This window comes from Chryseobacterium antibioticum, assembly GCF_012927325.1.
Classification (GTDB): domain Bacteria; phylum Bacteroidota; class Bacteroidia; order Flavobacteriales; family Weeksellaceae; genus Chryseobacterium; species Chryseobacterium antibioticum.
Genome location: NZ_JABBGI010000012.1, coordinates 1 through 57,671, shown reverse-complemented (window position 1 = coordinate 57,671; position 57,671 = coordinate 1). Strand labels below are relative to the sequence as shown.

The 57,671-nt window shown below is 36.9% G+C and carries 57 protein-coding genes and 1 tRNA gene (1 of these 58 running past the window's edge); 40 read left to right on the top strand and 18 right to left on the bottom strand.

Annotation, left to right across the window (positions count from 1 at the left end; genetic code table 11):
* A protein-coding gene (gene clpB / locus HHL23_RS10790; protein WP_169234813.1) for an ATP-dependent chaperone ClpB crosses the window boundary here: on the bottom strand, positions 1 to 799 show its start. It extends 1,796 nt beyond the left edge of the window; 799 of the gene's 2,595 nt are visible here — the first part of the coding sequence; it begins with the start codon at positions 797 to 799; its stop codon lies off the left edge, out of view.
* Between the two features lie 406 nt (positions 800 to 1,205).
* Between clpB and HHL23_RS10785 the strand changes: the two genes are divergently transcribed.
* From HHL23_RS10785 to HHL23_RS10685, 21 genes are all read left to right on the top strand, one after another.
* A complete protein-coding gene (locus HHL23_RS10785; RefSeq protein WP_317174685.1) occupies positions 1,206 to 1,835 on the top strand; it encodes a TetR/AcrR family transcriptional regulator in 630 nt (209 codons plus the stop codon).
* Positions 1,836 to 2,001: 166 nt separating this feature from the next.
* Positions 2,002 to 3,318: a phenylacetate--CoA ligase family protein gene (locus tag HHL23_RS10780; RefSeq protein WP_169234894.1), complete on the top strand. Its 1,317-nt coding sequence runs from the start codon at positions 2,002 to 2,004 to the stop codon at positions 3,316 to 3,318.
* A complete protein-coding gene (locus HHL23_RS10775) occupies positions 3,318 to 4,403 on the top strand; it encodes a 2Fe-2S iron-sulfur cluster-binding protein (RefSeq protein WP_169234812.1) in 1,086 nt (361 codons plus the stop codon). The genes HHL23_RS10780 and HHL23_RS10775 overlap by 1 nt, the downstream gene beginning before the upstream one ends.
* 96 nt (positions 4,404 to 4,499) lie before the next feature.
* Positions 4,500 to 5,438, top strand: a complete 939-nt coding sequence (paaA, locus tag HHL23_RS10770) for a 1,2-phenylacetyl-CoA epoxidase subunit PaaA (RefSeq protein WP_169234811.1) — start codon at positions 4,500 to 4,502, stop codon at positions 5,436 to 5,438.
* Between the two features lie 109 nt (positions 5,439 to 5,547).
* Complete coding sequence (gene paaB, locus HHL23_RS10765; protein ID WP_039364405.1) at positions 5,548 to 5,829, top strand: 1,2-phenylacetyl-CoA epoxidase subunit PaaB; 282 nt, start codon at positions 5,548 to 5,550, stop codon at positions 5,827 to 5,829.
* A gap of 85 nt (positions 5,830 to 5,914) precedes the next feature.
* The gene (gene paaC, locus HHL23_RS10760) at positions 5,915 to 6,664 is read left to right on the top strand and encodes a 1,2-phenylacetyl-CoA epoxidase subunit PaaC (protein WP_169234810.1); all 750 of its coding nucleotides are present in this window, start codon (positions 5,915 to 5,917) and stop codon (positions 6,662 to 6,664) included.
* Positions 6,665 to 6,747: 83 nt separating this feature from the next.
* Positions 6,748 to 7,212, top strand: coding sequence for a 1,2-phenylacetyl-CoA epoxidase subunit PaaD (gene paaD, locus HHL23_RS10755; protein WP_169234809.1), 465 nt, complete (start codon positions 6,748 to 6,750; stop codon positions 7,210 to 7,212).
* A gap of 147 nt (positions 7,213 to 7,359) precedes the next feature.
* Positions 7,360 to 9,117 carry a right-handed parallel beta-helix repeat-containing protein gene (locus tag HHL23_RS10750; protein WP_169234808.1) on the top strand — a complete coding sequence of 586 codons (1,758 nt, stop codon included), beginning with the start codon at positions 7,360 to 7,362 and terminating at the stop codon, positions 9,115 to 9,117.
* Between the two features lie 312 nt (positions 9,118 to 9,429).
* Positions 9,430 to 10,230 (top strand): enoyl-CoA hydratase/isomerase family protein, encoded by an 801-nt coding sequence (locus tag HHL23_RS10745; RefSeq protein ID WP_169234807.1) that lies wholly within the window; start codon positions 9,430 to 9,432, stop codon positions 10,228 to 10,230.
* A gap of 89 nt (positions 10,231 to 10,319) precedes the next feature.
* Positions 10,320 to 11,453, top strand: coding sequence for a 3-hydroxyacyl-CoA dehydrogenase NAD-binding domain-containing protein (locus HHL23_RS10740; protein ID WP_169234806.1), 1,134 nt, complete (start codon positions 10,320 to 10,322; stop codon positions 11,451 to 11,453).
* Positions 11,454 to 11,525: 72 nt separating this feature from the next.
* Positions 11,526 to 11,939: a PaaI family thioesterase gene (locus HHL23_RS10735; protein WP_169234805.1), complete on the top strand. Its 414-nt coding sequence runs from the start codon at positions 11,526 to 11,528 to the stop codon at positions 11,937 to 11,939.
* Between the two features lie 66 nt (positions 11,940 to 12,005).
* Positions 12,006 to 12,365, top strand: a complete 360-nt coding sequence (locus HHL23_RS10730) for a four helix bundle protein (RefSeq protein WP_169234804.1) — start codon at positions 12,006 to 12,008, stop codon at positions 12,363 to 12,365.
* A gap of 80 nt (positions 12,366 to 12,445) precedes the next feature.
* Complete coding sequence (gene pcaF / locus HHL23_RS10725) at positions 12,446 to 13,651, top strand: 3-oxoadipyl-CoA thiolase (protein WP_169234803.1); 1,206 nt, start codon at positions 12,446 to 12,448, stop codon at positions 13,649 to 13,651.
* A gap of 119 nt (positions 13,652 to 13,770) precedes the next feature.
* The gene (locus HHL23_RS10720) at positions 13,771 to 14,364 is read left to right on the top strand and encodes an acyltransferase (RefSeq protein ID WP_169234802.1); all 594 of its coding nucleotides are present in this window, start codon (positions 13,771 to 13,773) and stop codon (positions 14,362 to 14,364) included.
* A gap of 34 nt (positions 14,365 to 14,398) precedes the next feature.
* Entirely contained in the window at positions 14,399 to 15,250 is an 852-nt protein-coding gene (locus HHL23_RS10715) for an alpha/beta hydrolase (RefSeq protein WP_228464710.1), read from the top strand.
* An 18-nt stretch (positions 15,251 to 15,268) separates the two neighbouring features.
* Positions 15,269 to 16,591: a DUF6624 domain-containing protein gene (locus tag HHL23_RS22510; RefSeq protein ID WP_228464708.1), complete on the top strand. Its 1,323-nt coding sequence runs from the start codon at positions 15,269 to 15,271 to the stop codon at positions 16,589 to 16,591.
* Between the two features lie 85 nt (positions 16,592 to 16,676).
* Positions 16,677 to 16,856: a hypothetical protein gene (locus HHL23_RS10705; protein ID WP_169234801.1), complete on the top strand. Its 180-nt coding sequence runs from the start codon at positions 16,677 to 16,679 to the stop codon at positions 16,854 to 16,856.
* Between the two features lie 26 nt (positions 16,857 to 16,882).
* Positions 16,883 to 19,378 carry a phenylacetic acid degradation bifunctional protein PaaZ gene (gene paaZ, locus HHL23_RS10700; protein ID WP_169234800.1) on the top strand — a complete coding sequence of 832 codons (2,496 nt, stop codon included), beginning with the start codon at positions 16,883 to 16,885 and terminating at the stop codon, positions 19,376 to 19,378.
* A gap of 77 nt (positions 19,379 to 19,455) precedes the next feature.
* Positions 19,456 to 21,156 carry an SWIM zinc finger family protein gene (locus tag HHL23_RS10695; protein WP_169234799.1) on the top strand — a complete coding sequence of 567 codons (1,701 nt, stop codon included), beginning with the start codon at positions 19,456 to 19,458 and terminating at the stop codon, positions 21,154 to 21,156.
* Between the two features lie 9 nt (positions 21,157 to 21,165).
* A complete protein-coding gene (locus HHL23_RS10690) occupies positions 21,166 to 21,849 on the top strand; it encodes an SMUG2 DNA glycosylase family protein (protein ID WP_169234798.1) in 684 nt (227 codons plus the stop codon).
* A 36-nt stretch (positions 21,850 to 21,885) separates the two neighbouring features.
* Positions 21,886 to 24,570 (top strand): DEAD/DEAH box helicase family protein, encoded by a 2,685-nt coding sequence (locus tag HHL23_RS10685; protein ID WP_169234797.1) that lies wholly within the window; start codon positions 21,886 to 21,888, stop codon positions 24,568 to 24,570.
* Between the two features lie 84 nt (positions 24,571 to 24,654).
* On the opposite strand, the gene HHL23_RS10680 is transcribed toward HHL23_RS10685, so the two are convergent.
* From HHL23_RS10680 to HHL23_RS10670, 3 genes are all read right to left on the bottom strand, one after another.
* Positions 24,655 to 25,482, bottom strand: coding sequence for a T9SS type A sorting domain-containing protein (locus HHL23_RS10680; RefSeq protein ID WP_169234796.1), 828 nt, complete (start codon positions 25,480 to 25,482; stop codon positions 24,655 to 24,657).
* Between the two features lie 131 nt (positions 25,483 to 25,613).
* The gene (locus HHL23_RS10675) at positions 25,614 to 26,156 is read right to left on the bottom strand and encodes a phage tail protein (RefSeq protein WP_169234795.1); all 543 of its coding nucleotides are present in this window, start codon (positions 26,154 to 26,156) and stop codon (positions 25,614 to 25,616) included.
* 41 nt (positions 26,157 to 26,197) lie between these two features.
* Complete coding sequence (locus HHL23_RS10670) at positions 26,198 to 26,740, bottom strand: phage tail protein (RefSeq protein ID WP_169234794.1); 543 nt, start codon at positions 26,738 to 26,740, stop codon at positions 26,198 to 26,200.
* A 312-nt stretch (positions 26,741 to 27,052) separates the two neighbouring features.
* Here HHL23_RS10670 and HHL23_RS10665 point away from each other — a divergent pair, with 312 nt between their 5' ends.
* The 11 genes from HHL23_RS10665 (at position 27,053) to HHL23_RS10615 (ending at position 34,431) form a co-directional block, all read left to right on the top strand.
* Positions 27,053 to 27,817: an enoyl-CoA hydratase/isomerase family protein gene (locus HHL23_RS10665; protein ID WP_169234793.1), complete on the top strand. Its 765-nt coding sequence runs from the start codon at positions 27,053 to 27,055 to the stop codon at positions 27,815 to 27,817.
* A 278-nt stretch (positions 27,818 to 28,095) separates the two neighbouring features.
* Positions 28,096 to 28,713, top strand: coding sequence for a hypothetical protein (locus HHL23_RS10660; RefSeq protein WP_169234792.1), 618 nt, complete (start codon positions 28,096 to 28,098; stop codon positions 28,711 to 28,713).
* A gap of 202 nt (positions 28,714 to 28,915) precedes the next feature.
* A complete protein-coding gene (locus HHL23_RS10655) occupies positions 28,916 to 29,206 on the top strand; it encodes a winged helix-turn-helix domain-containing protein (RefSeq protein ID WP_169234791.1) in 291 nt (96 codons plus the stop codon).
* Between the two features lie 388 nt (positions 29,207 to 29,594).
* Entirely contained in the window at positions 29,595 to 30,434 is an 840-nt protein-coding gene (locus tag HHL23_RS10650; RefSeq protein ID WP_169234790.1) for a metallophosphoesterase, read from the top strand.
* 10 nt (positions 30,435 to 30,444) lie between these two features.
* Complete coding sequence (locus HHL23_RS10645; protein WP_169234789.1) at positions 30,445 to 30,744, top strand: hypothetical protein; 300 nt, start codon at positions 30,445 to 30,447, stop codon at positions 30,742 to 30,744.
* Complete coding sequence (locus tag HHL23_RS10640; protein ID WP_169234788.1) at positions 30,741 to 31,040, top strand: hypothetical protein; 300 nt, start codon at positions 30,741 to 30,743, stop codon at positions 31,038 to 31,040. Before HHL23_RS10645 ends, HHL23_RS10640 begins: the two co-directional genes overlap by 4 nt.
* A gap of 6 nt (positions 31,041 to 31,046) precedes the next feature.
* Complete coding sequence (locus HHL23_RS10635) at positions 31,047 to 31,532, top strand: Coq4 family protein (RefSeq protein WP_169234787.1); 486 nt, start codon at positions 31,047 to 31,049, stop codon at positions 31,530 to 31,532.
* Between the two features lie 9 nt (positions 31,533 to 31,541).
* The gene (locus HHL23_RS10630; protein WP_169234786.1) at positions 31,542 to 31,838 is read left to right on the top strand and encodes a hypothetical protein; all 297 of its coding nucleotides are present in this window, start codon (positions 31,542 to 31,544) and stop codon (positions 31,836 to 31,838) included.
* Positions 31,839 to 31,946: 108 nt separating this feature from the next.
* Positions 31,947 to 33,320, top strand: a complete 1,374-nt coding sequence (locus tag HHL23_RS10625) for a DUF4153 domain-containing protein (protein ID WP_169234785.1) — start codon at positions 31,947 to 31,949, stop codon at positions 33,318 to 33,320.
* A 5-nt stretch (positions 33,321 to 33,325) separates the two neighbouring features.
* Positions 33,326 to 33,865: a hypothetical protein gene (locus HHL23_RS10620; protein WP_169234784.1), complete on the top strand. Its 540-nt coding sequence runs from the start codon at positions 33,326 to 33,328 to the stop codon at positions 33,863 to 33,865.
* 53 nt (positions 33,866 to 33,918) lie between these two features.
* On the top strand, positions 33,919 to 34,431 hold the full coding sequence (locus tag HHL23_RS10615; RefSeq protein WP_169234783.1) for a hypothetical protein: 513 nt from the start codon (positions 33,919 to 33,921) through the stop codon (positions 34,429 to 34,431).
* 65 nt (positions 34,432 to 34,496) lie between these two features.
* On the opposite strand, the gene HHL23_RS10610 is transcribed toward HHL23_RS10615, so the two are convergent.
* The 5 genes from HHL23_RS10610 to HHL23_RS10590 all read right to left on the bottom strand — a co-directional run bounded on the left by HHL23_RS10610 (position 34,497) and on the right by HHL23_RS10590 (position 39,059).
* The gene (locus HHL23_RS10610) at positions 34,497 to 36,152 is read right to left on the bottom strand and encodes a S8 family peptidase (RefSeq protein ID WP_169234782.1); all 1,656 of its coding nucleotides are present in this window, start codon (positions 36,150 to 36,152) and stop codon (positions 34,497 to 34,499) included.
* A 250-nt stretch (positions 36,153 to 36,402) separates the two neighbouring features.
* The gene (locus HHL23_RS10605; protein ID WP_169234781.1) at positions 36,403 to 37,530 is read right to left on the bottom strand and encodes a serine hydrolase domain-containing protein; all 1,128 of its coding nucleotides are present in this window, start codon (positions 37,528 to 37,530) and stop codon (positions 36,403 to 36,405) included.
* A 29-nt stretch (positions 37,531 to 37,559) separates the two neighbouring features.
* The gene (locus tag HHL23_RS10600; RefSeq protein WP_169234780.1) at positions 37,560 to 38,138 is read right to left on the bottom strand and encodes a hypothetical protein; all 579 of its coding nucleotides are present in this window, start codon (positions 38,136 to 38,138) and stop codon (positions 37,560 to 37,562) included.
* Positions 38,139 to 38,152: 14 nt separating this feature from the next.
* Positions 38,153 to 38,602 (bottom strand): D-aminoacyl-tRNA deacylase, encoded by a 450-nt coding sequence (gene dtd / locus HHL23_RS10595; RefSeq protein WP_169234779.1) that lies wholly within the window; start codon positions 38,600 to 38,602, stop codon positions 38,153 to 38,155.
* Position 38,603: 1 nt separating this feature from the next.
* Positions 38,604 to 39,059, bottom strand: a complete 456-nt coding sequence (locus HHL23_RS10590; protein ID WP_169234778.1) for a hypothetical protein — start codon at positions 39,057 to 39,059, stop codon at positions 38,604 to 38,606.
* Between the two features lie 109 nt (positions 39,060 to 39,168).
* Between HHL23_RS10590 and greA the strand changes: the two genes are divergently transcribed.
* From greA to HHL23_RS10555, 7 genes are all read left to right on the top strand, one after another.
* Complete coding sequence (greA, locus tag HHL23_RS10585) at positions 39,169 to 39,639, top strand: transcription elongation factor GreA (RefSeq protein ID WP_169234777.1); 471 nt, start codon at positions 39,169 to 39,171, stop codon at positions 39,637 to 39,639.
* Between the two features lie 36 nt (positions 39,640 to 39,675).
* The gene (locus HHL23_RS10580; RefSeq protein WP_169234776.1) at positions 39,676 to 40,065 is read left to right on the top strand and encodes an HIT family protein; all 390 of its coding nucleotides are present in this window, start codon (positions 39,676 to 39,678) and stop codon (positions 40,063 to 40,065) included.
* Between the two features lie 60 nt (positions 40,066 to 40,125).
* A complete protein-coding gene (gene clpX / locus HHL23_RS10575) occupies positions 40,126 to 41,316 on the top strand; it encodes an ATP-dependent Clp protease ATP-binding subunit ClpX (RefSeq protein WP_169234775.1) in 1,191 nt (396 codons plus the stop codon).
* 75 nt (positions 41,317 to 41,391) lie between these two features.
* Positions 41,392 to 43,335 carry a T9SS type A sorting domain-containing protein gene (locus HHL23_RS10570; RefSeq protein WP_169234774.1) on the top strand — a complete coding sequence of 648 codons (1,944 nt, stop codon included), beginning with the start codon at positions 41,392 to 41,394 and terminating at the stop codon, positions 43,333 to 43,335.
* Between the two features lie 5 nt (positions 43,336 to 43,340).
* Positions 43,341 to 43,562 carry a signal peptidase gene (locus HHL23_RS10565; protein WP_169234764.1) on the top strand — a complete coding sequence of 74 codons (222 nt, stop codon included), beginning with the start codon at positions 43,341 to 43,343 and terminating at the stop codon, positions 43,560 to 43,562.
* Between the two features lie 61 nt (positions 43,563 to 43,623).
* Positions 43,624 to 44,916, top strand: a complete 1,293-nt coding sequence (locus HHL23_RS10560) for a peroxiredoxin family protein (RefSeq protein ID WP_169234773.1) — start codon at positions 43,624 to 43,626, stop codon at positions 44,914 to 44,916.
* 44 nt (positions 44,917 to 44,960) lie between these two features.
* Positions 44,961 to 45,034 (top strand) — tRNA-Met (locus HHL23_RS10555).
* Between the two features lie 636 nt (positions 45,035 to 45,670).
* Here HHL23_RS10555 and HHL23_RS10550 read toward each other — a convergent pair.
* The 9 genes from HHL23_RS10550 to HHL23_RS10510 form a co-directional block, all read right to left on the bottom strand.
* Positions 45,671 to 46,969: an HlyD family secretion protein gene (locus HHL23_RS10550; protein WP_169234772.1), complete on the bottom strand. Its 1,299-nt coding sequence runs from the start codon at positions 46,967 to 46,969 to the stop codon at positions 45,671 to 45,673.
* Positions 46,970 to 47,012: 43 nt separating this feature from the next.
* Positions 47,013 to 49,205, bottom strand: a complete 2,193-nt coding sequence (locus HHL23_RS10545; RefSeq protein WP_169234771.1) for a peptidase domain-containing ABC transporter — start codon at positions 49,203 to 49,205, stop codon at positions 47,013 to 47,015.
* A 160-nt stretch (positions 49,206 to 49,365) separates the two neighbouring features.
* Entirely contained in the window at positions 49,366 to 49,557 is a 192-nt protein-coding gene (locus HHL23_RS10540; protein WP_169234770.1) for a bacteriocin-like protein, read from the bottom strand.
* A 66-nt stretch (positions 49,558 to 49,623) separates the two neighbouring features.
* Positions 49,624 to 51,168, bottom strand: a complete 1,545-nt coding sequence (locus tag HHL23_RS10535) for a vitamin K epoxide reductase family protein (protein ID WP_169234769.1) — start codon at positions 51,166 to 51,168, stop codon at positions 49,624 to 49,626.
* A 171-nt stretch (positions 51,169 to 51,339) separates the two neighbouring features.
* Positions 51,340 to 52,230 carry a GLPGLI family protein gene (locus HHL23_RS10530; protein ID WP_169234891.1) on the bottom strand — a complete coding sequence of 297 codons (891 nt, stop codon included), beginning with the start codon at positions 52,228 to 52,230 and terminating at the stop codon, positions 51,340 to 51,342.
* Positions 52,231 to 52,714: 484 nt separating this feature from the next.
* A complete protein-coding gene (locus HHL23_RS10525) occupies positions 52,715 to 53,671 on the bottom strand; it encodes a DUF3810 domain-containing protein (RefSeq protein WP_228464706.1) in 957 nt (318 codons plus the stop codon).
* 91 nt (positions 53,672 to 53,762) lie between these two features.
* The gene (locus HHL23_RS10520; protein ID WP_169234767.1) at positions 53,763 to 55,532 is read right to left on the bottom strand and encodes an MFS transporter; all 1,770 of its coding nucleotides are present in this window, start codon (positions 55,530 to 55,532) and stop codon (positions 53,763 to 53,765) included.
* 39 nt (positions 55,533 to 55,571) lie between these two features.
* Positions 55,572 to 56,300, bottom strand: a complete 729-nt coding sequence (locus HHL23_RS10515; RefSeq protein WP_169234766.1) for a lysophospholipid acyltransferase family protein — start codon at positions 56,298 to 56,300, stop codon at positions 55,572 to 55,574.
* A gap of 3 nt (positions 56,301 to 56,303) precedes the next feature.
* The gene (locus HHL23_RS10510) at positions 56,304 to 56,762 is read right to left on the bottom strand and encodes a GtrA family protein (RefSeq protein WP_169234765.1); all 459 of its coding nucleotides are present in this window, start codon (positions 56,760 to 56,762) and stop codon (positions 56,304 to 56,306) included.
* Positions 56,763 to 57,266: 504 nt separating this feature from the next.
* Between HHL23_RS10510 and HHL23_RS10505 the strand changes: the two genes are divergently transcribed.
* Positions 57,267 to 57,530 (top strand): hypothetical protein, encoded by a 264-nt coding sequence (locus tag HHL23_RS10505; RefSeq protein ID WP_073335575.1) that lies wholly within the window; start codon positions 57,267 to 57,269, stop codon positions 57,528 to 57,530.
* The last annotated feature ends 141 nt before the right edge of the window (positions 57,531 to 57,671 follow it).

Sequence of the window (57,671 nt, the reverse complement as noted above, 5' to 3'; positions counted from 1 at the left end):
ATTTGATCACTTCATTCACAACAGATTTCAGGCGCTCCTCAAACTCACCTTTATATTTTGCCCCGGCAATTAAAGCACCCATATCCAATGAGTACAAAGTTTTGTCCATCAGGTTTTCAGGAATATCTCCCGAAATAATACGGTGGGCAATTCCCTCAGCGATGGCCGTTTTACCAACACCGGGCTCCCCGATAAGGATCGGATTGTTTTTAGTTCTTCTCGAAAGAATCTGAAGCACTCTTCTAATCTCTTCATCTCGCCCGATCACCGGGTCCAGTTTTCCTTCTGCTGCTAGTTCGTTGAAGTTTTTAGCGTATTTATTTAAGGATTGATAGGTCTCTTCCGAACTGGCAGAAGTAGCCTTGCTTCCTTTTCTTAATTCTTTAATGGCCCCTTCCAAAAGACTTTTGGTGACCCCCATATCTTTAAGCATTTTAGATGCCTCAGAATTAGTTTCCAGTAATGACAGCCATAAATGCTCGATCGTTACATATTCATCGCCCATTTTTTTTGCAATATTGGGCGCATCCAGCAAAACTTTGTTCGCTGACTGTGAAAGGTAAATATTGCCTCCCTCTACTTTTGGAAGTTTCTCAATATTTTCACGATTGCGCTCTCTTACCAAATTGGCATCTGCTTCAGATTTTTTTAATAAGAAAGGTGAAATATTTTCATCTACCTGAAAAATACCTTCAAGTATATGTTGTGGTTCGATACTCTGATTACCAAATTCCATAGCAGTCTGCTGAGCTGCCTGAATGGCTTCTTGTGATTTTACAGTATATTGGTTTAAGTTCATATTTTTTATGTTTTTTGTAATAATTTGTTTTTGGCTCAGTTTTTAAAAAGACATCAAGAAACTAAATTTTAAGGCCCAGTTTCTTAATGCCATCATTATTTAATCATTTAATCGATTACCTTACCGCAAAAATTGTTCAATTATTAAATTTACAAAAAAAGAAGACGAAATTTCCGAATATCTATTTTTAACGGTAAATTAACTTGACAAAATTTCCGATTCTTTGATATTTGCTTTGAAATAATGGAAAAACCGTCAGTGTAAGAAAAAATACAGAATCGAAAGAAGGGAAGATTGAGGTCTTTCATCGCTTCTTTACATAAACTTAACGGGAAAAGAAGGGTGGCAAATTGAAGATTTGATGGGATAGTTAAACAAAACTCTCGCTTCTGTGTTTAAAATCATAGTGTTAAATAGACGTATTAACCTCAGAATAATTACTTTTGCATTTTACCAGATGGAGCTTAAAGAAAAACAAAGAAAAATTTTAGACGTAGCAGTAGAGCTTTTCAAGGAGAAAGGCTATATGGGCAGCTCAGTAAGAGATCTGGCCACAAAGCTTAATATCAAAGCTGCATCGTTGTATGCTCACATCCGTTCAAAGGAAGAAATTTTGGAATGGATCTGCTTTGGAATTGCCCAGGAATTTTTTGATGAACTTCAGGAAGTAAAAAGTATAGATATTGCTCCAAAAGATAAATTGAACCTATTTCTGGATAAGCATTTATCTGTAGTTCTTCAAAACCGGGACGTTACCCACATCTATTCTAATGAATGGAGGCATCTTGAAGAAAGGCTTCCCGAATTCATAGAACTGAGGAAAAATTATCAGAATGAAGTAGAGCAGCTCATCTCTGAAATCTACAAAGCAGAAAACTGGGAACTACAGTCACCAACTTTTACCACAAGATTCATCCTTCATACCCTTAATAATTCCTATTTCTGGTTCAAAAGAAATACAGAATCGACTACCGAAATCACCGACGAAATAAGAGCAAAGCTTCTTTACGGTTTATTGGGAAATCAGAAACAATAATTTTTTTTACCACAAAATTTACAAAAGCTCTCGTAGCTCAGGTTTACCGGCTGAGGAAGCAATTTGTTATTTAGAATCATTCAAAATGTGACAAAAGTCATAAATATTTGGTCAGGATTGAAATTCTTTTTAAATTTACACCTAACAAATGTTAGTTAGTAAGGATATGGATTTTTCAGTTGAATATTTAAAGCTCGACCAGTTGAGGCTGCTTCAGTCCGACCGGTTGACAGATTTGGTCGGCTATCTTGAAGAGAGATCAGATTTTTATAGAGGGAAATTTAATGAATCAAGAATATCTCTACAAGATATAAGGTCGATTGAGGATATCACGAAACTTCCGATTACTTACAAACAGGATTTAAGGGATAATTATCCGTTCGGATTGTTTACCGTTCCGAAGGATGAACTGCAGAGAATCCATTGTTCAAGCGGAACAACGGGAAAACCTACCGTGGTGGGTTACACGAAAGAAGATGTTGATCTTTTCAGTGAAGTAGTGGCCAGATCATTATATGCAGCGGGAGCAAGACCGGGAATGCAGTTACACAATGCCTATGGATATGGGATTTTTACAGGCGGATTGGGACTTCATTATGGAGCAGAAAAATTAGGGATGAGCGTTCTTCCTATTTCAGGAGGAATGACAGCCAGACAAGTAGACCTGATTATTGATTTTAAGCCTGAAGTGATCTGCTGTTCTCCGTCTTATGCATTAACCATCGCTGATGAATTTGCAAAAAGAGGAGTTACTGCTGAAGAAATCAGTCTGAGATATGCTGTTTTAGGTTCAGAGCCATGGACAGAGATTATCAGAAGCCATATTGAAGAAAGACTGGGTCTCCATGCAACGAATATTTACGGATTAAGTGAAATTATCGGCCCAGGAGTTTCCATGGAGGATTTTGAAGAAAAGGGAGGATCTTATATCTGGGAAGATCATTTTTATCCCGAAATCTTGGATCCGATTACTAAACAGCCGGTTCCTTTCGGGGAAGAAGGTGTTTTGGTGATCACCACTTTAACGAAAAAAGCAATGCCACTTTTACGTTACTGGACCAATGATATCACCAGTCTCTATTATGATGACAACGCCAAACGAAGCATGGTGAAGATGAGACCGATCAAAGGAAGAGCAGATGATATGCTGATCGTAAGAGGAGTGAACGTGTATCCAAGCCAGATCGAAGAAGCATTTTCTCATGTAAAAGGAGTGGTTCCCAACTATTACCTGACTCCCATTGAAAAAGAGCAGATGTGTGTAGCACTGGATATTGATGTAGAAATTGATGATGAATTGGTGAAAGATCAAAAAATACATGCAGATACCGATGATTATTTTAATTTTGTCGGCAACTTTGGGAAAAACATAGAAAACGAAATAAAAAAGAGGGTAGGGATTACCACGAAAGTAAAAATTCATGCCCAGGACAGCCTGCCGAAGTGCGAAGGCGGAAAAATTAATAGAATACTTAAAAAATAATGAATTCATTTTATAAACTTAAAACGGTAAGAGTTCAGAAAGACACTCCTGATGCGGTGAACGTAGCAGTAGAAGTTCCTGAGGAACTGAAGGATAAATTCAGGTTCAAGCAGGGGCAGTATCTTAATTTCCGTATGATGATCAACGGGAATGAAGAAAGACGTTCTTATTCTATCTGCAACGCTCCAAGCGAAAAAAGCAATACACTGGAAGTACTGGTAAAGCTTTTGGAAGGTGGTAAAGTTTCCGGATACTTCAATGAGCATCTTCATATGGACGAGGTGCTGGAAGTAATGCCTCCAATGGGGGGATTCAATACTTCTTATCATCCTACCAATGTGAAAACCTACGTAGGTTTAGCGGCAGGAAGTGGAATTAGCCCTGTTTTATCAAACATTAAGGAAAGTCTTTATCAGGAGCCAAACAGCTGCGCTTATCTTTTCTACAGCAACAAAAGCATGAATCATGTGATGAAAAGAGCTGAGATTGATAAGTTGGTAGAGCACTTCAAAGGGAGATTGAAAGTGATTTATTTAGTGAGCCGTGAAAAGCATGAAGATCCTGTATTTGAAGGAAGAATTTCTGCTGAGAAACTGGAGCAGTTATTTGAAAGATATACAGACATTGATGTAAAAGAATCCACTTATTTCATCTGCGGACCTGCAGAAATGATTAAAGGTATTTCTGATTATTTAAAGAAAGATAAAAAAGTACCTGCCATTCAGGTTCTATTTGAATATTTCACAGCTCCTGACGAAGAGAATTCTGAAGAAATGAGTGATGAATTTAAGGCCATTGCCAATTTGGAGAGTATGGTAACGGTCATTATTGACGATGATGAATATTCGTTCCACCTTAATTCTAAAAAAGAGAGTATCTTAGATAAAGCATTGAAAGACAATCTTCCGGTACCTTTTGCTTGCAAAGGAGGAGTTTGTTGTACGTGTAAAGCGCAGGTTTTGGAAGGAGAAGTTTTCATGGAGAAAAATTTCGCGCTTACCGAGGACGAAGTAGCCAGAGGTTACGTTCTGACATGTCAATGTCACCCGACTACGAATGTGGTGATGCTTAATTATGACGTATAATTAATGTAACAATTTACCAGTTTATCAATGTACCAATTATTGCTAGACTGTTAGATTGATATATTGTTACATTTTAAAATTTGTAAAATTTTAATCATGGATTTAGAAAAATTTGTACAGTACGTACACGACGAAAATAAAGTAGAACCAAAGGATGTAATGCCCGATGATTACAGAAAACTGTTGGTTCGCCAGATTTCACAGCACGCGCATTCTGAGATTGTTGGAATGTTGCCGGAAGCCAATTGGATCTCAAGAGCACCCTCATTGAGAAGAAAAATGGCTCTTTTAGCTAAAGTTCAGGATGAAGCAGGTCACGGTTTATATCTGTATTCTGCAACCGAAACTTTAGGAAACGGAACCATCAGAGCGGACAGAGACGCGACCTATGATGATATGTTGGAAGGAAAAGCGAAATACTCAAGTATTTTCAACTATCCGACATTGAGTTGGGCAGATATCGGTGCCATCGGTTGGTTGGTTGATGGTGCAGCGATTATGAATCAGGTCATGTTGATGGGGAATTCTTACGGTCCTTATTCAAGAGCGATGGTGAAAATCTGTAAAGAAGAATCTTTCCACCAAAGACAGGGCTACGAAATTCTGATGGCGCTTTGCCGTGGAACAAAACAACAGAAAGAAATGGCTCAGGCTTCGTTAAATCGTTTCTGGTGGCCGGCTTTAATGATGTTTGGCCCGAATGACGACAGCTCACCCAACTCTAAAATCTCTATGAATTACAGAGTAAAAAGAGAGAGTAACGACAGCCTTCGCCAGAGATTTATTGACGTTACGGTTTCTCAGGCTGAATTTTTAGGATTAACCATGCCGGATAAAGATCTTAAATGGAATGAGGAAAGACAGCATTACGATTTCGGAGAACTTCCATGGGATGAATTCATGGAAATCTTAAAAGGAAACGGACCTTGTAATAAGAAAAGATTACAGACCAAAGTAAAAGCGCAGCAGGAAAACCTTTGGGTAAAAGAAGCAGCGATAGCTTTTGCAGAGAAACAGGAAAAAATTTCAATGTAACAATATACCAATATAAAAATGTAACAATCAATTTATCATTTTGAGCAAAACGAAGAATCTCATCATTGGTAAATGGTTAGATTGATACATTGTTAAATTAATTTTAATTATGGCAAATTTAGATATGTGGGAAGTGTTTATTCAGACTAAACCGGGATTATCTCACAAACACGTAGGAATAGTACAGGCGCCAACCGCAGAAATGGCTTTGCAGAATGCAAGAGACGTTTACACAAGAAGAAAAGAAGGAACTTCTGTTTGGGTAGTTCCAAGTAAATATATTGTGACTTCAGAAGGAGTAGACAAGGAAGCTTTCTTTGATCCGGCAGATGACAAATTATACCGTCACCCGACATTCTACGATATTCCTAATGATGTAAAAAACATGTAATTAAGACACAAGATTAATAGACCGTAGATATGAGACTTTAAAATCTCTTTATCTCTTGTCTCTTCGTCTTTAAATCTATTAAACAATGAACCCATTATATAATTATTTATTAAAGTTTGCTGATGACAGCTTCATCATGGGACAAAGACTGTCTGCATGGTGTGGTGAAGGTCCTTATTTAGAGGAAGATATTGCATTGACAAACATCGCACTGGATGAACTTGGTCAGGCCAATAACTTTTATGTGTATGCATCAAGAGTGGCGGATAACGGTAAAAGCGAAGATGATTTAGCCTTCTTAAGATACGAGCACGAATATGTAAACGCACATTGGGTTGAACTTCCGAATGAAGATTACGCGCAAACTATTCTTAAAGTATATGTATTCTCCGTATATCAGAAATTGATGTACGAAGCATTATCAAATTCAGCAGACGAAGAACTTTCTGCTTTGGCTCAGAAATCTTTAAAAGAAGTGAGGTATCACTATACACACACTTCTTCCTGGATGAAAATTTTCGCTCAGGGAACAGAAGAAAGCCGTGAACGTTTGGTGAAATCTCTTGACAATATTTGGGAATACACAAAAGGATTATTTGCCAAAGTGGAAGGAGAGGATGATCTGATAGCATTAAACATCGCTCCGAATGTGGACGAACTATACAAAGACTTTGTAGCCATCACAGAAAAAGATTTTGCAGAATATAGACTGGAATATCCGGCAAATCCTTTCATGCAGCCAAAATCAAGAACAGGATATCATACAGAATATTTCGGATTTATCCTCTGCGAGCTTCAGTATATGCAGAGAGCATATCCGGGATGTACGTGGTAATTCTAAATGTAACAATCTAGCAGTTTAACAATGTAACAATTAATTGCTAGACTGTTAGATTGATAAATTGTTACATTTTAAAAATGAAAAATCCCTTAGAAATATTAGAATTAGTTCCCGATCCCGAAATTCCGGTGATCAATGTTGTGGAATTAGGTATTGTAAGAGAGGCAAAAGTGACTGGCGAGAATACTTGTGAAGTAACGATTACGCCAACTTATTCTGCCTGTCCTGCCATGTTCACTATTGAGGAAGACATTGTAAAATTGATGAAGGAACACGGCTGGGATGCCAAAGTAGTAACCAAAATGTTTCCCATATGGACAACAGATTGGTTAACAGATGAAGCGAGAGAAAAACTTCGTGTTTACGGAATCACACCTCCTGAAAAAGGAGCAGACGAACATCACATTGGGAAACCGAAAAAATGTCCGCGTTGTGGCTCTATGAATTCAAAACAGATCAGTAGATTCGGATCTACCTTGTGTAAAGCCTCTTATCAATGCTTAGACTGTCTGGAGCCGTTTGATTATTTTAAATGTCATTAAATAGTAAGAAGTCATTTTCAAAATAAATGACTTCATGATGTAAATAACAAAATGATACGACAAGTTTTGTCGTTAGCAGCGCTTAGTTTTGCTTCAGTATCATTTTTTAATGATCTTATTTAAAATAATCAACACAACACATTTATTATGACAAATTGCAACAGCCAGAAATTTCCATCAACATGTCAGGAATCCAATATTATTAAAACATTTCACAATACCGGAGAAGTTATCCGTTATCAGGAAATAGATTTGGATCCAAGCTTGGTAGATGGAGTTGTTTTAATTACTGAAAATGGGAAATATTATAAAGCCATTTATACAGAGAATACCATTAATATAGAGTGGTATAGATGTAGTTATCCCACTGATTTAACAAATGGGACCGGAGATAAAGTCATGCTAACTAAAGCGATCAATACCGCGGGATATTTGGGAGCGATTTTAAGATTTGATGCAAAAGAGTACATTGTTAATGAACAATTAAATTTTGCAGGTATTTCATGTTTTAAACTTTTAGGAGATAGGCAGCATACATTAATAAAATCAGATAAAAAGGACCAAGATCGTCTTGAAGGATTTTATTTTAGCTTTACTAATTGTCATAATGTTATCATAGAAGGACTTAGATTCGATCAGAATAAGAGTAATTTAATTACTTATAGTGCCGCAGATGATGCTGCTCAAAAAGAATACAATGGAGGTATGTTTTTTACCACATCAAGTAATATAGAAATTATAAATTGTCACTTTTTTGATTTATATAATCGAGCTGTACGTATTTTCTCCTGTTATGGAAATATAAATGTTAATAATAACCTTTTCGAAAGTAATGTTCAAGAGCAAATTTATGTGATGGAACATTTAGTTGTTGCACAATGTCCTTTCGCAAAGGTAATTTTGGAAAATAATGCGTTCAAAAATGCAGAAAATCATAATCCGGATCATGGGGTAGTTGCTATTTTTGCTTTTGAGCTGGGAGAAAAAGGATCCGTACTCATAAACAATAACTTCTTTGAATATTGTGGAAGAAACCATACTGGAGTACACAGACTCTATGCAATAGATTTCTATGATAATGTGAATAATTTTATTGTTTCTAATAATATATTTAAAAACTTGACATGGGGAGCTATTAGATTTGATGGAACCAGAGAAAATGGAATTATATGTAATAACATTATCCATCAGTTGATTGCTGATCAGGACGGAATGATTATGGCTGCTTCAAGGGAAGAAGCAAAATATAATCAAACGAAATTTAAGAATATAAGTATTCATAACAATATTCTGGATGCAGCAACAGAATTAAGTCATGGTATTGCAGTGCTAGGGCTTTCTCCTTTTTGTGCAGCAGAAAACATTGAGATTTCAAATAATAAAATGTATAATTTAAGATATGGAATCAAAATTCATGGTGATGTAAGTGTGGTATCAATTAATAATAATCAGGGTTTTAACCTTATAGGAATTGGTATTAATGTAGAAGGATTTAAAACAGGATTTAATAATACTCCACTTGAACCTAAAAAAATAGAAAAAATTTATATCAATGATAATCATCTTAATGGAAGACCAGAACTCAATTTTAATGGGTTTGTAGGGGTTCAGATAAATGGTTTGGATGTAGATTCTAAATTTATGGGAAGAGTACTCATTAATAACAATTTTATATCAAGTAATAATAAAGGATACGGAATTATTATAAATACAGGTACTTCACTTGATAATGTTGTGAGCGTTACTGCTAATACTATTGAAAATGTTGAACGAGGACTTTATATAAGAACTAAAAAGGTCCTAGTTAAAGATAATTTGATTTATAATGCATCAATTGAGGCGATTCTTGATCAAGCTGTCGGTACAATTTTTCACGAAAATTTTTATAACAACGTACTTATTTAATGGGCTAAATGATATTTTCTTTTAGATAAACAAACATGCAAGAAAATATTTTAAACATACTATCGCTGGTTCCCGATCCCGAAATTCTGGTGATCAATGTTGCGAAACTGGGTATTTAATGTAACAATGAATCAGTTTACCAATGCCAAAATAATTGTTACATTGGTAAACTGATAAATTGTTAAATTATTTGCTGCATCGTTAATCTGTTAGATTGTTACGTAAGACAGATTGCCACATTATTTTATATTGTTAAATTAGAGCAGTGTAATTTTTTAATTCTTTAATCATTTAATTTTTTAATTTAAAACCATGTATACACAACTCGATATTGAAACGCATTTTGACGGAAAACTGAAAATTGCTTACCTCAATCAGCCGGAAACAATGAATGCGCTTACAAAGCCATCTTTATCAGATCTAAAGGATTTTATAAAAGAATGTAGTGAAGACCCTACAGTAAGATGTGTAGCAATTTCAGGAAGAGGAAGAGCTTTCTGCTCCGGTCAGAATCTGGATGATGCTTTCGTACAGGGCAATGAACACCATGATAACGATATCATCAGAAAAATCGTAGTAGATTACTACAATCCTTTGGTAACAGAAATCACACGTTGTAAAAAACCTGTTGTGGCATTGGTAAATGGTCCTGCAGTAGGTGCTGGGGCGATGTTGGCTTTGATCTGTGACTTTGTTTTAGCTGTGGACAAATCTTATTTTGCTCAGGCATTCTCTAATATCGGATTGATTCCTGATACGGGAGGAACGTATTTCCTTCCCAAATTATTAGGAAGACAGCTAGCTAATTATTTAGCATTTACAGGAAAAAGATTGTCTGCTGAAGAATCTAAATCTTATGGTTTAGTGGCTGAAGTTTTCACAGAAGAAGAATTCGCTCCTAAATCTATGGAGATCCTTGGAAAAATGTCCAATATGCCAACAGCTGCGATTAAATTAACTAAAAAAGCTTTTGCTCAATCTTATAACAACACATTAAAAGAGCAACTTGAACTGGAAGGCGATCTACAGCAGGAAGCTGCACAAACAGAAGATTTCATCGAAGGGGTAAACGCCTTTTTACAGAAAAGAAAACCTGACTACAAAGGAAAATAAAAGATTTTGTACAATGTAAAAAGTATAATGTACAAGGTACGTTGCCATAATCATACTTTTTACATTGTACATTTTACACAATACAGAACATGAACAATATAGGAATTATTGGGGCAGGAACCATGGGCGTAGGAATTGCTCAGGTAGCTGCAACAGCGGGATGCAAAGTCGTTTTATTCGACGCAAATGCTCCGCAGATTGATAAAGCACTATCAGGCTTAGAGAAAACACTTCAGAAATTAGTGGATAAAGCTAAAATTTCTCAGGAAAAAGCCACAGAAATCAGAAACAATATCGTTAAAGGTGAAGCTTTACAGGATCTGAAAGATTCCGATCTCGTGATCGAAGCCATCATCGAAAACAAAGACATAAAAACCAAAGTATTTACAGAACTGGAAACCTATGTTTCCGAAGACTGTATTATCGGTTCCAATACCTCATCCATTTCTATCACCTCTCTCGGTGCAGAATTAAAGAAACCGGAGCGTTTCATTGGAATTCATTTTTTCAATCCGGCACCATTGATGCCTTTAGTTGAGGTTATTCCATCCTTATTAACAGAAAAATCATTAGCGGAAAAAATCTACAGTCTTATGAAAGATTGGGGAAAAACACCTGTGATTGCCAAAGATATTCCTGGATTTATCGTTAACAGAATTGCCCGCCCTTTCTATGGGGAAGGATTAAGAATTGTTGAAGAAAACATCGCAACACCGGAACAGGTTGATGAAGCCATGAAAACAGTAGGAAACTTCAAAATGGGACCATTTGAATTAATGGATTTAATTGGGGTTGATGTTAATTTTGCCGTAACCACTACCGTTTACAAAGATTATTTCTACGACCCTAAATACAAACCGTCTCTTCTTCAGCAAAGAATGTCTGAAGCCAAACTTCACGGCAGAAAAACCGGAAAAGGTTTCTATGATTACAGTGAAGGGGCAGAAAAACCTCTTGCTCAAAAAGACGATGCACTGTATCAGCAGATCTTTTTAAGAATTATTTCAATGTTGATCAACGAAGCTGTAGAAGCCAAAAGATTAGGGGTTGCTAACGAAGAAGACATTGAGCTGGCTATGCAGAAGGGAGTAAATTATCCAAAAGGATTATTAAGCTGGGGAAAAGAAATCGGTTATTCAAAAATAGCCGAAACCCTTCAAACCCTTTATGAAGAATATCAGGAAGAAAGGTACAGACAAAGTCCCTTACTTCGTAAAATGTAACAATATAAAAATTTAACAGTGTAACAATAATTGGTACATTTTTATACTGTTATATTGGTAAATTAGAAAATTATGACGCCGAGACAAGTTGCAGATTATATGTTCGATCAGGATTATTTTTCCCAGTGGATGAATATCAAGATGATCGAAGTCAAAGAAAACTATTGCTTAATAGAAATGCCCATCAAGAAAGAGATGATTAATGGGTTGAAAACGGTTCACGGAGGTGTGACGTTCGCTTTTGCAGATTCTGCACTGGCATTTTCGTCCAACAACACCGGAGATGCGGCCGTAGCCCTCAACTGTATCATCAATTTTACCAAAGCCGGAAAAGAAGGTGATGTTTTCAGAGCAGAAAGCATTCTGGTCAATGATACCAGGAAAACAGCCGTTTACGACATCAAGATCACCAATCAAAATAATGACCTGATCGCAAAATTCGTCGGAACTGTCTATAAAATTGGAAAAAAAGTAACGGAGCTGTAGGCTCAATGTAACAATGTATCAGTATAACAATTTAACAATGATGAAATAAAATAATTTTAAACACAAATGATAAATTTCGAGAATAATCCATTGATTCAGAAAACGGTTCAGTTTTCCTTAGATATAATTGAATTTTGTGAGTTGTTAGAGGAAAAAAGGAAATTTGTTATTGCGAAACAATTATTAGGCTCCGGAACAAGCATCGGTGCAAATGCATTTGAAGCGCAAAACCCTCACAGTAAAAATGATTTTATCAATAAGTTGAAAATTTCAGCCAAAGAATTGGAAGAAACCAAATATTGGCTATATCTGTGTAAGCATTCCAAAAATTATCCATTTGATGAAAAATTAGAACATCAAATTATAGAATTAGGAAAGATTATATATAAAATATTAAGTACAAGTTTAAATAAAAACAAACCTTGATTAATCTAACAATGTGCCAGTTTACAATGTGCCAATAATTGTTACACTGCTACATTATTAGATTGTTAAATTAAAACATTATGAACAACGTATACATCATAGACTACGTGAGAACCCCAATCTCAAAACTACAGGGTGGATTATCAGAAGTAAGAGCTGATGATCTGGCAGCAGTGGTTATTAAAGAAGTTATGGCAAGAAATCCTGAAGTTCCTGCAGAGGAAATTGAGGACGTTATTTTCGGATGTGCTAACCAGGCCGGGGAAGATAACCGTAACGTAGCAAGAATGGCTCTTCTATTGGCTGGACTGCCTTACAAAATAGGAGGAGAAACGGTAAACAGGCTTTGTGCTTCGGGAATGTCGGCGGTAGCCAATGCTTTCCGTTCCATTGCTGCAGGAGAAGGTGAAATTTATATTGCAGGTGGAGTAGAGCACATGACTCGTTCGCCTTACGTAATGTCTAAACCCGGTGCTGCTTTCGGAAGAGACAGCCAGATGTTTGATACCACTTTCGGATGGCGTTTTGTCAATCCGAAGATGAAAGAAATGTACGGCGTTGACGGAATGGGTGATACCGCTGAAAACTTGGCAGATATGCATAATATCAGCAGAGAAGATCAGGATAAATTTGCTTTATGGTCTCAGCAGAAAGCGACAAAAGCTCAGCAAAGTGGAAGACTGGCGGAAGAAATTGTAAAAGTTGAAATTTCTCAGAAAAAAGGTGAACCTAAAATTTTTGATCAGGATGAATTTATCAAATCGACCTCTTCCATGGAAGGTTTAGGAAAACTTCGTCCCGCTTTCAGAAAAGAGGGAACCGTAACTGCCGGAAATGCTTCAGGAATGAATGACGGAGCAGCAGCTCTTATCCTGGCAAGCGAAGAAGCGGTAAAAAAATATGGTTTAAAACCAAAAGCTAAAATCTTAGGATCTGCCGTAGCTGGAGTAGAGCCCAGAATTATGGGAATCGGACCTGTAGAAGCTACTCAAAAATTATTAAAAAGATTAAACCTTTCCCTTGATGATATGGATATCATTGAACTGAACGAAGCATTTGCAGCACAGGCTTTAGCCGTGACCAGAAGCTTAGGTTTACAGGATGATGATTCAAGAGTGAATCCAAACGGAGGAGCTATTGCCATTGGCCATCCACTGGGAGTTTCAGGAGCAAGAATCATTGGTTCTGCAGCTATGGAACTTCAGAAGCAGGATAAAAAATATGCATTGTGTACCCTTTGTATCGGTGTCGGACAAGGCTATGCAATGGTCATTGAAAAAGTGTAACTTTTTCAATAATGTAACAATCTAATAAAGTATCAGTGTAACAATTAATCTGACCTCGGAATTTTCAGATTGGTACATTGTTACACTGATACATTGTTAAATTAAAATAATTAAATTTTATGAACATCTACTCATACCACGGTATCCGTCCCATCATCAAGCCTTCTGCTTATATTCATCCGCAGGCGGTGATTATTGGGAATGTGGAGATCGGTGAAGAAGTATATATCGGACCCAATGCCGTGATCCGCGGTGACTGGGGGAAAATTATCATTAAAGACGGAGCCAATGTCCAGGAAAACTGTACCCTTCATGTTTTCCCGAATATCGAAACCATACTTGAAGAATCTGCCCATATCGGACATGGTGCCATTATCCATTCAGGGCATATCGGTAAAAACTGTCTTGTGGGAATGAATTCCGTAGTGATGGATAAAGCGGTCATCGGAGATGAGTGCATCATTGGGGCTCTGGCATTTGTTCCTGCTAATTTTACGTGCGGACCCAGAAAACTGATCGTAGGAAGCCCTGCAAAGATTATCCGCGATGTTTCCGATGAAATGATCCATTGGAAAACGGAAGGAACCAAGCTTTACCAACAGTTGGCAAGAGAAGGAAAAGATGCTATTCTGCCATGTGAACCGTTCTCAGAATATGTAGAACAGACCGCTACCAAAACTGTTGATTACAGCATCTGGGCAGATTTAAAATAAATTTTTAAACCTTATTCAAAACGGATAAGATTGTATGATACAAACGAAAAAGAAGATGATTAAAAAGATGCTCATTGCCTGTAGTATGCTGTTTGCTTTTCAATTCATGGTTTTAGCCCAGAATGAGAAAGTAAAACCGTTGACTATTGGAGAGGTAAGAACACTCAAGTCTAAGATCTTAAATGAAGACAGAACTTTAAATATTTATCTGCCACAAGGTTTTGATAAAACAAAATCATACCCGGTGATCTATCTGCTGGATGGCTCAATAAATGAAGACTTCATCCACGTTTCAGGATTAGTACAGTTTTTTAATCAAATGTATGCGATGCCTGAAACCATTGTGGTGGGGATTGCCAATATTGACAGAAAAAGAGATTTCACTTTTCACACCGATTTAAAAGATTTACAGAAAGATTATCCTACAACAGGACATTCTGATAAGTTTATTAATTTCTTGGAAAAAGAATTAAAACCTTATATCGAAAATCAGTTTAAAACTACTGACACCTATGTGTTCGGTCAATCTCTTGGCGGACTTCTGGCAACAGAAATATTGTTGAAAAAACCTGAAATGTTTAATAATTATTTCATCATCAGTCCAAGTTTATGGTGGGACGATGAAAGTCTTTTGAAACAGGCGAATAAGTTATTGTCTACAATTCCGGATACCAAAAAATTCGTTTATGTTTCTGTAGGAAAAGGTGAACATCCGGTAATGGTCAAAGACGCAGAAGATCTATATGATACGCTTAAAAAATCAAATAAAAAAAACTGGACGGTAGAATATAAAATGATGGAAGGGGACAATCATGCAACGATTCTTCATAGAAGTTTGTATGAAGGTTTGGTGAAATTGTTTCCGTATAAAGAACCCAAAAAATAAAGACCTAAAACACAAATCATGAGATATTTATTTTTCGCCCTTTTCTTTTCAATTATGATCAATGCTCAGGAAAATCAGCAGAAGAAAATGAATTTGAAGCTTAAAAATGAATTAACACAGATTCATAGAGATGATCAAATATATCGTGAGCTGATACAACCGAATGTTTCACAGGAGCAAAGGGAAAAGGTCATGAAAGAAAAAAATCTTACAAAGGAAGATGTTACGGATAGAATATGGAGGCTAATGGACGAGCAGGATGATGAAAATCTCAAAAAAGTTGAAAAAATTATTGCAGAAAATGGCTACCCGGGGAAGTCTCTGGTAGGAGAGCCCGAGAATGAAACAGCTTGGTTGGTTATTCAGCATTCTCCGAAAATAGATCAGTATATGCCAATTATTAAAACGGCTGCTGATCATAAAGAAATTCCGTTTAGACTGTATGCCATGATGCTGGACAGACAGTTAATGCATGATGGAAAAGAGCAGATCTATGGAACTCAGGGATTTTCTTCTCACGACGGAGAGAAAGAAAGCGAGCCTATCATCTGGCCTATTAAAGATGTTAAAAATGTAAACAAACTCAGGAAAGAAGCCGGTTTTGATCAAACGGTGGAAGATAATGCTAAACGTCTCTACGGAAAGGATTTTGTTTTTAAAAACTATACTTTGGAAGAAGTGTTAAAGTTCGGAGGTGATAAGAAAACTGAAGAAAAACCGCTCAACCTTGAACTCAAAAAAGAGCTTGCACAGATTTATAAAGACGACCAGATCTACCGGGAATTGATGCAGTCTAGCATTACGCCCGAAAGAAAGGCAGAGATCATAAAAGAGAAAAACCTGTCCAAGGAAGATGTTGGTAGCGGACTCATCAAAAAGATGGACGATCAGGATCAGGAGAACCTTGTTAAAGTAGAGAAAATCATTGAAAAATACGGGTACCCAGGAAAATCTATGGTGGGCGAACCTGAGAATTATGCCGTATGGAATGTTATCCAGCATTCCCCTAAAATTGAAAAATATTTTCCTCTGATTAAAAAAGCAACAGACGAAAAAGAACTGCCATTCAGACTCTATGCCATGATGCTAGACAGAAAGCTGATGTACGACAACAAAGAACAGATCTATGGAACGCAGATCCATTCGATTTTTACAACAAAGGACGGAAAAGCGGAAACGCTGTCATTTGTGTGGCCTATAAAAGATCCGGACCATGTCAACGAGCTGAGAAAGAATTCAGGATTTAGCAAGACCATAGAAGATTACGCTAAGGATGTGGGAGGTATCGAATACAAAAAATATACATTGAAAGAAGCGCTGGAGCTTCAAAAAAAGAAATAATGGATCTTCTGAAAAATATTGGATTTTCCTGTTCATTGCTCTTATTGGAGCCAATTATGTTGGGTTCTATCTATTATGGGAGTCAGTGGGAATTTCTGATGCGCTGGAACATGTAGAATCAGAGGCGGTGATCAGAAAATTGAAGCAGAAGGACTTTCTCTACACTCTGTTTGTAGATGCAGTCCTGATTCTGGATTTTTCCCTTATTCTGTTCTTGCTGTTTATGGCAGGAAGAAAAATAGTACAACTCATTGTTAAAAAATAAAAGTCAGGTAAAAAGTTAAAAATAATATGGAAAAACTGAAAAATTACATCTACGGAGAATGGGTAGAAGGTACCGGAAACGGAATGCCTTTGTACAATGCCGTTACAGGCGAGCAGGTCGCTGTTTCAGATACAGAAGGGCTTAATTTTGAGCAGGCTCTTGACTACGGAAGAACAGTAGGCTACAAGAACCTTTCCTCCATGACGTTCTATGACAGAGGGGAGATGCTGAAAAAAGTGGCTCTTTATCTTTTGGAAAGAAAGAAAAAATATTACGAATTATCATATAAAACAGGAGCTACTCACGCAGATTCATGGGTAGATATAGAAGGAGGTTTCGGTACTTTCTTTACCTATTCCGGGTTAGCCAAAAGAATGCTTCCAAACACTCCGTTCTGGGTAGATGGCGAAACTCAGAAAATTTCTGCCAACGGAACTTTTCTGGGAACTCACATTCTGACACCAAGTGAAGGCGTTTCCATACAGATCAATGCTTATAACTTTCCGGTTTGGGGAATGTTGGAGAAACTATCTACATCATTGTTGGCAGGTGTTCCTTCGATTGTAAAACCATCTCCTTACGGTTCTTACCTGACGAATGCCGTTTTTCAGGATATGATCGAAAGTGGTGTCCTTCCGGAAGGAGCGCTTCAGTTGGTTTGCGGTGAGCCTGGAAATATCTTGGATTATGTTCAGGATGGAGATTCCGTATTGTTCACAGGTTCTGCCCATACTGGAAGAAAACTGAAATCAATGCCTTCCATCGCTGGAAATGCAGTACGATTCAATATGGAAGCAGATTCTCTGAACTGTTCAATTTTGGGTCTGGATGCAAAACCGGGAACTCCGGAGTTTGATCTCTTCATCAAAGAAGTACGTACTGAAATGACGACCAAAGCAGGTCAGAAATGTACAGCCATAAGAAGAATCATTGTTCCTGAGCACCTCATCGGGGATGTTCAGAACGCTTTATCTAAAGCTTTAGACCAAACCAAAATCGGAAATCCGTTAAGCAGAGAAACCAGAATGGGATCACTTGTAGGAAAGCAGCAGTACGATGAGGTGGTAAGAAAAGTAAATATTTTAAAATCAGAAACAGAATTAGTTTACGACGGAAAACATGAACTTATAGATGCAGATTACGATAACGGAGCATTTATGAGCCCGAAACTATTCTTAAACGATAAGCCATTCGAGAAAAATATCTCTCATGATGTAGAAGCTTTCGGACCAGTTTCGACTTTGATGCCGTACAAAGACGCAGAAGAAGCGGCAGCTTTGGCAAAAAGAGGGAAAGGAAGTTTAGTAGGGTCTATTATTTCTCATGACGAAAGCTTTATCGCAGAAACTTCATGGAAAATGGCTTCCCAGCACGGTCGAATTTTTGTTCTGAACAGAGATAACGCCAAAGAAAGTACAGGTCATGGTTCGCCGTTACCTACATTGATGCACGGCGGTCCTGGTAGAGCTGGTGGAGGTGAAGAAATGGGTGGATTGAATGGTCTTCATTTCTTCCTTCAGAAAACAGCCATTCAAGGTTCTCCGGATGTGTTGACGGCCATTACAAAAGTCTATCAGCAGGGTGCAGAGAAAAAATTCTCAGACAAACATCCGTTTCAGAAATATTTCGAAGATGTTGAAGTGGGCGATTCATTAGAAACAGCAGGAAGAACAGTTACCGATGCAGATATTGTTAACTTCTCCAACGTTTCATGGGATCACTTCTATGCGCATACCGATGCTACAAGCTTAACGGGAACTATTTTCGATAAAACAGTGGCTCACGGATATTTCATTCTTTCAGCAGCGGCAGGACTGTTCGTTTCAGGGAAAAAAGGACCTGTTATCGCGAATTATGGATTGGAAAACTGTTCATTCTTTAAACCTGTTTATGCTGGAGATACCATCACAGTGTATTTAACAGCAAAAGAAAAAATAAACAGAGGCGTAAAAGGAAGAAATATTCCTTCCGGTGTTGTAAAATGGTTGGTGGAAGTAGTTAACCAAAGAGATGAGATCGTTTGTGTAGCAACCATCTTAACATTGGTGGCAAAGCATTCTCCTTTCATTGATCTGAATGTGAAAAATGTTCAGAAAATATTGGGAGGCCTGACAGAAACCACTCCGCTAAACTGGGGTAAAATATCACCTCAGCAAATGATTGAACATCTAGAGCACGGAGTTTTGGTAAGTTTAGGCGAACCGGAAGCCGACAAGTGCTTCACACCGGAAGAACAATTGGAAAAATGGCAGGATTCACTGTATAACCACAGAAAAATGCCTAAAGATTTCCCGGCTCCTTTCTTAGCTGAAGATGAAACTTTGCTGGAATTAAAGCATAAAAATCTGGATGCTGCCAAACAGTCTTTCCTGGATAATTTAAAAAGATTTTCAGTGTACTACAAAGAAAATCCACAGGCAGAACATATGAACTTTGTGTTCGGAAAACTGAACAAAGAAATGTGGGAGCTGATGCACAAAAAGCATTTTACACACCATTTTGAACAGTTTGGATTGATTTAATGTAATAAACAGTGTAATAATGAATAAATTTGCAAATTGTGATATGGTTATTATACACGTAAAAAGATAAAATACAAATGATTTCAATAACGAATTTTGAAAATATGATTGATTCTAAAATTGTTGATAGAGCCAGAGAATACTATAAGAATGGTTTTGTTGAATATATTACAGAATTAGAGGAAGATCATTTTACTGCAATAGTTTCAGGAACAGAGAATTATGAAGTTGAAATAAGGTTGCATGATGGTGAAATCCAAGAGCACTTTTGTGATTGTCCATATGATCATGGTGAGTTTTGTAAACATGAAGTTGCCGTTTTATTTTCCATTTTACAACAATATAAAACTATAGATATAGTGGAAGAATCACAAAAAACAAAATCTAAGGCTAAAGCGAAACCTAAGCAAAAGGTTGATTTCTCAAAGATATTGGATACAATTTCACATGAAGAATTAAAAAAGTTTGTTTTGGATTATACCAGTACTGATAGGAACTTCAATAATGCCTTTATCAGCAATTTTGCTGTTATTTCCGGAAACGACTCTTTTGAACTTTATCAAGGGCAAATAAAAGATATTTATAGATCAGGCAAAGATAGATACGGCTTCATTGAACGATACCAAATGAAAAAAGTGGGCAATCAACTGCTTGCTTTTTTATCTGATATAGAAAAATATATAGATCAAGGCAATCTGATTACAGTATTTTACAGGTCTTCCGCGCTTCTGGAGGAATCAATTGCTGCAACGCAATTTTGTGATGATAGTGATGGATATTTATCTTCACTGATAGACGGCTCCTTCAGTGCTCTTGAGACAATTGCTTTATCAGAACTGCCTGAGGATTTGAGAAAAGAAATCATGTCTTATTGTTTTGAGGTCTTTGATAAAAATAAATTTAAAGGATGGGGCTGGCACGAAGCGATGTTGGTTCTATCGGGTAAATTTGTTAAAAACAAAAAGGAAGCAGAACAAATATTGATAAGAATTTCAGGAAATTCAGAAAAAGATAATGATTACGGCGTGGAAAAATTAGAAAATCTTAAATATGACACGCTCCTGAAGTGGAAAGGCATAGATGAAGCCGAAAAGTTTTTAAATGGAAACCTTCATAATACTGAACTTAGAAGTAAGGCCATTTCTATAGCCATCCATAATTTTGAATACGGGAAAGCAAAAGAAATAGCAAAGGAAGGGGTTGTTTTAGATAGAAAAGAAAGACCGGGACTTGTCAAGAAATGGTATAATCACTTGCTTAAAATCGCAGAGCTGGAGAATGATCAAGAATATATTGTATTATATGCCCGATATCTCTTAAAAGATAATTTTTATCCGGAGCGGGATTATTATGAGATCCTGAAAAAACATGTTGCAGAAGAAAACTGGCAGGAATTTGTTGATGAAATGATTTCTGATATTTTAAAGCAAGAAAGATATCGTGGAAAATATGAACTTGCAGCCAGTTTATACATAAGGGAAAAAAGATGGACAAACTTGTTCGAACTGGTAAAAAAGTCACAGTCAATTCATTTTTTAGAAATGTATGAAGAATACATAAAGCACCTATTTCTTCCTGAAATTATAAATCTTTATATTCAATATATCAATTCTGTTATAGATGAAGCTTCATCTAGGAGCAATTATAAAAGTATCTGTATTTATTTAAAGAAAATAAAGAAGATGGGGGCAGAGGACAAGGTGAAAGAAATGGTCCAGCGTTTCAAAGTAACGTTTCCAAAAAAGAAAGCTCTTATAGATGAACTGGACAAGGTCTGATAAAGTTGAATGGAAAAATTCGGAGACAAAGTCATAGCATTCAATAAAAACCTTCAGTTTTCAGGAGAACTTCCTGAAGGCTTTGAGGCTATGAATCCGTACCTGGACAATCCGGAGACGATGACAGTCATGCAGGAGTTTTATCATAAATACTACAATGATCTGAACAAAAGGAAATTGATGATCGGGATCAATCCAAGCAGACATGGAGCAGGAGTGACGGGTGTTCCGTTTACCGATACCAAAAGGCTTGAGGCTATTTGTGGCATTACAATGCAGTCGGCCCGTACTCATGAAGTTTCCTCGGTTTTCATGTACGATATGATCGCTGAATATGGCGGGGTAGAAGAATTTTATCAGGATGTTTATATCAATTCACCCTTTCCGCTGGCTATTGTAAGAAAAGCAAAAACCGGATGGCTCAATGCGAATTATTATGATGATAAAAAACTCTTTGAAGCCGTAAAAGATTTTATGATCGATTCACTGAAGAAACATATCAGCCTGGGCGTGGATACTTCCGAAGTATTTGTTCTCGGAAAAAAGAATTCAGAATTTATTTCAGCATTGAATAAAGAAGCTCAGTTATTTGAAAAGATGACCGTTCTTGAACATCCAAGATACATCCAGCAGTATAAAACAAAAGAAAAGCAGCTGTACATCGATAAATATATTTTAGCATTGAAAAAATAAATGTTAATTGCATGATGTTGAACAGAACTATTGAACATGACTATCTTTCCTGACCATATAAAATTTAAATACAGCTGGCGTGCTTATCAGAAGAGATTTCTGGATAATCTGGATGAATATCTTGCCAACAATCATCTGCACGTCACAGCACCTCCAGGCTCCGGAAAAACAGTACTGGGACTGGAAGTCATGCTCAGACTGAATAAACCGGCACTCATAGTTGCCCCAACTTTAGCTGTCAAAAATCAGTGGGTTCAAAGATTCTGCGAACTTTTTCTTGATACAGAAACAATACCTGACTGGATATCCACCGATATTAAAAATCCCAGACTTATTACCGTAACTACCTATCAGGGAATTCACGCTGCTTCCGGTCACCCAGAAGATGACGAAACAGAAGATGATAAAAAATCGACAAGGATTTCCTTATCTGAAATGATAAAGAAACTACAAAAGCAGAAAGTAAAAACCTTTATTTTTGATGAAGCCCATCATCTGAAAAATGCATGGTGGAGAAGTTTGATGGAGTTAAAAGCTGTCATAGATCCCACCGTTGTATCCCTCACTGCAACACCGCCTTTCGATGTATCCGGTTCAGAATGGCAAAAATACCTCCAGCTGAATGGTCCTATAGACACAGAGATTTCCGTTCCTGAATTAATGATTGAAGGCGATCTATGTCCACATCAGGATTTGGTGTATTTTACACTGCCGTCCTATGAAGAACAGCAAAAAATAGAACATTACCATTCCCAGGCAGAAGCCTTTTTGAAAGAAATTGAAAATGATGATGTTCTTCTCAATGCATTGGAACAACATCCCGTTTATCAAAATCCAATGGGGAATTTGGAATGGATTTATGAAAACATATCCTCTTATACCTCAGGGCTTATCTATCTTCATTTCAGTGAAAAAGAGATTTCAAAAATTCACTTTGAGATTATTGGTGATCAGCATCAGTATATTCCGGAATTTGATTTTTTCTGGCTCGAAGAACTTCTTGACTTTTACCTGATCGTTGATGAAGTGAATTTTAAAAATAATGAAGAACACCGTACCGCTTTAGGAAACAGATTGAAAAGACAGGGGTTTCTTGAAAAAAAAACCATCAGTTTTTTCAATAATAAAAATGTAAGCCAGATCCTCAATTCCAGTATAGGAAAGCTGCAGGGTATCAAAGATATTGTTGAATTTGAGTTTTTCATTCTTAAAGAAGACCTGAAAATGGTGATCCTTACCGACTTTATCAAAAAGGAATACCTGACTGCCGAGGCGACAAATAATCTCCAGCTGGATAAAATTGGAGCAGTTCCTATTTTCGAAAAACTAAGACGGGACAATCTCCAAAATAAAAAAATAGGCGTTCTGACAGGAGGTATTGTCATCATTCCGGTTTCTGCAAAAGAAAAGATGAATGAACTGTGTATCAGGAAAGGGATATCCGGAATGTCATTTTCTCCGATTACTTACGATAAAGATTATATCCAGATTAATCTTACAGAGCAGATAAAGCATGATATTGTACATATCATCACCGAAATTTTTCAGCAGGGCTACATTCAGGTTTTGATCGGAACTAAAGCCTTACTCGGAGAAGGCTGGGACGCCCCTAAAATGAACACGCTGATTCTTGCCAGTTTTGTGAGTTCCTTTGTCCTTTCCAACCAGATGAGAGGAAGAGTGATAAGAATAGATAAAGACACCCCTCAAAAGACCGGAAACATATGGCATCTTGCCTGTTTCGATCCACAAAGTGAGCAGGGCGGCCAGGATATGGATATTGTCAAAAGGAGATTCAAAACCTTTGTGGGAATTTCAACCCAGGAAGAAACTTCCATCGAAAATAATTTTGAAAGACTCCATATAAAAACCATTGAGAGAGAAGATGAGATTCCATCCATCAATCAGGAAAGTTTTTCTTTGGCTAAAAACAGAGAAGCTTTATCACAACGTTGGAAATCGGCTTTAGATAAAGGTAATATTCTTGTTGAAGAAATTAAGGTTCCTTCCGAAGATATGACGATGGTAAAAGACATGAAGATGACGTATCTCGGAAAAATGACTGCAGATCTTTCCAAAGTGATGATCTCATCTGTTTTGCTCTTCTGGCAAGATCTTCTTTTAGGAATACTGAAGAATATTCAAGGGATAGATTCTGTTAAAAATCTTTCCTGGATCGTATTTCTGTTGGGAGCACTGGGATTGGTGATCTACGGAGGGAAATTTTACCGAGCATTAAAGCAATATCTGAAATATAAGAATGTGGCAGGTCATATGGGGCTCATTGGTGAAATCGTTCTAAAATGCCTGATCTACGAGAGAATCATCACTACTGCTCCTGAGAAAATGAAAGTGGTAAGTTCCGGTGATAAAAATAATATGTTTTGTTACCTGGATGGTGGCAGCTATTACGAAAAATCACAGTTTATCCAGGTTTTGCAGGAAGTAATTTCCAAGATAGATAATCCGAGGTACCTTCTTAAACAGCAAACCCAGCTTTTCTTCACAAAGAAATACATTTATTATCCTGTGCCTGAGGTTTTCGCCAGAAACAAAAAAAGTGCCGATTTGTTTGCAAAATCATGGAGTGAAAAGATTGAGAAATCTGAACTGATCTTTACCAGAACCATTGAAGGACGCCGTACATTATTACAACTAAGATTCCAGTCCCTCCTAAAAAGAAACGGAAGAATAGAGCACCTTCACAAATGGACCCGGTAAAAAACAAAAATCCCCTGAATAATCGGGGGATTTCTTATTTATGCATTAGAATCTTTTTGCAGCAAAAATAGCTTATGAAAAATTTTATTTTTTGATGATCTTGGAAGACCCTGATGATGTTTTGAGGATATAAACGCCATTTGGAAGTTCCGAGATGTCTGCCTGATTGGTTCCTGTCTTCATATCAAGTTTTTTAAGCAGTTTCCCGTCCTGGCTGTAAATTTCGGCCTGTAGATTTTCTTCCGTTTTAATGGAAAGAGGTCCGCTGGTAGGATTAGGATAAATGCTCATCCCTTTTTGTGAAGTAGCAGCTTCGTTCGTTGCCAGTACGATACCTGTGTCTTTTACCCAGGTGAATGCGTCAAGACCTCCGTAGGTATACGCGCCGCCAAGAGTAATCTGAAGTTGATCTATAATTATATTTGAATAATTCTGACCATTAAGATTCGTTAAATCGATTAAGGTGTAACCGTTTGTAGGCGATAAAGAGGTGGCAAAACCTGTACTTTTGGTCTGCGTAAACTTTGTCACTCCTGCAAGTTTACCTGCAACGGTGAGAGTTCCGGAAACAGTTAAGTTAAGATTAGTATCTGATAAGAACATCCAGAATCTGTTTACTTTAAACAAGTTTGAAGAAGTTTTTATACTGAATGATGCTCCTGTAGCAATATTCCCCCCTCCAGAATTATCTATATATCTGTTGTCTGCTGAAGTACCTCCCCATCCGGTTCCTGGATAATTTGCCTGAATATCAAACCCACCCACGTGAGTAAGAATATTGAAGATTACTCCGTTGTCTGTAAAACTCGGGCTGTTTTGAGATTCAGTTTCAAAAACTTCTGTACTTGTCTGCGCAAATGCGAATGTAGAGATGAGCAGACTACAGATTATTAAAAAAGTAGAGCTTTTCATGATTTTAATTTTTTTAGGTTGTTTTATTTTTATACATTTTGATAAATTGAGCTTCATCGTTTTGGGCTAATTTTCATGGCATTTTATTAATGTATTTTGAAAAACAATCAAAATGTACGATAGGCATTTTATTATGGTCTTGAAGGAAAAATTCCCTCAACACAAATAATGTAATTAAGTCCTAAGTAAGGAGACATATTGTTGATGGGTTGATTTTGGCCGATGAAAGTAACCGTACTTGGATGAATCATAGCATTAGGAGCAGCATCTACAAAGCTGGGTACTGCAGCGAAATCTCTGCCGGTACCGGTTCCCGTAATGGCAATGGACGAACTTGATGATGGTGATGAAGAAGTGGCATTGGTGTTAGATACTTTTAGCTGACTGCTGAAGCTTGGTAAGTTCACCGAAAGGAGGGTCGTTTGTGGTGATCCAGACATTTCACCAAGTTGATATGATTGTCCTGTATTAGAATTCCCGGAACCAATAGGATAGCGGCCATTTAGATTAGGTAATGCAAAAGTATTTTGTCCGTCTCCTCCATATGTAGTTCCAATAATTGCGAAAAGCGCAGAATTTTGAGCGATACTTAATAGAGCTCCATTGCATAACAAAAAGCCTTTTGGAGCGAAGTTCCCTGCAAATAATTTGATGGTTCCCATTATTTCTTCCATGATCGTGTAGTTTTTTCAGTTAGTAAATTTGTTTTAAAAAATTATGGTCTTGAAGGATAAATTCCTTCCACACATATAATGTAGTACATCGCTAAATAGGGAGGCATATTATTAATAGGCTGGTCTTGTCCAATGAATGTCACAGAATTAGTATTAATAATAGTATTAGGAGCTGTATCTGCAAAGCTGGGTATTGCAGTGAAATCTCTGCCGGTAGTTGTTCCTGTAACGGCTATCGATGAGTTCATAGAAGGTGTAGAGGTTGTAGCATTAGCTGTTGAAACTTTCAATTGACTCGTAAAACTAGGCAGATTAGACGTTAAGATTGTATTCTGTGGAGTTCCTCCCATTTCTCCTAACTGATAACTCTTTCCTGTGTTAGAATTTCCAGGACTTATTGGGGTACGTCCGTTCAGGTTGGGTAATGCAAAAGTTGTTTGTCCGTTGCCTCCATACGTAGTTCCCAGTATTGAAAAAAGAGCAGTATTACTCTGAATGCTCAGTAAAGTTCCATCACAAAGCATAAATCCTCTAGGTGCAAAGGTTCCTGCAAATAATTTAATTACTCCGATCATTTCGTCCATGATAATAGTTTTTCAGTTATTAAATTTTCCTACTCTGTTTTGGGCTTTTCGGATTCCGCCGGTGGTTGTGAGTTTTTTTTTGATAAGTCAAAGGAACAACATATTAAAAGCCGTTACTAGAGTAGAAAACACCAAATTGGAGAGTCCGTATTTATACGTAATGGGGTTATTTCTATCACGGATCTATAAAAGTTTTATATGGCGAAAAACAGGCGCATGTCAGGCGTACAGTTTAATCTGTAATTTATCTCTCATAATTTTCTCCGGAAGAGCGGTATTTAGTATTTTTGTAAGAATCCAATTAAAATAAAAATGAACGAATTCGTAGCCTCAGAAATTAAAAACAATATCGCCGAAATTACTTTCGGAACACCGAAGAGCAACTCACTTCCGGGTGCCATTTTAGAAAAGCTTGCTCAAACCATCCTGGAAGAAGGAGCTAAAGAGGAAGTGAAAGCTATCCTGGTAAAAAGTGAGGGCGAAAAAGCGTTCTGTGCGGGAGCAAGTTTTGATGAGCTTTTGGCCATTGAAGAATTAGAAGCTTCCACAAAGTTTTTCGGAGGTTTTGCTAAAGTTCTGAATGCCATGAGAAACTGCGGAAAAATAGTGGTAGTAAGAGTTCAGGGAAAAACAACCGGTGGAGGTGTAGGAATTGCCTGCGGGGCAGATTACTGTTTTGCCACTAAAGATTCAGCACTGGCGCTTACTGAGATCAATTTAGGAATCGGGCCATTCGTGATCGGGCCGTACGTAGAAAGAAAGATCGGAAAATCACAGTTCTCTGCCATGGCGATTGATGCTGACTTCAGATCGGCAGAATGGGCAGAACAGCACAATGTTTATCATTCCGTATCTGAAAACATCGCAGAGATGGATTCCAAACTAGACCAATTTATGCAGACACTGGCTTCCAGAAGCAGTGATGCTTTAGCTTTAATTAAAAAAGTGTCATGGGAAGGAACAGATCACTTCAATGAACTGATGCCTGCAAGAATCCATATGAGCGCAAGTTTGATTCTTGAAGACTCTGCAAAGAAAAATATTGAATCTATTAAAGAAAGACTGAGAGCAAAATAATTTTTTGTTGATCATGATGATACAGCCGCTGATTATTTCAGCGGTTTTTTTGTGATGGTCAGTTCAAAATTCACGAATGGAAAGAACGATTAAAAACATCTGCCATAATAAGTTATTTAAATGTCCGGAGAATTCTTTTAGATTAATACCAGTCCAACTCTGTTTTCTTAAAGTTAAGGATTGCATGAATTCGATGGTAAAAAAATAAGTGTAAAATTTTTAAAAATAAATTGGCAGATTCAAAATAAATTATAACTTTGTAATTCAAAGTTCTTTTTATGGATTCAAAAAACTATCACGAAGACTTATCTCATATCCGTTCCATGATGGAGCGGTCTTCCAGATTCATTTCATTGAGTGGGCTGTCCGGGGTTGTTGCCGGCCTTGCAGCATTAATAGGTGCAGGATATGTGTATTTTGTTTTTAAAAGAGAAGGGATTGATTATTTTGATGGCGCCAGGAATATTTTCAGTCCGGCATTGGTGAAAGAACTGGTCCTTATTGGAACTGTTATTTTATTAACGGCTATCTTCAGTGGCTATATTTTCACGGCCAACAAAAGCAAAAAGAAAGGACAAAAGATCTGGGATGCGACAACCAAGCGTCTGCTGTTAACTTTTGCTGTTCCTTTGGTAACAGGCGGGATATTTTGCCTCGCCCTTCTTTTTCATCACCTTTTTGTATGGGTGGCTCCGGCTACGCTTATCTTTTACGGAATTGCGTTAGTCAGTGCAGAAAGATATACGTTGACAGATATCAGATACCTTGGATACTGCCAGATCATACTCGGATTGCTTTCTCTGTTCTTTCTAGGCTGGGGACTTCTATTCTGGACCATCGGTTTTGGGGTTTTACATATTGTGTATGGATTGATTATGCATAAAAAATATAAATAAAAATTGTCATTATCCGGAAATGAAAAAGCTTGTCATCTTGTTAATCCTTATTTTTGCAGCAGTTTTCGGAAGAGCTTTTTGTTTAACATGTTTTTCAGGTATGAAATTATAAAGGAAAGGGAATTCTCTACCATAATAAAGAAACAATAGCCGTAGAACCGGCACTATACGATTATTTCCGTATAGATAAGATAACATTAAAATGATTAAAATCAGCCAACTCAATAAAGAATTCGAAAGCCGTGTAAGATTGGGCATCATGTCCGTTCTAATGGTCAACGACTGGGTTGATTTTTCTGAAATGAAAGGACTTTTAGAAATTACAGATGGTAATCTTGCCAGCCATAGCAATGCCTTGGAAAAGGCAGCGTATATTGAAGTGAAAAAAGAATTTGTAGGAAAAAAACCGAAAACTTCATACCGCGTAACGCAGAATGGAAGGCAAGCTTTTAATGACCATTTGGATGCTCTTGAAAAATTATTAGGAAGATAAACCCTATATTTTTTTGAAAATTAACTTTGAAATGCAAAGTACTTTATAAATTTAAAATTAAATAAAATGATGACACAAAAACAAAAAACACTCACGATTTATGCTCTTCCATTAGTTCTGCTGTGTATTCCATTGATGGGGAATATAATTTCTAAGGAGGTCAATTGGTCAGCTACAGATTTTCTGATCGCAGGAGTTTTACTCTCTAGCACTGCATTTCTAATCAATTTAGTGCGACACAAAATTAAAAAACAAAGCCATAGAATCTTGATCTGCGTTTTCGTATTGATCGTTTTGGCCTTGATCTGGGTCGAGTTGGCGGTAGGGATTTTCGGAAGTCCATTCGCAGGAAATTAAACGAAGATTTTAAATCATACAGGTTTCAGTGATGACAAGAAAAAATTTCATTAAAAGATTAGCGCAGCTTTCTGTGATAGGAGTGTTCCCTGCATTGTATTCCTGGCAGGTAGAACCTTTCTGGGTAGAATTTGTCCAAAGAAAACTTCCGGTTAAAAATCTCCCGGAAACATTAGAGGGAAAGACACTGATGCAGATATCAGACCTGCATGTCGGCGATCGTTTCGACTGGAATTTCCTAATTGATTCTTTTCAAAAAGCTCAGCAGTTCAATCCGGATTTTGTGGTATATACCGGAGATTTTGTGAATCATGGAACCATACAGGAGCAGGAAGATTTAAAGAAAGTAATGATACATGCAGTCCATGGAAAGCTGGCGACATTCGGAATCCTCGGAAACCATGATTACGGGAAGAACTGGGATGATACAGAATGCTCAGAAAATATCTGCCATATTCTTCAGGACTTTGGAATCCATATGCTTAAAAACAGCAGTGAAGAAAGCCATGGACTGAATTTTATAGGATTTGAAGATCTGTGGTCACCTAATTTTTATCCAACACAAGTGATGAAAAATTACCATCCTTCAAAAGCCAATATTGTACTCTGTCATAATCCGGACGCCTGCGACAGAGATATATGGAACGGATATCAAGGTTGGATCTTAAGCGGTCATACGCACGGTGGACAATGTAGAATTCCCGGGATCATCACACCGGTCCTTCCTGTTGAAAATAAAAAATATGTATCAGGGGAAATAGATCTTCAGGATGGAAGAATGTTGTACATCAACCGGGCTATTGGCCATTCTTTCCAGATAAGGTTTATGGTACGTCCCGAAATTACCGTCTTTACTTTAACGCAAGCTTAAAATAGAATCTATGAAAGATCATGAAATTATAAACATTGGAAAATATATTTTCGGATTGTGCTTTGCGCTGGGAAATATCTGCCTTTTCGGTTATCTGATCACAAAGATTGATGACTTTGCTTACCACGGTTTTCTTCTGCTTGTCTTCGGAACAGCTTTAAACTTGTTTGTCGCATTGGGACTATTGATTTATGGACTTGTTCATGAGTCAAAGTCTGATGCCTGCCTCAAAGCTATCGGTATACTGATGATCAATATTCCCGTTGCTATTCTTTATGCCGTAATAGGACTTAATCTGGATGGCTTATGAAAGATCATGAAATTGTAAACATTGGAAAGTTCATTTTCGGATTGTGTTTCGCACTCGGCAATATCTGTCTTTTCGGTTATTTAATAACAAGAAACGATGGCTTTGCAGCAGGAGGTTATATGCTTTTAATTTTCGGAACTATTATCAATCTGCTCCTTGTGATTGGATTATTGGTTTATGGAATTGCAGATCGATCTAAATTTAAACCCTGTCTCAAAGCGATCAGTCTGATAATGATCAATATTCCCGTAGCATATATTTACGCTTTAATAGGACTTAGTCTAATATCTAAATAATACATTATGAAAAAAGTACGTGTTCAATTTCTGCTTTTTGTCTACGATAAAACCCAGAAACTTTACAGAAAATATTTTAAAAAGAAAAAAAGACAATGGCAGTTCAATCAAGAACAGCTACTGCAATTCCAGGAAGATTCCTTGGGAAGGAAACTGGGTGAGTTTTATAAAAAACACGGATTTTCCATGATTCCCAAAATGGAAGACCATGACGTTCATCATTTGATCACCGGATGCGGAACCCAATTTGAAGACGAGATCGCCATGCAGTATCTTCTTTTGGGGAATGGTAAACTTAATGCCCATCTTCTGGCAGCCGTCGTATTAGGAACATTGATTCTTCCTGAATATCTGAAATTATATATAAAGGCATACAGAAAAGGACAGAGCATGAGACCTTTCTATCACTGGGATTTTGAAAGCTTACTGTGGCAGAATTTCGATCACCTGAAAGACTATATCCAGCAGAAAAAACCGACAGTACTCTATTAATGAATGATCATGAAGGAAATAAAATACAGTACACTCGGCAGAAACACTTTTCTGACCTCGTTTCTAGCAGGGACTTTGCTGTTAATAGTTTACCTGATAACAAAAGCACACTTTCTACTGATATTCGGGTTTTATTTTGTGATCATCGCAGCGGTAGCGAATATGCTTGTTTTGCTCTATGAACTTTTAGAATTCCTGACAGATATTCCGGATAAAAAATCCTCCGGAAACTCGGTACTGCTGCTTCTGGTCAATATTCCAATCACCATACTTTATCTCTTTATCATATTTAATTCCAATCCATAAATTTTTCAATTCCGGGATGATTAAATCAAAAATAACACATTACCATAAACCATTAAGATCCTCTAAATCTTTAAATGCTTCAATTTTTAAACCTTAAACCTTTCCATCATGAAAACACATCATCATATATTCCTTACAGCCGCTTTGTTCGTCATTCTATTCTATGATCAGGACATTGGAATGAATCTCGGTATCTTGGGTATCGTCTACGCATTACTGACTTTGTTTAAAACACCGGAAAGAAACAGAACAAGAATCTTTTTGATACTTTTCGTTACAAGTATCCTGTCAAGTCTTGCTTTTATCTGGTACAGAGATTTTCCTTCCTTATTGGCGGTTGTAAGTTCCATTCTTCTACTCGGCTATCGTTCAAGAAACAGGAAACTGAAAATACTTTTCCTGGTCCCCGTTTTTATCATCAACAGTTTTACCTCCCTTTTCAGGTTCTTCAGTTTTGATGCATGGCTGCCTAAAAAAAATATTTCCGGCGTCTGGCAGAAAACATTAGCATTCATCGTTATTCCGCTCGTTTTTATCTCTATATTTTTTGGGATCTATTCTGCGGGGAGTGATCACTTTGCGTCGCTTTTCAGGGATTATGAGCTGGATATTAATTTGTGGCAGCTATTGGGTCTTTCGGTTCTGGGCTTTTTTATCGCATTCAATTACTGGAACTATGCCGTGGAACGATTCATTTACAAAAAGAATCATTTGCTGGATGATGACTTTCAGGACTCATCTAAAATCCAGAAGGCAACCTATTCCTTCCTTGATCTTGATGCAGAAAGGATAAGTGGCGTTATTTCTTTCTTCTGCCTGAATATTTTATTGGTATTTTTCATTATCACCTATAATTACGAACAATTCTATGAAGTGTCAAAAACTCCGGTTCAGCTTTCCGAAGAAACCCATGAAAGAGTGAATGCTGTGATCATGTCCATCGTGATGGCCGTATTGGTGATTATGTTTTATTTTAAATCCGGATTCAACTTTGATCCTAAAGCAAAGCTGATGAAAACACTGGCCAGAATCTGGATCATCCTGAATGCCATTCTTGTCCTTTCTGCAGCAGTGAAAAACTACGAATATATTGTCAGTTACGGATTTACTTACAAAAGGCTGGGTGTGTTTGCTTTTCTCCTGTTGGCGCTGATTGGGCTGGCTCTTACTTTCATTAAAATTCAAAGGAAAAAAAGAAATGCATTCCTGTTCAATGCGGTGCCCTGGTATTTTTATGGAACAATTTTGGCTTGCAGTTATGTCAACTGGGGCGGAATTATTACTTCCCAGAATATGAAACGTAAAGATTTTGCCGTGAACTATCACCTGGAGCAAGTCAGTTTCAGTGAAAGAGGACTGCTGAAGTATGCAGATAAAAAAAATGATTCGCAGCTTAAAAAGAAAGTACTTGAAAAAGTTAAAGGAGAAAAAGGCAAGTCTTTCCTTTCAAAAATCCTTTACTATGAAACATTAAAAGATTAATTATTATGAAAAAATCCTTATTGTTAATTCCATTGATTATTATTTCGTGTAAAAAAGAAGCGAACATATCAGAAACTCCGAATATGGACTCTGCTGTGGTCACAGAAATGCCGGATGCATCTGCAAAAGCAGATTCCGCTGAACTTAGAAAGAAAGACTCAATCATTAACAATGCGCCCGTTACCAAAGAAGTACTGCGAAAAGGTGTGATGAGAAGCGAGAAAGAAGGCCAGATCATAAGAACGGCAGATGCGTCTCAGCTTCCTTTCACACTGGGAGAAGAATTCACAAAAGATGGTCAGGAACTCGTTTTAAAACTGACCCATTATGACAAAACCACTATTAAAGCTAAGATTTCAACGAATGAAAAAGACTTTAATATAAGATTCAATCAGATCAAACTTCCCAACGGAGATTACGACGGTCCTTTCAGTAGAGAAATCATTTACGAGACAAAAGGAAAAGGTGAAGTATGGCTGATCATCGGGAAAAGTAACATGGCTTCCGGCAATACGATAGGAAGTTTTAATGTAAGTGTAGAATAAGTTTTACCTATTTGGTATAGTTTCTGCAAACTCATTACTAAAGTTTTAAAATTATGAAAAATATATTTCTAATGACCGCGGCAGTTTCAGCAGTAGTAGTAAGCTGTGGAACAGTACAGTCGCTGGTTCAGAATACATTTCCTTATACGGCCAATGTTTTGGTATCTACGGGAGTGCCGGCAGATAAAGAAGTTTCTTCCACCTCTACAGCTACAAATGTGCAGACATGGTTTGGAGGAAATAATAACGCAAAGATTAGGGATGTAAGAATTTCAGATGCTAAAATTTCTGTAGTTTCTCCTTCAGGTGGAAATCTTAGTGCTGTAAAATCCGTGAAAGTTTATGTTTCATCTGGTGGAACAGGAGAGAAGTTGGTAGCATCACGTTCCAATATAACAACGGACTCTTCCAGCTTAAATCTGGATCTGAATGATACGGGATATTTAGATGAGGTAGTGAAAAGTTCAGGGCTTACGGTAAGAACTGTGTATGAACTGAAAAATCAGACCACTTCAGATATGAATCTTAAAATAGCTCTTAATTTCAGCAGTATTCCTGCGAAATAATTGTCTAAAAACAAATAAAAAAAACGTCTTTCAAATACTGAAAGACGTTTTCTATTTATATTGGGTTATAATTTGGTGAATTTTTCAACCACTCTTCTTGGTCCTTCAGTGATATTGATGATATATTGACCTACCGGAAGATTTGAAGTATTGATCTTTTCATCAGGAGAAACAGAACCTTTTGCCACTGTTCGACCATGCATATTGATAATTTCGAAATCAAGATTTTTAGCATCATTGCTGTGAATCGCAATAGAGCTGGTAGCAGGATTAGGATAGATCTTAATTTCTAAAGGAGCCTGAATTTTGGTTTTGGCTACAAAACTACCTTCCAGTTGTAATATGGCATTTTTCACATTAGGGAAAGGTCCTATTTTTTGATTGACAACAGTGCCACCCTGAGGAATTCCTGTAGAGATCAATAAGTTTTTCATCGCTGCCGGAGTCAGATACTGACCTGTATTCTGGTAGTAATAAGACTGAATCAATGTCGCTGCAGAAGCTACCACAGGAGTTGCAGAACTTGTTCCGCTAAAATAATTATAGGTTCTGTTGTTGTCGTTGTCATACTTTTGATACGAACCGTATCCAGCTGCCAGAACATTGCTTCCCCAACCCTGTACATCCACTCTGTTTCCGAATGTACTGAAACTCAGTTTGGAATGGGTCGTATTGGGAGAACCAGCACCCACAATAATAGCTCCGCTGTTTCCTCTTGCATTATAGGATGCATAAAAAGGGTCATCAAGATTTTGATTTCCGTTTCCTGCTGCTGCAATAATGATAATTCCGGAGTCGGTAGCCGCTTTGGTTAAATCCCAGATCACACTGTCGTATTCAGCAGGACAATACTGACCGTCTTTTCCACCCGTCTGCATTTCATATAAAATAATATCACCAGCCTGCGACGCATTGATCGATCTGCTTACCGCAGAAGCTCTGTTATACCCAACAGTGGTCCATTCCATGTAGCCTTTTATCTGTGACGCGCTGTAAGCTGCCCCGGAAAGTCCGATGTTATCTTTTACGGAACCTAAAATACTCACCACAGCCGTTCCGTGATCACGGTAATTATTGCCTGATAAACCTGAATTTGGAGTATATCCCGGCTCCAGTTGTATAGAATTTTGATTGGCTAGCATTTCGTGCGTTTTGTAAAAACCATATTCTACATCACGGATTCTGATATTTTGCCCTGTAATTCCTCTTGACCATGCATATTTTGCATTGATCCCAGGATTGTCGTTGAGGTAGGTTTGAAGACTTTCCAGATCAGGAGTAGCCACAAATGCTTTGACAAATGGAGGTTCAATAGGAACACTGCTCATGACAGAGACATATTCTACTTCGGGAAATTTTTCAAGTGTACGGGCCAGTCTTTCAGCGGTCTCGTTGTCTTGCAAAGGAATATTTACTTTAAATATTCGTTTTAGTTTTTCAACAGACTCACCGGAATTACCGTTGGCCCTGCTGTCTTTGATCATTTCTTCAAGTTTTCTGTCACTAAAACCGAGATCATTAATAAATGAAATGTCGTTGATTTTAACAAACTCTGCCAATTCCGCATTTCGGCTGAGTGCTTCTTTTTCAGAAGGAATGTTTTTTGAAAAACATACATAAATGTTTGAATTAAGCTTATCATTTCTACCTGACGGATCCTGACCGAAAGAGAGGAAAAAGCTGAAAATAAATAATGTGAAAAGTCTAATTTCTGTTTTCATAATATCTTATTAAATGGTTGTAAATCAAATATATAATTTAAAACAGAAAAAACATCAAATAAGAATAATAATAAATGAATTTGATTGCTAGATTATTAATTGTAAATGGTAATTCATGAAAACGCGAATAAAATTAATTTAAATCACATTTTTGTGAAATTAAATTTATGATGAAATATTCTCCATATTGTCTTTACGATACCCAAAATCATAATAAGGAAAAAAGAGAATATTGAAAATCTAAGATTATTTAGTCAATATATTTCATCTGAAGAAGGATTCTCCTGATATGACCAGTAATGAACTTATTGTTGTTGGTCAGCCAGATAATAGAAATATTTTTTTCAGGGATCATGATGAGGTGGGATTTAAAACCGCCCTGATCACCGGAATGTTCTATAACGTTTACCGTTTCTTCTGTTTTTGTATTAGCATAAAAACCTTGATGAACAAACCAGGTTCCTGTATGATAGACCGGTTTTTCACCCTTCCAGCCGGATGGATTATATGCCGTTTTTGAAGCCTTAATAACAGAACAGTCAGCAAACTTACACTGATTAATGGCGGTAATGTATTTTTTAAGGTCATCGATGGAACTCCATACCCCTCCGTTTCCGGCAGCAGTAAAAGTGGGGTATTCGCCATAGTCATATTCCTGATATATTTTATCTTTCAAAATATAACCATGAGCTACATTTTTATCAGGGAAGCTACCATCTGTGATACGGCTATTTTTCATTCCCGCAGGTTTAAAAATGTTTTGATTGATGAAGCGCTGCCATTTCATACCGCTTGTTTTCTCAATCACCATTGCCAGTCCGTTGTAAGCCGGATTTGAATATTCGAATTTTGTTCCCGGTTCAAATTCCAAAGTGTTGGTAGACTTCAACGGACTGAAATTTTCTTCATCCCTGGCTGTAAGGTAAAAAATACTGTCTTTATTCACATTTCTCAGGTCAGGAAGCCCGGAACTGTGGGTGAGGACGTGGCGGAGCTTAATCTTGGCGGCAATCTCTTTATTCTTGAATTCTGGAAAAAATTTCAGCAGATTGTCATCAGTCGAAAATTTGTGCTGATCCTGAAGAATCAAAATTCCATACGACACAAATGTTTTAGAAATAGAGCCCAGGTTTGAAACGGTTTTGCTTGTGAATTTATCCTTGGTTTTCAGATCAGCTAGCCCAAAAGAATTTTCGTACAGAACTTTATTTCCCTGTTGAATTAAAATGGCACCGCCTGGTTCATCCGCTTTAAATAAATCTGAAAATGCAGAATCAAGTTTTGATTTTAAAATTTCTTCACGACTCTGTGCATAGCCAATGAAATGCAAGCTAAAAGTTAATAAAAGTCCTGATACTAATTTAAAATACTGAAACATAAATAGAGTTTTTTTTAAGCCTATAAAGCCTACAAATTATAGAGATCATCATTCTCCTTATGGTAAAATACTTTCCTGTGGCCTTGAATCAAATATTCAATACCGATGCTATCCTTTGAGAGATTGACAAGTTTTGCTTTCTGAATAGGAGGATTCGGATCATGCTGATCTTCTAATGTATTTTTCAGAACCTGTTGATATGGTGTATCATAAAGCTGCTTTTCTATAAGACCTTCGTTTTTGTAGACCTGGATCTTGATTTTAGAAAGAGCTCCAGGTCTTGTTCTTTCAATTCTATAGGTGTTATCAAGCTGGATTTGTTGAAAATCGTCAGCCGTAGAAAAATAATAGACGATTCCAAAAAAAGGGATCATCATAGGAATGATACTCAGGAGCATCAAAGCCACAAGCAATATTCCATATATTTTGGCGGTTTTCTCTCTCCAGAACCAAATGACTGTCAATACAGTACATAAAAGCCAGATGATATTGATTGCTTTATCAGTATAATATCCCGCAAAGCTGTAGCGATTAAAATTTAGAACAACCCCGGTTATAAAAATAGCGGTTAATGCAATATAAATGCTGAACAGGATTTTGTTCTTCATTGTCCGGCCTGTTTTCAACTTTTTGTGATGGAATCCATGGCGATTGTTACCGGTCCGTCATTGATAAGAGAAACCTTCATATCTGCCCCGAAAATCCCGCTTTCGGTCTTTAATCCGGATTTGGCTATTTCTTCTTTGAAATAATCGAATAGGGGAATCGCTTTATCAGGTTTGGCAGCTTTGATGAAAGATGGGCGGTTGCCTTTTTTATAGTCAGCAATCAAGGTAAACTGGCTGATGCACAGGATTTCTCCCGAAATATCCTTTACAGAAAGATTAAGTTTATCCTCTTCATCACCGAATATTCTTAAGTTTAAGATCTTCTGGACAAGCCAGTCTGCATCGGCTTTTTTATCATTCTCATCAATCCCTGTCAGCAGCATCAGTCCTTTTCCAATCTCCCCAACAATTTTTCCATCTACCTTTACGCTGGCCTCAGAAACTCTCTGTATAACGATCTTCATTTTAGTAATAAATATTTAAAGTTTTAGTGGCAGGATCATAGTTGTAAAGATAGGTTTTAGGCGGAAGGGAAGTTTTTGCTCCCGTCTCCGGCTGACCTGTTCTCAGGATCCATCTGGTATTATCTTTAGGGCAAAGAACACTGATATCGTCTTTAACTTCAAGGGTTGTATTGGCATCAGGACAGATATGGGGGGCGTTTCTGTCATAGACTTTGAAGGTATCTCCAGCACGGACTATGATTAGACCTCTTGTTCCGGACTGCTGTTCGTTTACATAAATCCAGCCTCCGTCATAGTTAAGATTGTTGTAAGCAGGAAGGTTCAGGTTTAAGGTTACATTAATAGGGTTGTCGGGAAAGCAGCTGACGGTATCTTCTCTGCTCCCACATGAGTTTATGGTTAAATTGCTGAAAATCAGCAGGGTTGAAATAGAGACTATTGATAAAGTTTTTTTCATTTCAATTTAAATTTTTATATATTTGTAAAAGTTAAACGATATAACACGTAATACATTGTCCGGCAAATGTCGGATTATTTTTTTATACCAAACCTAAATTTTGAAAATTATGGCAAGCTATGTAACAAAGGAGGGACAAGAGAAAATGAAAGCTGAGCTGGAACAGTTAGAAACTGTAGAAAGACCAAAAATTACCATGCAGATCGCAGAAGCAAGAGATAAAGGAGATTTATCTGAAAATGCTGAATATGATGCGGCTAAAGAGGCTCAAGGTATGCTTGAAATGAGAATTTCAAAGCTTAAAGATATTATTTCAACTTCCAAGATCATAGATGAAAGTCAATTAGATACTTCAAAGGTCTCCATCCTTACCACGGTAAGACTTAAAAACAATGCAACCAACCTGGAGCAGGTGTTTACATTGGTGCCTGATAATGAGAGCGACCTTAAGACGGGAAGAATTTCTGTGAATACACCAATCGCAAAAGGATTACTTGGAAAAGTAATAGGTGAAACAGCGGATATTACACTGCCAAACGGAAACAAACTGTCTTTCGAAGTATTAGAAATTACTTTATAATCTAAGTAAGAAATCCAGAACTTAACTTCTAAAAATATGAGCAGTATATTCACAAAAATCATTAACGGCGAAATTCCCTCATACACCATTGCTGAGGATGATAATTTTATAGCATTCCTGGACGCAATGCCTTTGGTGAAAGGACATACACTTATCGTTCCTAAAAAAGAAGTTGACCTGATCTTCGATCTCGAAAGTGAAGAATATAAAAACCTTTGGGGGTTTGCACAGCAAATCGCCAAAAAAATTAAAAATGCAGTGCCTTGCGTAAGAGTAGGAGTAGCTGTAGTAGGACTTGAAGTTCCACATGCTCACATCCATCTTATTCCCTTAAACAAGGTGGAAGATATGAACTTCAAAAATGAAAGACTGAAATTAACAGACGAAGAATATAAAGAGATCCAACACTCAATTATTAATTCTTAAAAAGCATAAAATCGTAAAAAAGAAATTTTTTACGATTTTCTTTAACATATATAATATAGTATGAATTCAAACCAATGTTCATTCTGTGGTAGAAAAAGAAATGAAGTACAGATGCTTATTTCTGGACAGAGCGGATTTATCTGTGAAAACTGCATAGAACAGGCACACGTTATTGTAAAAGACAGTGTTTCTAAAACAGGGTCTTCTTCTCCTGCAGAAAATATAGACGAACTTAAGAAACCAAAAGAAATCAAAGAATTTCTTAACCAATATGTTATTGGACAGGATCAGGCAAAAAAACAGCTTTCGATCGCGGTATACAATCATTATAAAAGACTTCTTCACGCTAAAGATGAAAACAGGGAAGTAGAACTGGAAAAATCAAATATCATTATGATAGGTGAGACCGGTACAGGGAAAACTCTTCTGGCAAAAACCATTGCTAGAGAACTTAATGTTCCTTTCTGTATCGTAGATGCTACTATTCTGACAGAGGCAGGGTATGTAGGGGAGGATGTGGAAAGTATCCTTTCAAGACTTCTTATGGTGGCTGATTATGATGTGGAAAAAGCAGAAAGAGGAATTGTATTTATTGACGAAATCGATAAAATTGCAAGAAAATCAGATAACCCAAGTCTTACAAGAGACGTTTCAGGAGAAGGGGTACAGCAGGGACTACTGAAACTTCTGGAAGGAAGTATTGTCAATGTTCCGCCTCAGGGAGGAAGAAAACACCCGGACCAGAAATACATCCAGGTAAATACTCAGAATATCCTGTTTATTGCAGGAGGAGCTTTTGATGGGATCAAAGAGATCATCGAAAGAAGAATGAACAAACAGGCGATAGGATTCAGCTCTGAAAAGATCAATAAAACTGATGAAGAGGAATATATCCTGACTCATATTAATGCGATTGATCTTCGTACTTTTGGATTAATTCCTGAGCTTTTAGGCAGATTCCCGATCATTACCTACCTTGATAAATTGACTAAAGAGACTATGGTAAGAATCATGAAAGAACCTAAGAATTCAATCATCAACCAGTTTGTAGAACTGTTCAAAATGGACGGTGCCAATTTGGTTTTCACAGATGGTGCCATTGAAAAGATCGTAGAAGAAACTATTGAAAAAGGATTGGGCGCCAGAGGCTTAAGAGGAACAACGGAAAAAGTACTGGAAGATTATATGTTTTCAATAGGAGAAGAGAAAGAAATTATATTAACGGAAGATAATATTTTTGTTAAAAAATAAAATATTTTTTTTTCTACCAAAAAAAATCTTACCTTTGCGGGTGAAGATTGTATTAACACACAAATAATTTATACAATGAGAAAAAGTTTATTTGCTATAGGTCTTTTAGCAATTAGTTACTCTGTTCAGGCGCAGATATTATGTCATGTTGACACTAATGCTAATATGTATGTGAGCGAAGGCACCCTTGTTTATAGTGGTGGAGGTGTTCAGACAAAAGGTAATGGCCTTTTGGACGTGCACGGAAATGTCATGGTTGTAGGTGCAGCCGGAGATGCTTTTAAAACAATTGATACTGGCGGTGGAGATAAAACCGATGGTGGAAATATTATTTTAAGGCTTAATACTCCTACGGCTACCGACGACGTATCTACTTATGGACAGTTATATGTTGATGGTTTAAGCCAGGGACAGATTACTGGAGTCGTAAGTAAAGAATTCAGAACCAAGAAGCATGGTGATGGAAATTTTTATCAGCAGGTGGCAATGCCGTTCTCTGGTAAATCTTTGAATACATTATCCACTGAGCTTGGTAAAACATTCGGAACTGTAAGAAGAAGCCGAAACGAAATCTTAAAATGGAACAACACAGCAGCTGTTGCCGATTTTACGGATTTAGCTGTTCCTACTAGTGATGGTACCACATATTATATGCTGGGATCTGCCAATAATAATTTGGACACAAGTAGCGCGCTTCGTACCATTAATGGTCGCCCTTATACTACACTAGCAAGCAGCACAACACTTCAAAACGGAGGGAATGTTAGTTTCGGTGCAAGTGGGAATGCGATCAATGGCTACAATGAAAGGTATAATACCTATCTACAGGATCAGTTCGAAGTGTCAATTACTCCTTGGGCCAACACATATGGTAAAAATATTTACCAGTTTGGAAACCCTTTCTTAACTAATCTTGACCTGTCAAGAATAGGTTACACAGAAGGAGGAGGTACAGGAGGAGTTAGTGACGGAAACAACATCTCTAATATATGGGGTGTGAGATATGATCCGGGTACAGTAACTGTAGGGTCTCAAGGAAATGCATACAGTTCAGGAGCATTAATTCAGACTTACACTACTCCAGGAGGAGTTCCTGTCGGAGATATTGGAATGATTATCAAACCAATGCAGACTTTCGTATTGAAGTTAAGAACTTCTGCTGCGCAGACTCTGAATTTTAATACCCTTAGAAGATTTAACCAAACCGTAAGAGCTGAAACAACTGACTACAGTGTTACTGCTGCAAAAAATGGCAGTAAAAGCATTGAAGGAACTGTAAAACAACTTGGTGTAATTGGTTTAGACGCTAATGGAAAAGAAATAGCAAGAACGTATTATGTAGTTTCGCCTAATTTTACTACGGGTCACCAGACTTCTGTAGCCAATACAGTTCAGGCAACGTCTACAAGTGAAAACATGATCGGTACATTTGAAGAAGCTTTAAATGGAGGATATGATACGAATTATACAGGTCAATATTGGTTATACATCAACGAAGCCAATGAAAGTAACTTTGCTGGTAAAAATGTTAAACTTGTAAATTACAAGACGGATAAAGTAAAATCTTATAAATTTGAAATAAGAGAAAACGGACAGTTAGTTCCAGCAGGAACTCACCTACTTTCTGCAGGTATCGGCTTCTATTATAAAGCATCTAACGGTACTGTACAGCAAGCAAAACAGGGAGGTATTGCACCTAACGCTGTTTCATCTTATGATTTATATTACGGTGAACCAAGTAATGTGGTGTTAGCAACGAAAGATGCAACCACTACACCTTCAAGAACAATGGTGGTATACAATCCAGAGATTACCAACTACATTGTTAGATTCGATCCAAACTGGAAAAAAGCAGATATTGAAGTTTATGATATGAGTGGGAAACTGGTTATCTCTAAAAAAGCAGTGGATGCATCTAGGGATTTTGTAATTGAGCTTAACGGCGCTATTAAAAATTCTTACGTTGTAAAAATTGTTTCTGATAAGGGAGAAACTGTTAACACTAAAATCTTAAAATAAATATTATGAAAATTACTAGTAAACTATTATCCGCTCTTTTTCTCTTCGCTGTTCTACTGGTCAAGGCAGATGATGAAATCCCACCTGTTCCGGGTGGTGGTGGTACCGGAGGAGTTGGACCGGGAGGAGCTGCATCACCTATCGATATGTATGTTTACATATTGTCTGTAGTTGCAATTGCACTTATTTTATTCTATACAAAGAAATTGAAGAGCCTAAAAGCCTAAAATTTTATTAAAATAGCATTAAACTCTCTGATTAATCAGAGAGTTTTTTTATTTTTACTCTATGAAAAAGATATATATATTATCTGCAGTATTAGCTGCATTTTCTCTGCAGGCCCAGTTTACAGTTACAGTACAGGCTCCTGCAGAATTTAAAGATCAAGATGCTATTCTATATACATTAAACGGTTCGAAAGATATAATCGTTACCAAAGAACAGAGCAAGAATAATACATGGACTTTCAAATACCCAGGCCATTATATGGGAATGATGAAAGTGTATTTTCCTACTTCAAATAATGCAGTAAGCTTTATTTCTGAGAATAAAAATGTAAGTGTAAAACTTGATGTTCAGAATAATAAGATCACGGACGTAACATACCTTGATGAAGCTAATGATCTTATGAGCAAACAGCAGGAAGGTTCGCAGAAAAAAGAACTTATTCTTCCGGCATTAGCACAGATCAAAGAATATTATAAGGACAATACAGAATTTGGCAAAGCGCTGAAAACAGAAATTAGCAGACTTTCAGGGACGGGTAATAGTGTTGATGCAGCACAGCATCCGTTTGTTTCTTATTATAATACCAATTACAGTAAGTTCCTGTCTAATTCTACAGATCCTGCTAAAAAAGTAGCTCAGGACGATATTGTCAACTTCCTGGATAAGTCTAACGACATGCTTGAGTCCTCATCTCTTTTGAGACCTGTTTTAGTTTCATATCTTAATTCAGGAGGAAATACTAATGTTGCCGGTTCAGTAGATACCTTGTTAGACCGTTTAAAGGTAGAAACTCCGAGAGGGCAGACTGTTCTGTCGGAACTTATCGACATTTTTGATGCCTATGACATGGAAGAGTTTAAGACTAAGTATCTAACCCTTGCCAAGAATCTTAAATGTACTATCACTGACAGGCTTGCTACGACTTTAAAATCCAATGCGAATGTTGAAATGGGAGCTGCATTTCCTAACGTTAAATTCCAGTCCGCGACCAATACATCTGCTAAGTCTCTTTATGATGTGAAAGCAGATAAAAAAGTGATTGTTTTCTGGTCATCTACATGTTCACACTGTGAGACAGAGCTGCCACAGATTTTAGCAAAATACAGTGATTTAAAAGCGAAAAATATTCAGGTTATTGGTCTGTCTTTAGATACGGATAAGACTTCATATACTCAAAAGATTGCTGCATTTCCTTGGATCAATGATTCAGAATTAAGAGGATGGAACAGTAGTTATGTAGATACCTATAATGTTCATGCAACTCCGACGTATTTTATTTTAGATGCTAACAATAAGATAATCAATAAACCAGACCACGTGGGAGATGTTTTAGAATATTTTAAGTTAAAATAATTTTGGTGGTAAACAAATATTTTCTATATTTGCACCACCAAAACGGCGAGGTAGCTCAGTTGGTTAGAGCGCAGGATTCATAACCCTGAGGTCACGGGTTCAATTCCCGTCTTCGCTACAATAAGAGGGAAAGTAATACATATTACTCTCCCTTTTTTATTTAAAGGATTCTTACAGTACAGAGATTAAAATAATGAATTAAAAAGAACCGGCAGAGAAACTTGGGGATTATACGTACGTATTTTGGCGCCAAGCCTTTAAGTAAATTAAGGACAAGGAAGAAATGAATTGTTGATTAACAACATCTATTTCTCTGCAATTTTAAGCATGATCATAGACAAGGTGAATGCTCTTTTTCATATATCGGAGTATTGCTTATAGCTAATAATGCCATTACGCCGGAAATACAAAATCTAAATAAGCAGATCAGCAATATGATCAAAGCGAGCAATCCTAAATCATTATTAGCTGATTAATATACAATGATCGGAAAACCCGATTCAGGACGGAAACAATAATAAGACAGCGCCGCTTATGGATCGGGGTATCTCCTAAATGGAAACCTATATCCAGGAAAAACAGTGTATGGACCTGCCATAAGAATGCTTTGGTATGAGCACAGAAGAATCCGACGGATTACATTAAACCTGGGAAATAAATGTAGAATACAATCTATTTACAGTACATTCAATGTTATAAAAAGCAAAACCGCGACTTATAAGAGCCGCGGTTTTTGATATCTGTAAGAAATACGTTAACTCTGGTATCCCAATAGTTTTCTGATCTGATAGAAGAATCTTTCAATAAGTCGTAAATCCTGTGTTACGATCTCTGCATTACCTCTGAGTTCTTTGTCAAAAACAAGCTTTTTATTGTAACTGGTTTTTAATCCTTTAGGAAGAGTAATATCTACATAATAGTTTCCTTTATCATCGGGGATAAGAGAAATATTCTGTACTTTTCCTTCCACAATACCATACTCCTGGAAACGGTAGTTATCAAGTTTGATCAATACCTTTTGGCCTGTAAGGACCTTTCCTGAATTAACGGTAGGGACAGACATTCTGCCTACCAGCTTTTCTTTGTTTGTCGGAAGTATGGAAAGGATTGGCTCTGCCGCTTTTACAAACTGATTTTCACCGAAAAACTGCTGAAAACTGGCCATACCATCTGTAGAAGAAATCACCAGATAATTCTGTTCCCATTGTTTTAAAGATTTACGAAGCTGTTCGAAAAGCTGTAAAGTTTGAGAGGAATAAGTGATTTTATCTTTTTCCGTATTAATGGCAGTTCCGCTTTTCGTTTTATTTAAATTGGAAATCCCTTCATCCATCTGGGAGATAGAAATATTGAGATTTTCGAGATTCTGCTGAGCCTGAAGAAATTTTATTTTTTCATTTTCAAGTTCCACAGAAGCAATCACTCCCTGATTGAACAGTTCCTGAGATCTCTGATAACTTTTCTTTGATAATTCGTATTTCGCCAATTCCAGACTTTTTTGCTGTCTTAAAGTAGCGATTCTTACTCTGTATTCTGAAATACTCTGATTGGCCGCGATATTTTCCGGTGCGTATGGCTGAAGTCTTGTGAAAAGCTCTTCATCTTGGAAAGCTTTGGCAAAACTGTTATAATCTCCCTGCAGTTCACCAAGTTTGAATCTTGAGGTCTGTGCAATCGGGAAATTTTGAAGCTGTTGCGGAGAAATAGAATCCACCAGCTTTTTCAGTTCCAAAACATCTTTATAATTGGCCGCAGACTGCATGACCATAAGGACATCATTTTTCTTTACCTCCTGATGATCCTTGATGAAGATCTTTTCAATTTTTGAGCTCATTCTGGCTTCTATTTTCTCAGGTGGATTTTGTGAAGTAACGATCACCGGAGCAGAAATAAATTCCGGATATTTAATGATGTAGCTCATCGCAAGGATAAGCAAAAGTATAACTAATATAACGCTGTTTCCCCAGCGTATCATCCAATGTGGAGGCTGGGTAAGAATGTCCTGAACGCTTTCAGAGCGGAGTTCAATATTGTCTAAGATGTCTTCTTTCATGTTTCTACGATAAAATTTCCCTCATGTTTCAGAGGGAGTCAAATTAATTTCCTAATTCCAGTTGATTTTTCACCAGCCTGTAGTATTCTCCTTTTAAAGCAACTAGGTCAGCATGGCTGCCTTCCTCTACCACTTTACCTTTATCCAGAACTATAATTTTATCGGCATGCTTTACTGTTGATAACCTGTGAGCAATAACAATGGCCGTTTTACCTTTAAAGAACTGTTCCAGATTTTCCATAATGACTTTTTCATTATTCGCATCTAAAGCTGAAGTCGCTTCGTCAAAAAATATAAAGTCCGGAGATTTATAAACCGCTCTGGCGATGAAAAGTCTTTGCTTCTGACCACCACTCACGCCTACACCCTCGTTTCCGATCTTCGTATTATAGCTTAACGGAAGACTTTCAATGAAATCTTTAATATTGGCGATTTCCACGGCACGTCTCAGTTTTTGTTTATCAACATAATCTTCTCCTACCGCTACATTATTGGCTATCGTATCATTAAATACATATCCTTCCTGCATCACCACTCCGCAATGATCTCTCCAGAATCTGGGCGAAATATTTTTCAACTGGGTATTTCCAAGTCTGATATCTCCGGAAGTTGGTTCGTAAAATTTCATCAGAAGTTTTAAAAGAGTCGTTTTTCCACTTCCGCTGGCGCCTACAATGGCTGTCGTTTTCTGATAAGGTATCGTAAGGCTGAGATCTTCAAATACAGGAACATCCGATCCGATGTATCTGAATGATATGTTGCTGACATCAATGTCTTTCTGCGGAATTTCACCCGCATACTGTTCATTTTTGTCTTCTTCGTCTTCTTTGTCATGGATTTCACCCAATCTTTCAAGGGAGATCTTGGCATCCTGAGTCTGTTTGATAAAATCGATTAGTTGTAACAGCGGGCTGTTCAACTGTCCGATAATATACTGTACCGAAAGCATCATACCTAAAGTCAGATTTCCTTCTAATACGAGTTTGGCTGAAAGGAAACTTACCAGAATATCCTTCATCTGGTTAATGAAATTTCCTCCCACAGACTGCCACTGTTCAAGAGAAAGAGATTTTATTCTTATTTTAAATAATTTTACCTGCAGGAATTCCCAGTCCCAACGCTTCTGCTTCTCGGCATTATGCATTTTGATCTCCTGCATACCGTTAATAAGCTCGATTACCTTGCTTTGCTCCTGAGAAACCTGAGAGAATCTTTTATAATCCAATTCCTTTCTCTTACTCAGGAAAAAGCTGATCCATCCAATATACAGTGCTGCTCCTATAAGATAAACCACAAATAGTCTATAGTCGTAAAACAAAAGTACAATACTGAAAATAATCAGGTTGACCAAAGAAAATAGGGTATTTAACGAGGAACTCGTCAACAACTGTTCGATTCTGTGGTGGTCATTGATTCTCTGCATGATATCACCTGTCATTCTGGTATCGAAAAAGCTTATGGGAAGCTTCATCAGTTTGATAAAGAAATCCGAGATGATAGAGATATTGATCCTTGCCGAAAGGTGAAGAAGAATCCAGCTCCGGATCACTTCAATACCCATTCTTCCCAGGAACAACATGATCTGGGCAAGAAGGACTACATAAATAAAATTAAGATCTTGGTTCTGTATCCCGACGTCTACAATACTCTGGGTAAGAAACGGGAAAATAAGCGAAAGTAAACTTCCAGCCAAAAGACCTACAGCAAGCTGTATAACAAGAGACTTGTATTTAAGCAGATATTTGGATAGGAAAGAGAAACTGGCTTTACTCTCCGCTGTATCAAATTCAGTCTGAAAAAACGCGGGCGTCGTTTCAAGAATAAGGGCAATTCCTTCTTCTGTATTTTCGTTGGCGTTTTCTCCGATCCATAATTTGATAAATTCCTCACGGGTATAAGTGATCAGCCCGTAACTGGGATCTGAAATGTAAACTTTATTGTTTTTATCAATTTTATAAACAACAACAAAGTGGTTCTTGTTCCAGTGTACGATGCAGGGGAAGGGGACTTCTTCTGCAAGGGTATTAAAATCGATCTGGACCCCAAGGGAACGGAATCCTAAGTCTTCTGATGCATCACTTAGTCCTAAAAGACTACTTCCTTCACGTGTCGTTTCAGAAAGGGTACGGATCTGCTGCAGGGAGATACTTCTGCCGTAATACTTACTTACGATTCTAAGGCAGGTAGGGCCGCAGTCTTTAGCATCCGGCTGTTTATAAAAGGGAAATTTCTTCAAAATTTATACTCATTATAAAATGTCGCCAATAGATGACGACATTTTTACTTTATTCATTGTTGTACTTAAATGATCATTAGCTAATAATAGCATCTCTTTAAGCTCGCTTACGTTTTCTTTGAAAAGTGGAGCTTAACTTAATATTTTAGAAAGTGTAAACCTATAAAGGAGTAAAATCAATCATTGGAGGAGGGGTGCAATAATACGTATTCGGTCCTGCTCCTGCTATAGGTCTGCATACACCGTTGGCACAGCACTGGTCACGACCACATTCGCCATCATCCGGACATCTTCTAAATCCTCCTTTAATCGTTTTTAAACTTTCTCTTGATATTTTTTTTAAGTTTTTCATAGCGTGATTTAGTTTTTCTGTTTTCCTATTCTTTTAAAGCTTTTCGGAATCCGCTTATATTTTTTCCTAAGATAGTGAATTTTTCAATTCGTGAAGATTTTCTTGTTGAAAGTCCTCATCTTCCATTAATTCGTCAACGAAAAACCAAATATCGTCACGATCATACTTGTCCGGGAACTGATGTCCGTTAAGAATAAAAATAGGTGTAAAGTTCAGCCCTGAGTTGCTGTTATCTTTTGACATTTCAACAAATGGTGTCAGATCTTCCGGTGCAAATGATCCGGACAAAGCCACGATCTTATTTTCATCTCTGGTTTCAAACCATTCTTCTACTGATTTCAGGAACTCTTTCTGTGGCTTATTATCGTAAATATGTTTAAAAGCCGAAAGTAATTTGGTGTACTTTTCATCAGCTCTTTCCGGTGAATAATTGAAACGGATCTGTACGGAAATATCATCAGGATATTTTTCAAGAAGTCCCTCCATGATTTTATGACCATCTTTACAAAAACCACAATAAGGATTGGATACAATGGAAAGACGAAGTTTAGCATCCTTATTTCCTAATGAAAAAGTTTCGGTATTCTGGAATTCTATCTTTTCATTTTCCAAAAGCTGACTTTTGAAAAGTTCATAGTTTCTTTTAAATCTGAGGTTTTTAGCATTTGATTTCTGAAGGCTTTCTTTCTGAGAAAGAATGTTGCTGAAATATAAAACGGCAGAGAAAACAAGGATCCACAAAACAGCTGTTAATAATAACATTCCTATACTGAGTGGTGTATTCTGGAAAAAGAAGATGCTGAGGACCAACTGACCGATAAGGATTGAAATGATCAGAAGACAAACTCTACAGAACGCTTTTTCTACGAAAGCCTGGATGTATAATGAATACCCAATGGCAAGTATAGAAACCAAAGTAAATCCTTTGACAATATACGCTGTGGCTGGAAGGAAAAGTCCCAGTATGGCAAGCCCGGCAAAGTAAATCAGAGAAAAGTCTGAAAACTTTAAACCAAAAATACTTGTTTTATCCTGCTTAATGATCTTGTCACATGAATTGGTAGTCTGTTTGGCAGAGGTATCCCCACAAATACTTCCAATCACTGTAGATGTATTTCCGAATTTCTGATTGAAAATCTCCATAGAAATATAGACTCCTGCCAGGGAAAGGATATTAAAAAAAGCTTCGTATAAGCTTTGGGTGAAAAAAGAATAAACAGTGATGATGGCAAAAACAACATAAAGAATAGGTGTAAAATTGAAGGCAAGTTTGCTTTCTGCATTTTCACTTTTTTCAAACAGCAGTACAAAATCTGTAGATTTTTGATGAAGCTCTTCTTTATTGAGTGTTTTAGCTTTTTCAGAGTAAACTGAATAACTAGCTCCCGATTTCTTTACCAAAGAAAAGGAATTATCTACAATTGCGATAAATTCTTCCGGTAGCTCATCCCAATATTCCTTATCAAGTTCATAAGCATCATTTTTTACGCCCATAAAGTTAAGCGTATCACTAAAAGCCAATGCAGAAGGGTAGTTTGGGTGAGAATTGAACTGAAAAGAAAATTCCTGTTTATCGAGTTTTAGATAGTTAATGAGTCTGTCGAAAATCATGTTAATATTTTTAACTAAAATACGCAGATGTTTTAAAAAAACAAATATTTTTCTTTTGTTAGTGATATACCATTGTTAAATGCTTGATTACGTGTAAATATTATTGTGTTTTTTACTTTATTTAGTAAAAAATAAAGCTGATTTCGCAATCAAATTTGATCCGGATCATCCCTAGTGTGGATAGCGTATCGCTTCAGAAAGTTCAATAGGATTATTGGTTTTTCTTAAAGATTCCTGCCTGATCTTGGTGAGTTCCTGGAAGTTTGGGGTAATTTCCTTCCCGTCTTGGTCTACTACTTTCATTTTGGCCTGTCCTGATTTTACTTCTTTGTAAGGATCATTGTAAAAATCCATATACAATTTGTGAAGCTGCTTGATATTTACAGGAACTGTTTTTAAAGAAAGACGGTTAGCCGTATAAATATTTTCCTCATTCTTTTTTAATGCAGTAAGATCGAAGCTATAACTTCCCAAAGTATCCGACATCGAAATGATCAATCCGGGAAGTCCACTGAAAATATAGGGCCCGTCACTGATGGGGATGTCTGCAGCAAACCACGCCTCCCAAGTTCTTCCTTTATAATCAAGAGAGGCTTTTTGGCATTGATGATTGCCTATCATTTTTACAGTATTAGAAACCTTCCATTGAAGGTTCGGAGCAACTTCCTTCATTTCATAAATATCAATGAGTCCTTTATAAAATTTGGATATCTGATTTTCGTTTCTTTTTTTGATCACCATAAACTCATAATCCAAAGATCTGCCTTTTGTTTCGCGTCCTGATTTTTCATTGGCTATAATGGTAGAGTCGCTTTTAAATAATTTGTATGAATAAAAGCGGGAGCTTGTCCCATCTATGTCAAGAAGCATTTCTTTTGAGGTCAAATCAGATTTTGTGGAATCTTCCTTGTACTTCATAGAGTAGGTGCCCCTATATTTTTGGCTTTGCAGTATATTAAAGTTGAATATAAGTAAAAGCAAGATGATCGCTTTAATCCAAAATGTTTTTAATTTAAAAAAGGAAGAAAAGGAAATATAGCTTTGACTATTTTCTGAATACATTGACATAGAATATTGCTTTTTGGTTGTATGAATTTAAAAGTAAGAAAAAATCATCTAAATAGGGTAGAGGAAAATATTCTAATGGACGAAACGCGATCCTTTTTTCAAGTCATTTTTGCTTCTTAAAAGATAATAACTCTAATTTTTTGATTCGAATAAATAGGGGGGAATTGGAATGGTATATCATTAAACAATTGTTTAATTTTATATAATTTTAATGGCTTGTGTAGTGTTTAAGTGATGAATTGCTACTCAATCATTTATTTTTTTGAAATTGTAATTTTAGGATATGAACTCAAAAAAACTTATAAAATCATAAAGTTTTCTTAAAGTTTTAAAAAAGGAGGGAAATGTTTTTGTATTTATAAAATATGTTGTACTTTTACATCGCCTTGAATGAGGGAACAAGTCAAGGTAATAAATTTTTTTTCATCATTTGTGTTTTTAGAATCGTATCGCCTGATACGATTCTTTTTTTTGTTTACTACTTTTCGTAGTTCAAAAGGAGATCAATAAAGTAAGAATAAGTAACCGCACCTTCCTGCTGGTTGCTCTTTAAAAACAGGTTGTTCATAAACCCAAAGAAATCATCAAGCCAGCCCTGATGTCTGAAGATGAAACTTCTTTCATAGCTTCTGTCTCTTTTCATCGCTGGAGAGTATTGACTAAGAATATTTTTTACAAACTCCGGGTCTTCCTCAACAATAAACCTTAAAAGGCTTTTTAACGTAAAATATTCAGTGCTGTATCTCAGATCATTGTTTTTAGCATTTACCCCGATCAGATAACCAATAAAATTAGCTTCCTGTTCTCTGGCAAAGCCAAGCTGGTGTGAACTTTCATGTGCTGAAGTGAATGGAATGAAGGTGTGAGGAAGCTCAGCATTATACTGTGCTTCTGCCGTAAAGGGGTTGTAGTAACCTAATATTCCGGTAAAATTCATCACGCTTTTAAAAAGGCTGGGCTTGAAAGCATTGATCTGTGGGGCCTCTTTGTTGGAAATATATTTTGGAAGTTGAGCCTGTTGGCGGAGAATTTCAGTCTGTACAGAGTTCAGGTCAGTTATAATAAAAATTCCGTTTTTATCTTCCCGTACAAATTGTCTGGTCGTTTTGCATTTTTCCAGATAGCGGAGTGCTAGGATCTTTGCTTTATCGATTTCCGGATCTTTCTGGCTGGAAAGCTTTTTAATGATTGGTGTTTGGAAGTATAGCATTCCCCAACAGATCTGGTAGATGAAGTAGAAGATATTAATGACGGCCAGAAGCTGTAAAATAGACTTGTTTCTGCTTTTCTTTTTAAAACAGAGTATAAGGCCATATAAAAGAAAAATTCCCAAAAGAATATAGATAAGATCGCCGAAAGAAAATGGGATCCAGCTGAAAAGCAATTGATGAATCTTTTTCTGAAGTTCAAAGAACCATTCAAAAAAAGAGATCATTGTTTTCGATTTTGAGAAAACATAGAACAAAAGAAATTGGACAAGTAAAACACCTGCCCAAAATCTTTTTTTATATATTGTTTTTGTTGTACTAGTGACCTCCATCGGATTCTAAAATATCAACATTAATTCCCTGCTTAGACAAAGCCTTTTTGGTTATGTATGCGAATAATGCAATATACGCAAAACAAAGCACCGGGATAAAGTATGAATTGTGGATTCCTATAATGTCAGATAATTTACCCTGTAATGGCGGAATAATACCTCCTCCTAAAATCATCATTACCAGGAAAGCAGATCCCTGAGCGGTATATTTCCCTAAACCGGTAATAGCTAAAGTAAAGATTGACGGCCACATGATGCTACATGCAAGACCTCCAGAAAGGAATGCATAAATAGCGATATTTCCTGTTGTAAGAAGTCCTACGATCATTGCAATTACTCCAAACAGACCAAAAATAGTTAATGTTGTAGCAGGTTTATTTTTACTGATCAGGAATAAAATAACCTGAATAGCGATACAGATAGCATAAAAATAGAGATGTGACATATCTTTTTGCGCAATCGTATTGATACCGATGATCACTAGAAATGCCACAAAAGGAACAACAATAGTAGCAATTGTCTGCTGTTGTTTGTTCAGATTAAATACAGCAATGGCTCCAGTCCATCTTCCAATCATTAAACTTCCCCAATACATCGAAATATAAGGCGCCAAGTCCGAAGACTGATGTCCTCCGAATGCAGGTGTACTTAAGAGTTCCCCCAGGTTACTTCCTATGGCAACTTCCACTCCCACATAGCAGAGAATGGCAATCATTCCCAATACAAGCTGCGGATACTTCATTGCGCCCCAGCCGTCCGGATTCTTTTTTGAACTGGTATTAGCAAAAAGAAGACAGAGAATAACAGAAAGCAATGCGCCTCCCAGATAAATCATTCTCTCTTTCTCAAGAGGATGTTTTATCGTTTCAAGCTCTGTATTTTTATCAGCGATCTGTGTTTTAAATTCGGCTGTTTTTGTGGCATCTGTTTCTTTTTTCAAATTGGTGTCCAGTACAGATATCTCACTACTTAGCACTTCAATTTTTTTAGCTTCTTCAGAATTGTAGCTGCTGAATACCGGGATAAAGAATAAGATAACCAGTATTGTCATGGCAATCAAAGTTTTTCTTGCTTTTCCTGCTTTTTCCATAGGTTCATTGGAGATTCCATCAGGAAGCTTTTTAGAAAAATAGAAAACTCCCGCAGCAATTAAAAATAGAGCTCCTACAGCGGTGTAAAGTAAAATTACTTTATCAAGTGCCAGATGTTTGATCTGATCATCATCTACCGTAGCCGTAGTTCCGAAAAGGGCAAGCCCTACAATGATTGGCCCAATAGATGTTCCAAAAGAATTAATTCCTCCAGCTAAATTTTGCCTGCTCGCTCCTGTTTTGGGATCACCCAAAAGTACAGCAAAGGGATTGGCGGCGGTCTGCTGAATAGAAAAACCTAAGGCTACAACAAAGAGTCCTATGAGCATTCCATAATATACGTTGGCTTTAACGGCCAGGATCATAATAGCAGCTCCTACAGCCGAGAGAAGCAGTCCGTAGACAATACTCCTCTTGTAACCCCATTTACCAATAATATCAATACCTTTAATAGTACTGGATATAAACAGCAATAAAGCTCCTAAGAAATATGCCGTATAAAATGCAAAGTCTATTAATTGGGACTGAAATTGGTCAAGGGAAAAATAGTTTTTACAAAAAGGGATAAAAATACTATTGCCGGCTGCAATAAACCCCCAGAAAAAGAATACTAGCACTAGAGTGTATAGCGCAGGGTAATTAGTCGGTTGATTTGTTTTAGACATGTTTGTTAAAAATTTCGCAAACAAATATAACTATTTCTTTTATATAGAATGTTCCAGCAGTGTTTTTTTTATCTCCTGATAAGCTTCCGTTTTTAGATCTCTCGGAGAACCTGATGGTTGCATGATTCCGTTGAAATATACCTTGACACGTCCGGGATACCCTTTTGAACTGTCGAAGGGAAAAATTTCCTTAAGACCCACAAAGGTATAAACAGCAATAGGGGATTGGTGTTTGGAAGATAAAGTAAATGCTCCGTCTTTAAATTCATCGAGAATAATCGTCGTGTCGTCCGGTACACCACCTTCGGGAAATATGGCAATGCTGTTGCCTTCTTCCATTTTTTCTGCACACCTTCTGTAGACATCTGCACGGCTTCTGGCACTGCTCCGGTCTACCATTACACATATCCTTTTATATATGGTCCCGAAAATGGGGATTTTCATAAGTTCTTTTTTACCTACAAAACAGATCGGGTGATCGGGCATAAGGATACAGGTAAGCATGATGTCCATTATGGATGTATGATTCGAAATGAAAACATAAGGCTTGTTCTTGTCTTTTTTCTGCTCAGAAAGATTAACGAGATCGTATCTTAAGCCCATACCGTAAAACATTCCGAAACACCAGATGCGGATAAATTGGTAAGCGTATTTGTAATGCTTTTTATTGAAGGATAAAATATAGACAGGGATTCCCAATGTAACGGTTAAGACAAATGCCAGTAGCAACAGCCAGAATCTCCAGAGATAATTTAAAATTTTTCTCACAGCTTAACCGTTAAAAATTACTTTCTTTTTCACTGAATAATTAAGAATGGAAACCAGCAGGATCGCAGCGATCTTACTGATCATTTCAGGGCTTAAGGTATAAAAAATTAAATTGATATTGTCCTTAAATATAAAGCTGTAAAAAATCTGGAAAAAGCCTAAGCTTAATAAAGTGGAAACGAATGAAACGCCCATGAAGTAAGCAAATTCCTTTCTTTTGGAATGCTTTCCTCTTTCAAAAACAAACCATATGCTTAAAAAGTAATTGGTGATGATCCCGCAGCTGGTAGAGAAAATATTACTCAAGGGATAGTGGATGCCATGGAAATTAGTTTCTCTGGCAAAAAAATGGGGCAGGTAAGTACTGAATGCCTTGAAGCTTCCAATTTCTACAACAGCACTGAGTCCTCCGGCTATAATGAAGAACAAAACCTGTTTCTGGCGTATTAGTAATTCTCTCATTCAATAGATATGAAGGTGCAAATTTATAACTATATGTTAATAATGTAAGAATAAAAGATTATTTTAAAATGAAAATTCAATTCATTTTATTGGTTTTTAGTTAGATACGCCTGATTTTTAGGAGTGGGTAGGGTGATTTTCTATTAGGTACATGTAGATTTTGTCTTTTGAACAGTTTCTGATAATAATGAAAAATTACTTTATGATTATTTTAGAACTTGATCAAACATAATGACAATCGTTGTAGGCTAAAGGGATTACCGACAGTGTGAAAATTTTAGCTCTACACTATTGTGATAAACATATGTTAAACAATGAAAAAAGTTGTTAATTTTTTTTTTTGAATCAAAATAATTTCTAAATTTAGTATTCAGAATGATGTAATTATAACCTGATAATAAATTCATTTTCAACTTCTTGTGTTGATGGTTTTTTCTATCTTGTAATGCGTGCTATACCGCATACTACCTTAATTTTTACGACCCAATTTATAACAATATTTGTATGAAAAGTCAAAACAAATACAGAAAATTCCAGCTTCAGCAAAAAAATATTGAGGCTCTTGAGAGAGAAAATTCCCGCTTCAAAAGAGTGTATTCAGAATATGAAAATATGGCAGACGAATTGTGGAACCTTGAAAATTCTACAGACCAACCCGTACCAGATGATTTTATTAATGCCATCATGCTTCAGAGCTCTTATCTTGAGGACGAAATTGAAGATTGGTTAATAAAGTTCAATAATCAAAAAGCTGATATAAAACATTAGAAGCTTCCAGTCTGCAGGGCAAACGCATCATAAATTAATTAATTTTTCAAGATACCTGTTATCCCATCCTGCTTTTAGGCGCTTTCCTCTAACACCGACTTTGAGCGTTTTCTCATTTTTCAAAAGATTGAGAGCTATTTT

What these genes read in the sequence shown, in the direction of transcription:
- HHL23_RS10780 (WP_169234894.1), top strand. Translation starts at nt 2,002, where the DNA reads ATGGATTTTTCAGTTGAATATTTAAAGCTCGACCAGTTGAGGCTGCTT.
- HHL23_RS10775 (WP_169234812.1), top strand. Translation starts at nt 3,318, where the DNA reads ATGAATTCATTTTATAAACTTAAAACGGTAAGAGTTCAGAAAGACACT.
- paaA (WP_169234811.1), top strand. Translation starts at nt 4,500, where the DNA reads ATGGATTTAGAAAAATTTGTACAGTACGTACACGACGAAAATAAAGTA.
- paaB (WP_039364405.1), top strand. Translation starts at nt 5,548, where the DNA reads ATGGCAAATTTAGATATGTGGGAAGTGTTTATTCAGACTAAACCGGGA.
- paaC (WP_169234810.1), top strand. Translation starts at nt 5,915, where the DNA reads ATGAACCCATTATATAATTATTTATTAAAGTTTGCTGATGACAGCTTC.
- paaD (WP_169234809.1), top strand. Translation starts at nt 6,748, where the DNA reads ATGAAAAATCCCTTAGAAATATTAGAATTAGTTCCCGATCCCGAAATT.
- HHL23_RS10750 (WP_169234808.1), top strand. Translation starts at nt 7,360, where the DNA reads ATGACAAATTGCAACAGCCAGAAATTTCCATCAACATGTCAGGAATCC.
- HHL23_RS10745 (WP_169234807.1), top strand. Translation starts at nt 9,430, where the DNA reads ATGTATACACAACTCGATATTGAAACGCATTTTGACGGAAAACTGAAA.
- HHL23_RS10740 (WP_169234806.1), top strand. Translation starts at nt 10,320, where the DNA reads ATGAACAATATAGGAATTATTGGGGCAGGAACCATGGGCGTAGGAATT.
- HHL23_RS10735 (WP_169234805.1), top strand. Translation starts at nt 11,526, where the DNA reads ATGACGCCGAGACAAGTTGCAGATTATATGTTCGATCAGGATTATTTT.
- HHL23_RS10730 (WP_169234804.1), top strand. Translation starts at nt 12,006, where the DNA reads ATGATAAATTTCGAGAATAATCCATTGATTCAGAAAACGGTTCAGTTT.
- pcaF (WP_169234803.1), top strand. Translation starts at nt 12,446, where the DNA reads ATGAACAACGTATACATCATAGACTACGTGAGAACCCCAATCTCAAAA.
- HHL23_RS10720 (WP_169234802.1), top strand. Translation starts at nt 13,771, where the DNA reads ATGAACATCTACTCATACCACGGTATCCGTCCCATCATCAAGCCTTCT.
- HHL23_RS10715 (WP_228464710.1), top strand. Translation starts at nt 14,399, where the DNA reads ATGATACAAACGAAAAAGAAGATGATTAAAAAGATGCTCATTGCCTGT.
- HHL23_RS22510 (WP_228464708.1), top strand. Translation starts at nt 15,269, where the DNA reads ATGAGATATTTATTTTTCGCCCTTTTCTTTTCAATTATGATCAATGCT.
- paaZ (WP_169234800.1), top strand. Translation starts at nt 16,883, where the DNA reads ATGGAAAAACTGAAAAATTACATCTACGGAGAATGGGTAGAAGGTACC.
- HHL23_RS10695 (WP_169234799.1), top strand. Translation starts at nt 19,456, where the DNA reads ATGATTTCAATAACGAATTTTGAAAATATGATTGATTCTAAAATTGTT.
- HHL23_RS10690 (WP_169234798.1), top strand. Translation starts at nt 21,166, where the DNA reads ATGGAAAAATTCGGAGACAAAGTCATAGCATTCAATAAAAACCTTCAG.
- HHL23_RS10685 (WP_169234797.1), top strand. Translation starts at nt 21,886, where the DNA reads ATGACTATCTTTCCTGACCATATAAAATTTAAATACAGCTGGCGTGCT.
- HHL23_RS10680 (WP_169234796.1), bottom strand. Translation starts at nt 25,482, where the DNA reads ATGAAAAGCTCTACTTTTTTAATAATCTGTAGTCTGCTCATCTCTACA.
- HHL23_RS10675 (WP_169234795.1), bottom strand. Translation starts at nt 26,156, where the DNA reads ATGGAAGAAATAATGGGAACCATCAAATTATTTGCAGGGAACTTCGCT.
- HHL23_RS10670 (WP_169234794.1), bottom strand. Translation starts at nt 26,740, where the DNA reads ATGGACGAAATGATCGGAGTAATTAAATTATTTGCAGGAACCTTTGCA.
- HHL23_RS10665 (WP_169234793.1), top strand. Translation starts at nt 27,053, where the DNA reads ATGAACGAATTCGTAGCCTCAGAAATTAAAAACAATATCGCCGAAATT.
- HHL23_RS10660 (WP_169234792.1), top strand. Translation starts at nt 28,096, where the DNA reads ATGGATTCAAAAAACTATCACGAAGACTTATCTCATATCCGTTCCATG.
- HHL23_RS10655 (WP_169234791.1), top strand. Translation starts at nt 28,916, where the DNA reads ATGATTAAAATCAGCCAACTCAATAAAGAATTCGAAAGCCGTGTAAGA.
- HHL23_RS10650 (WP_169234790.1), top strand. Translation starts at nt 29,595, where the DNA reads ATGACAAGAAAAAATTTCATTAAAAGATTAGCGCAGCTTTCTGTGATA.
- HHL23_RS10645 (WP_169234789.1), top strand. Translation starts at nt 30,445, where the DNA reads ATGAAAGATCATGAAATTATAAACATTGGAAAATATATTTTCGGATTG.
- HHL23_RS10640 (WP_169234788.1), top strand. Translation starts at nt 30,741, where the DNA reads ATGAAAGATCATGAAATTGTAAACATTGGAAAGTTCATTTTCGGATTG.
- HHL23_RS10635 (WP_169234787.1), top strand. Translation starts at nt 31,047, where the DNA reads ATGAAAAAAGTACGTGTTCAATTTCTGCTTTTTGTCTACGATAAAACC.
- HHL23_RS10630 (WP_169234786.1), top strand. Translation starts at nt 31,542, where the DNA reads ATGAAGGAAATAAAATACAGTACACTCGGCAGAAACACTTTTCTGACC.
- HHL23_RS10625 (WP_169234785.1), top strand. Translation starts at nt 31,947, where the DNA reads ATGAAAACACATCATCATATATTCCTTACAGCCGCTTTGTTCGTCATT.
- HHL23_RS10620 (WP_169234784.1), top strand. Translation starts at nt 33,326, where the DNA reads ATGAAAAAATCCTTATTGTTAATTCCATTGATTATTATTTCGTGTAAA.
- HHL23_RS10615 (WP_169234783.1), top strand. Translation starts at nt 33,919, where the DNA reads ATGAAAAATATATTTCTAATGACCGCGGCAGTTTCAGCAGTAGTAGTA.
- HHL23_RS10610 (WP_169234782.1), bottom strand. Translation starts at nt 36,152, where the DNA reads ATGAAAACAGAAATTAGACTTTTCACATTATTTATTTTCAGCTTTTTC.
- HHL23_RS10605 (WP_169234781.1), bottom strand. Translation starts at nt 37,530, where the DNA reads ATGTTTCAGTATTTTAAATTAGTATCAGGACTTTTATTAACTTTTAGC.
- HHL23_RS10600 (WP_169234780.1), bottom strand. Translation starts at nt 38,138, where the DNA reads ATGAAGAACAAAATCCTGTTCAGCATTTATATTGCATTAACCGCTATT.
- dtd (WP_169234779.1), bottom strand. Translation starts at nt 38,602, where the DNA reads ATGAAGATCGTTATACAGAGAGTTTCTGAGGCCAGCGTAAAGGTAGAT.
- HHL23_RS10590 (WP_169234778.1), bottom strand. Translation starts at nt 39,059, where the DNA reads ATGAAAAAAACTTTATCAATAGTCTCTATTTCAACCCTGCTGATTTTC.
- greA (WP_169234777.1), top strand. Translation starts at nt 39,169, where the DNA reads ATGGCAAGCTATGTAACAAAGGAGGGACAAGAGAAAATGAAAGCTGAG.
- HHL23_RS10580 (WP_169234776.1), top strand. Translation starts at nt 39,676, where the DNA reads ATGAGCAGTATATTCACAAAAATCATTAACGGCGAAATTCCCTCATAC.
- clpX (WP_169234775.1), top strand. Translation starts at nt 40,126, where the DNA reads ATGAATTCAAACCAATGTTCATTCTGTGGTAGAAAAAGAAATGAAGTA.
- HHL23_RS10570 (WP_169234774.1), top strand. Translation starts at nt 41,392, where the DNA reads ATGAGAAAAAGTTTATTTGCTATAGGTCTTTTAGCAATTAGTTACTCT.
- HHL23_RS10565 (WP_169234764.1), top strand. Translation starts at nt 43,341, where the DNA reads ATGAAAATTACTAGTAAACTATTATCCGCTCTTTTTCTCTTCGCTGTT.
- HHL23_RS10560 (WP_169234773.1), top strand. Translation starts at nt 43,624, where the DNA reads ATGAAAAAGATATATATATTATCTGCAGTATTAGCTGCATTTTCTCTG.
- HHL23_RS10550 (WP_169234772.1), bottom strand. Translation starts at nt 46,969, where the DNA reads ATGAAAGAAGACATCTTAGACAATATTGAACTCCGCTCTGAAAGCGTT.
- HHL23_RS10540 (WP_169234770.1), bottom strand. Translation starts at nt 49,557, where the DNA reads ATGAAAAACTTAAAAAAAATATCAAGAGAAAGTTTAAAAACGATTAAA.
- HHL23_RS10535 (WP_169234769.1), bottom strand. Translation starts at nt 51,168, where the DNA reads ATGATTTTCGACAGACTCATTAACTATCTAAAACTCGATAAACAGGAA.
- HHL23_RS10530 (WP_169234891.1), bottom strand. Translation starts at nt 52,230, where the DNA reads ATGTATTCAGAAAATAGTCAAAGCTATATTTCCTTTTCTTCCTTTTTT.
- HHL23_RS10525 (WP_228464706.1), bottom strand. Translation starts at nt 53,671, where the DNA reads ATGATCTCTTTTTTTGAATGGTTCTTTGAACTTCAGAAAAAGATTCAT.
- HHL23_RS10520 (WP_169234767.1), bottom strand. Translation starts at nt 55,532, where the DNA reads ATGTCTAAAACAAATCAACCGACTAATTACCCTGCGCTATACACTCTA.
- HHL23_RS10510 (WP_169234765.1), bottom strand. Translation starts at nt 56,762, where the DNA reads ATGAGAGAATTACTAATACGCCAGAAACAGGTTTTGTTCTTCATTATA.
- HHL23_RS10505 (WP_073335575.1), top strand. Translation starts at nt 57,267, where the DNA reads ATGAAAAGTCAAAACAAATACAGAAAATTCCAGCTTCAGCAAAAAAAT.